The sequence below is a fragment of the Blautia sp. HCN-20427 genome, from assembly GCF_037890365.1.
Classification (GTDB): Bacteria; Bacillota; Clostridia; order Lachnospirales; family Lachnospiraceae; genus Blautia.
Genome location: NZ_JBBKBX010000025.1, coordinates 1 through 49,432, shown reverse-complemented (window position 1 = coordinate 49,432; position 49,432 = coordinate 1). Strand labels below are relative to the sequence as shown.

Annotated in this window: 29 protein-coding genes and 1 riboswitch; of the genes, 7 read left to right on the top strand and 22 right to left on the bottom strand. The window is 42.9% G+C overall.

All coding sequences use genetic code 11. From position 1 onward, the window contains the following. Positions 1–78: 78 nt before the first annotated feature. From WKT17_RS13655 to WKT17_RS13635, 5 genes are all read right to left on the bottom strand, one after another. Positions 79–876 carry a hypothetical protein gene (locus WKT17_RS13655; protein WP_226853603.1) on the bottom strand — a complete coding sequence of 266 codons (798 nt, stop codon included), beginning with the start codon at positions 874–876 and terminating at the stop codon, positions 79–81. Between the two features lie 345 nt (positions 877–1,221). Next, complete coding sequence (locus tag WKT17_RS13650) at positions 1,222–2,625, bottom strand: alpha-glucosidase/alpha-galactosidase (protein WP_173749397.1); 1,404 nt, start codon at positions 2,623–2,625, stop codon at positions 1,222–1,224. A 42-nt stretch (positions 2,626–2,667) separates the two neighbouring features. Next, a complete protein-coding gene (locus WKT17_RS13645; RefSeq protein WP_173749396.1) occupies positions 2,668–3,513 on the bottom strand; it encodes a carbohydrate ABC transporter permease in 846 nt (281 codons plus the stop codon). 5 nt (positions 3,514–3,518) lie between these two features. Further along, on the bottom strand, positions 3,519–4,430 hold the full coding sequence (locus tag WKT17_RS13640) for a carbohydrate ABC transporter permease (RefSeq protein ID WP_173749395.1): 912 nt from the start codon (positions 4,428–4,430) through the stop codon (positions 3,519–3,521). Positions 4,431–4,451: 21 nt separating this feature from the next. Then, a complete protein-coding gene (locus tag WKT17_RS13635; protein WP_291681817.1) occupies positions 4,452–5,774 on the bottom strand; it encodes an ABC transporter substrate-binding protein in 1,323 nt (440 codons plus the stop codon). A gap of 204 nt (positions 5,775–5,978) precedes the next feature. On the opposite strand from WKT17_RS13635, the gene WKT17_RS13630 reads away from it, so the two are divergent. From WKT17_RS13630 to WKT17_RS13620, 3 genes are read left to right on the top strand one after another with little or no spacing between them, the layout of a single operon-like run. Continuing rightward, a complete protein-coding gene (locus tag WKT17_RS13630; RefSeq protein ID WP_340273253.1) occupies positions 5,979–6,923 on the top strand; it encodes a hypothetical protein in 945 nt (314 codons plus the stop codon). Then, positions 6,920–7,774 (top strand): sensor histidine kinase, encoded by an 855-nt coding sequence (locus tag WKT17_RS13625; protein WP_294579632.1) that lies wholly within the window; start codon positions 6,920–6,922, stop codon positions 7,772–7,774. The genes WKT17_RS13630 and WKT17_RS13625 overlap by 4 nt, the downstream gene beginning before the upstream one ends. Continuing rightward, a complete protein-coding gene (locus WKT17_RS13620) occupies positions 7,752–9,296 on the top strand; it encodes a response regulator (RefSeq protein ID WP_173749392.1) in 1,545 nt (514 codons plus the stop codon). The genes WKT17_RS13625 and WKT17_RS13620 overlap by 23 nt, the downstream gene beginning before the upstream one ends. A gap of 128 nt (positions 9,297–9,424) precedes the next feature. On the opposite strand, the gene WKT17_RS13615 is transcribed toward WKT17_RS13620, so the two are convergent. Further along, positions 9,425–11,734 (bottom strand): glycoside hydrolase family 3 protein, encoded by a 2,310-nt coding sequence (locus WKT17_RS13615; protein ID WP_291681820.1) that lies wholly within the window; start codon positions 11,732–11,734, stop codon positions 9,425–9,427. A gap of 4 nt (positions 11,735–11,738) precedes the next feature. Continuing rightward, entirely contained in the window at positions 11,739–13,145 is a 1,407-nt protein-coding gene (locus tag WKT17_RS13610; protein WP_173749390.1) for an MFS transporter, read from the bottom strand. A gap of 180 nt (positions 13,146–13,325) precedes the next feature. On the opposite strand from WKT17_RS13610, the gene WKT17_RS13605 reads away from it, so the two are divergent. Together WKT17_RS13605 and WKT17_RS13600 are read left to right on the top strand one after the other, a co-directional pair. Beyond that, positions 13,326–14,462 carry an AraC family transcriptional regulator gene (locus tag WKT17_RS13605; RefSeq protein ID WP_173749389.1) on the top strand — a complete coding sequence of 379 codons (1,137 nt, stop codon included), beginning with the start codon at positions 13,326–13,328 and terminating at the stop codon, positions 14,460–14,462. A 106-nt stretch (positions 14,463–14,568) separates the two neighbouring features. Continuing rightward, entirely contained in the window at positions 14,569–16,833 is a 2,265-nt protein-coding gene (locus WKT17_RS13600) for a glycoside hydrolase family 2 protein (protein WP_173749388.1), read from the top strand. A gap of 51 nt (positions 16,834–16,884) precedes the next feature. Here the strand turns inward: WKT17_RS13600 and WKT17_RS13595 are convergent, their stop codons facing one another. The 10 genes from WKT17_RS13595 to WKT17_RS13550 form a co-directional block, all read right to left on the bottom strand. Further along, positions 16,885–17,652: a TatD family hydrolase gene (locus WKT17_RS13595; protein WP_173749387.1), complete on the bottom strand. Its 768-nt coding sequence runs from the start codon at positions 17,650–17,652 to the stop codon at positions 16,885–16,887. Further along, a complete protein-coding gene (locus WKT17_RS13590; protein ID WP_173749386.1) occupies positions 17,642–18,775 on the bottom strand; it encodes an AI-2E family transporter in 1,134 nt (377 codons plus the stop codon). The genes WKT17_RS13595 and WKT17_RS13590 overlap by 11 nt, the downstream gene beginning before the upstream one ends. Before the next feature lie 20 nt (positions 18,776–18,795). Continuing rightward, positions 18,796–21,405: a cation-translocating P-type ATPase gene (locus WKT17_RS13585; RefSeq protein ID WP_173749385.1), complete on the bottom strand. Its 2,610-nt coding sequence runs from the start codon at positions 21,403–21,405 to the stop codon at positions 18,796–18,798. Positions 21,406–21,697: 292 nt separating this feature from the next. Next, positions 21,698–23,950 (bottom strand): alpha-xylosidase, encoded by a 2,253-nt coding sequence (gene yicI / locus WKT17_RS13580; protein ID WP_291681824.1) that lies wholly within the window; start codon positions 23,948–23,950, stop codon positions 21,698–21,700. Positions 23,951–23,991: 41 nt separating this feature from the next. After that, positions 23,992–26,199: a beta-glucosidase BglX gene (gene bglX, locus WKT17_RS13575; RefSeq protein ID WP_291681826.1), complete on the bottom strand. Its 2,208-nt coding sequence runs from the start codon at positions 26,197–26,199 to the stop codon at positions 23,992–23,994. 66 nt (positions 26,200–26,265) lie between these two features. Then, complete coding sequence (locus tag WKT17_RS13570; RefSeq protein ID WP_291681827.1) at positions 26,266–28,389, bottom strand: glycoside hydrolase family 36 protein; 2,124 nt, start codon at positions 28,387–28,389, stop codon at positions 26,266–26,268. An 8-nt stretch (positions 28,390–28,397) separates the two neighbouring features. Beyond that, positions 28,398–29,267, bottom strand: coding sequence for a carbohydrate ABC transporter permease (locus tag WKT17_RS13565; protein ID WP_291681829.1), 870 nt, complete (start codon positions 29,265–29,267; stop codon positions 28,398–28,400). Between the two features lie 6 nt (positions 29,268–29,273). Continuing rightward, positions 29,274–30,161 (bottom strand): carbohydrate ABC transporter permease, encoded by an 888-nt coding sequence (locus WKT17_RS13560; protein WP_291681830.1) that lies wholly within the window; start codon positions 30,159–30,161, stop codon positions 29,274–29,276. Between the two features lie 66 nt (positions 30,162–30,227). Next, positions 30,228–31,664, bottom strand: a complete 1,437-nt coding sequence (locus tag WKT17_RS13555) for an extracellular solute-binding protein (RefSeq protein ID WP_291681832.1) — start codon at positions 31,662–31,664, stop codon at positions 30,228–30,230. Positions 31,665–31,756: 92 nt separating this feature from the next. Then, positions 31,757–32,788: a LacI family DNA-binding transcriptional regulator gene (locus WKT17_RS13550; RefSeq protein ID WP_330489580.1), complete on the bottom strand. Its 1,032-nt coding sequence runs from the start codon at positions 32,786–32,788 to the stop codon at positions 31,757–31,759. Between the two features lie 418 nt (positions 32,789–33,206). On the opposite strand from WKT17_RS13550, the gene WKT17_RS13545 reads away from it, so the two are divergent. Both WKT17_RS13545 and WKT17_RS13540 read left to right on the top strand, forming a co-directional pair. Beyond that, positions 33,207–35,642, top strand: a complete 2,436-nt coding sequence (locus WKT17_RS13545; RefSeq protein ID WP_291681836.1) for a GH36-type glycosyl hydrolase domain-containing protein — start codon at positions 33,207–33,209, stop codon at positions 35,640–35,642. 46 nt (positions 35,643–35,688) lie between these two features. Further along, positions 35,689–38,178 (top strand): beta-mannosidase, encoded by a 2,490-nt coding sequence (locus WKT17_RS13540; RefSeq protein WP_291681838.1) that lies wholly within the window; start codon positions 35,689–35,691, stop codon positions 38,176–38,178. A 200-nt stretch (positions 38,179–38,378) separates the two neighbouring features. On the opposite strand, the gene metG is transcribed toward WKT17_RS13540, so the two are convergent. The 5 genes from metG to WKT17_RS13515 all read right to left on the bottom strand — a co-directional run bounded on the left by metG (position 38,379) and on the right by WKT17_RS13515 (position 49,000). Continuing rightward, positions 38,379–40,346, bottom strand: coding sequence for a methionine--tRNA ligase (metG, locus tag WKT17_RS13535; protein WP_291681840.1), 1,968 nt, complete (start codon positions 40,344–40,346; stop codon positions 38,379–38,381). Positions 40,347–40,739: 393 nt separating this feature from the next. Next, positions 40,740–41,870 carry a hypothetical protein gene (locus WKT17_RS13530; protein WP_291681842.1) on the bottom strand — a complete coding sequence of 377 codons (1,131 nt, stop codon included), beginning with the start codon at positions 41,868–41,870 and terminating at the stop codon, positions 40,740–40,742. An 11-nt stretch (positions 41,871–41,881) separates the two neighbouring features. Then, on the bottom strand, positions 41,882–47,164 hold the full coding sequence (locus WKT17_RS13525) for a fibronectin type III domain-containing protein (protein WP_291681843.1): 5,283 nt from the start codon (positions 47,162–47,164) through the stop codon (positions 41,882–41,884). Positions 47,165–47,312: 148 nt separating this feature from the next. Then, the gene (locus WKT17_RS13520; protein WP_291681844.1) at positions 47,313–47,540 is read right to left on the bottom strand and encodes an HPr family phosphocarrier protein; all 228 of its coding nucleotides are present in this window, start codon (positions 47,538–47,540) and stop codon (positions 47,313–47,315) included. Between the two features lie 116 nt (positions 47,541–47,656). Then, on the bottom strand, positions 47,657–49,000 hold the full coding sequence (locus WKT17_RS13515; protein ID WP_173749382.1) for an alanine/glycine:cation symporter family protein: 1,344 nt from the start codon (positions 48,998–49,000) through the stop codon (positions 47,657–47,659). Between the two features lie 186 nt (positions 49,001–49,186). Beyond that, positions 49,187–49,284: riboswitch (glycine riboswitch) on the bottom strand. Between the last annotated feature and the right edge of the window lie 148 nt (positions 49,285–49,432).

Below are 49,432 nucleotides of genomic sequence, written 5' to 3'. Positions count from 1 at the left end.
TAAGAAACAGGCAGGTTCCACCAATAGTGGAATCCTGCCCTCCCAAAATGTCCTTACAGTATTGGTGAAGCATGAATTTTATAGTTTCTCCAAAATACCGATGATAACCTCTTCCGGTTCTTCCAGTTCTTTGGCAATCTCGGCTGTATTCTTTCCTTTGTTCAGCTTTTTCTGTATGAGTTTACAGAGCATATCATATTTTCCCTGTTCTTTTCCCTGTGCCAACCCTTTCTCTAATCCCTGAAGAATTCCAGCCTCTACTCCAACCTTTCTTCCCTCTTCCCAGGCTTCTTCCCGCTCCTGCCTGAGGTGCTTTTCCTGGTCATATTCAAATATGCTCATATTCCTTGCCTCCGCTTTATTCTTTTCCAGAAATTCTTTCAAAATCCCTTCCCGGATGCACTCTTCTATAGCCTTTTCTACCGCTTCCAGCTCCAGATTGCACTCTCCTTTTACCGTATAAAGGTCTGAAAGTTTCAGTATTTTTCTGTCTGGCTGTTCCTGTAAACCATTATAGAATACCACAAACTGGGGTGTCGGAAGTTCTATGGGCTTTGTTCCATACAGATTCAGCTCCTTTGTCATAGACGAAAAAAGACTGGAAATATACAACAGAAACCGAAGCGGAAGATTGGGACTGTATGTGGACTGATGCTCATATAACGACAATCTGGCATCTATGAGAAAAGAAATATCATTTTTCACAGCCATATAAATGGCATTTTCCAAAGTGTTAATTTCCAACATATCCGGGTCCGTATAATGTTTTCCGCTAATGGCATTATAAAGTTCCAGCAAACGCTTTTTGTCCTCAAAAAGCATGGCAAACACCGTAGCCTTATACATTCTGTTTGGAACGGTTTTCATTGTTTCCATAATGTAAATACCTCCTCTTTTCTTTGCAGGAGGTGGAAACACTCTGCCAAACATTTTCCATTTTGGCAACAGATAACCCTTCTTTATCTGTTATCCTCCAACATGTCTCCTAAAACCTCTCTGCATTTTCTGTTTCTTGTGAATAAAAGCATTGAGATTTTCCTTGATATGCTGTCAGAGTTTCAGACACGGCAGATGCCGCAACAGATTTTTTAGATAGTGGAAATATAATGCTTTCATATATATTGTAACACAGACACCGGCAGGTTTCCACTACATTTTAAGGAACAGGCAGGTTCCACCAATAGTAGAATCCTGCCCCAAAAAATGAAAGGTTTCACAAATTTAATTTTTCCAGCCTTCTGGCAGATATTTCAAGGTTCCCTGAAGCATATCATCTACCAGTTCTCTAACCTGTTCTTCTGTACACTTTTTACCCTTTACAAGCGGGTCATTCAAAAAGGCCTGTACTACCAGTTCTTTGTCACAAGTTAAGGCTGCTTTCAAAGTTGTCTCATGATTTTCCACATGGGGCATAATCAATGTTCTCACATTCTCCGGTATTTTTCCTGCTGCAACTGGACGAATGGCATCTCTTTCAAATACTGCATTTGTTTCTACAACTGCAGATGCAGGAAGATTCGGTATCTGCAAAGCTGTATTCGGAATATTTACATTGCTCACTACTCTTTCCAAACCACAAAGCGCCTTGATTAAAAGAATTCCTTCTTCTCCTGTCGGTTTCAACTCGACTTCTTCTTCGCCGTGTAACAGTCTGTCACTCTTTTCCAGACGTTCTTTTAAATCCTTCTTTCTCCAGTCTACCGTTGTCAGACCGAATTTCCAACTTTTCACTGTTTCTGGGTCATTTAAATATTCATCACCCGGCATAAATTCTGCCAGATGGCGGTCTCCTGCTGCTGCAATGAAACCATAGCGTTTAAATAAATCAAATTTTACTCTATGGGCACAGTTGAAGGCGCTGTTTGCCCAGTTTTTATCCGGCTCATTGTATCCCTCTTCATAGTGTTCTTCAATATATTCTCTATAAACAGGGAACAAATCAACACCCTTATATGCTGCATAATCAAACCATGTAAAGTGGTTGATACCCAATACATTAACATGAATGTCTCTTCTATCCACGTTTTCCAAATGCAGCTTTTCTTCTGCAATGGCTTTTAAAACTTTCTGTGTGCCAAAAACTTCGTGGCAGCAACCAAATGCCTTAATTTCCGGGAAAGTATGATACAGCGTTTTCACACATAAACTCATAGGATTGGTATAGTTGATAACCCAGGCAGACGGAGCATACTTTTTAATATCCTCTGCAATTTTTACAAACATGGGAATGGTGCGAAGTGCACGCATAATACCTCCCGGTCCCGCAGTATCTCCTACAGATTGATAAATTCCCAAACGCTCCGGCATATGTACATCAACAGCCATCTCCTCAAAAGTTCCCGGAAGAATGGAAATTACAATGAAATCCACCCCAGTTAACGCCTGTTCTGCATCTGTATAAGTTTCATATTTCCACTTACCAACTGCTTCTTCTCTTTCTGTAACATGATTTCCGATTGTTTCATTCGCCTTTGCTGCGTTTTCATTCAAATCATACAGACGAATAGTTCCGCTCATATTAGGTTCCAATGCCAAATCAGTCATGAAAGTCCAAGCCCAACCTCTGGAACCTCCCCCTATGTAAGCAATTTGTACATCAGACACTTTTCCTTCTTTGTAAATCATAAGACATTCTCCTTTTCATCAAATTTCATATTCACGTCATACTTAACCTTTTAAGCCGGAGGTACTGATTCCTTCTACAATATATTTTTGCAGGAAAATAAATATCAGCATAATCGGCAGTACAGACAGTGTAGCCATAGCAAACATAGCGCCGTAATCGGAAGAAGAACCAGGGTCACTAAATAATTTCAAAGCAAGACTCACCGGATATTTTGTTGAATCATTAATGTAAAGCAGGGCAGACAGGAAATCGTCCCATCTCCACATAAAGGAAAAAATACCAGATGTAATCAATACCGGAAGCATCAGCGGAAAAATAATTCTTCCGAAAATCCCGTAATACGAGCAGCCGTCAATCTTTGCCGCTTCGTCCAGTTCTCTGGGAATTCCCTGAATGAAATTCATCATCAAATAGGTAAAGAAACCCTGAATGGCAAAACAATATGGTACAATCAAAGGCATATAGGAATTTACCCACCCCAGTTTCTGATACCAGAGATACTGAGGAATCATCAACACCTGTGCCGGCAGCATCATGGACAGCAGCATGGCAACTACCAGAATTCTTTTACCTTTAAACTTACATCTCGCAAGTCCATAAGCTACTATGGAAGATGAAAATACAGTTCCCACAGTCGCTACTACGGAAATAAACAAAGAGTTTTTGAAGAAGGTTCCAAAACTTACTCCTGCAAATCCTTTCCATCCATTGATGTAGTTATCCAATGTAAATTTTTCAGGAATCAACTGTCCCGCTGTAGTGAAAATAGTATTTGTATCTTTAAAGGAGCTCATAATCATCCAGACCAGCGGATAAATCATAATCAGGCCAAATATGGTAACTATGACATGATAGATAATTTTTCTATGTATTCTTGCTTTCTTCATATCCGTTAATTCCCTTCATCATAAACCCAAAATTTCTTTGTTGCAAATAATACCAGTGTAATCAGCCCAATAAGAAGCAGCATAATCCATGCCAGGGCTGCGCCGTATCCGGTATTGTAAAACTTAAAGGACTGGAAATAGGTGTACACGGTATAAAATAATGTAGAATCCATGGGTTTTCCCTGAGTAATGATAAAGCACTGGGTAAAGGCCAGGAATCCGTTTATCATCTGCATGACCAGATTAAAGAAAATAGTGGGGGTCAAAAGGGGCAGGGTAATTTTGAAAAATTTATTGCATTTATTAGCCCCGTCCACATCTGCCGCCTCGTACAATTCTGTGGGAATTTGCTTCAATGCTGAAAGGAAAATCAACATAGAAGAACCAAACTGCCAAACTGCCAGAATAATCAGCGTCCAGATAGCGGTCTTCGTATTTCCCAGCCATGCAAAATCCGCTGGAAATCCAAACACAGACAAAATTTTATTCACTACACCGTCTGCTGCAAACATTCTTTTCCACAGAATCGCCACTGCAACAGAGCCTCCAATAATGGAAGGCAGATAATATACGGCTCTGTAAAAAGCAGATGCCTTACTGCTCTTTACCAGAATCATTGCTACAATCAAGGCAAAAATCAGTCGCAGGGGCACGGAAACCAACGCAAAATAAAAGGTTACTGCAATAGATTTCCAGAATTTTGGGTCATCTGTAAACATCTTAATGTAGTTATCCAGACCGCACCACTTGGGTGCGGAAAGGATATCATAATTGCAGAAAGAGTAGTACAGGGAAATTCCCATAGGGACTATCATAAACAACAGGAATCCAATAATAAAAGGCATGGTGCAGATAATACCTGCTGCACTTTCGGTATTCAGCTTTTTGCGTATGGACATTTGCTTTGTCTTTTTCATACTTTCCTCGACTCCTTTTCTTTATTGAGCGCCTGCCTCCATGAAGGCATTTCCCTCTTCAAATAATTGTTTCGCTGCGTCTTCTGCGGTAATCTGACCGTACAAAATCTGTTCTTCTAACGTATTCTGCAAATCATAAAACTCGTTTGCACCATTTGGAGCAGCAGGATTAATCGTACTGCAAACAGGAGTAACTACCTCATTGATGTATCTTATAATTTCCTGATTGGTTTCGTCTAATTGCGGCGCAATTGCTTCTGATACCTTTTTAGAAACCGGCACTCCTCTTTCTCCCAAAAGAACTTCGTTACACTCTATAGAATTTGTAATATAATTTAAAACTTTTACTGCCTCTTCCGGATTTTCGCAGTCTGCACTTACACAGAAAAACTGACTGGGTTTCAAATAATTTGACTTTTCAAGATTATCTGTAGGCCATGTAGTGATTCCAATTTCTACACCTTCCGGAGCTGCTGCCTGAATAGCAGATAACTGATTGGAAAATGCAAAACTGCACCATGACATAGATTCCGGATTACTTCCATAAACCATTGGGTCCTGTTCAGCAGAACCAATGGTGATTTCCGTAAATACACCCGGGTCTAAATGCCATCCTTCTTTTACTGCCTGTTCCTTTAAATCAAAGATAACTTCCAAATCACTGGCACTGTCTACTGCCAGCTTCCCTTCTTCAAAAAGCAATTTGTCTTCACTTCTAAGCCAATATTCCGGCAAACCATTATGACAATACCCCACGTTGGTCTTATACCCTGTTTTTTTCTGCACTTCTTTGGAAATCTGAACAAACTCTTCTATTGTCATACCATCTTTCACTTCAATTCCCGCCTCATCCAAAAGTGTTTTATTATACAACAGTGCAGGGGCATTAATTCCATTACAGATACCATAAGTCTTACCGTCTATTTTTGCCGATTCCAAAATACTCTCATCTACATCTGCAACTTCTAATGTTCCATCCTCAATGTAAGGAGATAAATCTAATAGCAGTCCATTCTCTACATATTGGTTATAATATCCCATATCCATCTGCACAATATCTGGCATCGTATGTCCTGCTGACGCTGTTGCCAGTTTATTCCAGTAATCATTCCACTCTGAAAACTGTCCGTCAAAGGTTAAGCCAGGATTTTCTTCCGAATACATTTCCAGAATTTTACTGGTACGCTCATTTCGTACCTGGTTACCCCACCAGGCAAAGGTCAGTTTTCCGGAATCTTCCTTTGTGCTCTCACTGTTTTCCTTTTCTCCGCTGCTTCCGCCGCAGGCTGCCATACTGCAAACCATAGTCATACCAAGAATCACTGCTAACACTCTTCTTTTCATAGTCTCTTCAACCTCTTTTCCTTTACATTTTTTCACGACCGTCGTTTGTGATGTTTATTATATGCCATGTTTCAGACAGAAGAAAGAAACAAAACCTAGTTCTTCTTAGACGAAACCTTGCATTTTTTCCTCTTTCATTGGTTTTTTCTTTTCTAACTGTTATAATATCATTACTGAAAATTAAAGAAAATGGAGGTAGACTTCATGTTTCATAAAATAAGAAAAAAAGTACAAAATGCCCCGCTTGCCCAAAAGTTTCTTATACTTTTGCTTCCGGGAATCTTCTTATTTGCGTTATTTATCCTTGCTGGCTTCCTGTTGATTATACGTTCCAGCAATCGTATGCTGTATCAGACTTCCGGGGAATTGCTGACTTATTCCTCCAAAGATATTTCCCGGAATCTGCACACGGTACAGGGCATGGCTAATTTTATTTTAGAAGATAATTCCATACAGACAGCCCTTTCGGAAAGCAAGGACGGCAATGGCAGCAACACGCCCTCTAATTCTTATGCCCGGGTACATGCCGCGCTAAACAACTACTATCAAAAGTACAAATCTTACTATGTAGATTATGTACAGGTAGTTACTGACAAGTTTTCTGTTCTGTCTTCCGGCATTGATTCCCATGTTCTTCCCTCTGAACTTCAATCAGAAATCTTGGAAACAGCCCGGACTCAGGACGGACGGCTCTGCTGGATTACCGATTACTGTGATACTTACGGGATTTTTCTGGTACGAAGCCTTCGCCGGATTGAACACCTGAAACTGGACGACCTGGGAGTGCTGATTATAAATATTAATATCCGGCAGATGATGGAAGACATCTCCGCCCCAAACCAAAGTCAGGATTCTGTGTCCTACATTCTGTGCAACGGCAGCCAGACCCTTTATGCACCGGCTTCGCTGAAAAATTACGAAAGATTTGCACTGGAAAAAGTGGATTTAGGCGAATATTCCATTCAAAAAATCTGCCAAGACCGTTACTTTACTATACGGGGGGACGCATTACAGATACCGGTTGGGATTACTTCTGTCTCTCGCCTTATGAGGATATGTACAAGAATATTCAATTTTTCCAGCAACTTTTTATCTTCATCCTGTTTTCCAGCCTTCTTCTTTGTATTTTGCTTACCAAAGTGCTTATGAAACCCCTGGTAACACATTTTGACGCGCTGATGACCAAAATAAAGGCCTTTGGAAATGAAAAATTTGAAATTATTCATTGCCCTTATTCATACGAAAACCGTTATGACGAAATCGGTCTTCTCCATCAGCAATTTGATTCCATGGCCGCAAAAATACTGACTCTGATAAAAGAAAACTATGAACACAAACTGCTTGCCAAGGAGTCACAATTAAAAGCGCTGGAAATGCAGATAAATCCCCATTTTTTGTACAATACCCTACAGTCCATTAACTGGAGGGCAAAGCTGTTGAAAGACGTACCTATCTCCTTGATGACAGAATCCCTGGGAAAGCTGCTGCGGATTACACTGAGCCGGAAAAACAAAGATTCGTCTCTGTCCCAGGAACTGGAATTGGTTAAATACTATATGAATATTCAGGAAATCCGCTTTGAAGACAGTCTGCGCTGTGAAACGGAGATACCGCCCGAACTTGTGGATACTTACCTTCCTAAATTCACACTGCAGCCCCTGGTTGAAAATGCAATTCACTATACCCTGGAGGAGGACAGCGATGAATGTTTGATTTATATAAAAGCACACCGGGAAACGGAATGCATTGTGATTACCGTGTCCAATACGGAGTCCCGGTTCGAAGAAAACCTTCTGGAAAAACTGATTTCTAAGGAAATCCTTCCAAACGGCTTCGGCATTGGAATTCTGAATGTTTACAAGCGACTGGAGCTGGCCTTCGGAGATTCCTGCAGCCTGGAATTTATCAACGAAGAAATGTTTGCCACCGTAAAAATAACAGTCCCTGACAGGACTGACGCAAAAAGGAGAGACCGATATGCTTCGATTGCTGATTGCTGATGATGAAAAAATAATCCGTGAAACTATGTGCAGTATTATAGACTGGAAAAGCCTTGATATTGAAATTGTAGGGGTATGTAAGAACGGTCTTGAGGCTTACGATGCTATTTTAGATGAATATCCCGACATTGTCCTGACAGACATTCGCATGCCTAAATTGTCAGGCTTGGAATTGATTCAGAAAATCACCCAGAATCATGATAATATCCAGTTTATTATCCTTTCCGGATATCATGATTTTTCCTATGCCAGGGAAGCCATGAAATACGGCATCAAACACTATATCTTAAAGCCCTGCAGCGAACAGGAAATCATAGAGGCCGTAAAGGACTCTATAAAGGAGCATTACAAAAAGCTGCCCTCACAGGCTGCAGGGCAAAGTCTGCCCTCTTTGGGCGGGCATCTGCAGAAAAATTTGATGTATGATATTTTGCTGCAGCTTCTGTCTTCAGACCTGCCTGCTAAAAAGCTGCCGCCCCTTTATGAAACCTACCTTGATTTCTATCATACCCCCTACCATTTATGCTATGTATTTTTTCTGGAAGAATCCTTTGTCAGTTCCTGTATTTCCCTGATACAGTATTTTTTCAAAAGCCATGGCCTTGATTCTTCCTTTGCCTGCGTTTATGTGAAAAATTCTCTGTTATTTTTCTTTCCCCACCCGGCAAAGGGATTTTCTGACCTGTCCGGCCTTTCCGGATTTCTTTCAGAGAGTCTGACACAAAGTCCATGTACTTTTCAGGAAGAAATTTATGATGCCCTCATGCCGCTTCTGGAAACTGTGTGCCGGAAAGTAAAACGCTACGAAACCATTTACCTGTACTCCGGCACCCATCCCATTACCATCTGCAATTACAACTATGTATTTCAGAAAACATTGGAGATTTCCGACCTGTTGGCAAAGGAAACGGATGAAACCCTGCACCAAAATCTTCTGGCGGAATTAAAGCAGCTTATAACTTCTATTAAAGACTTGAACTTTCTCCGTTCCCTGGTCAACAGCCTTTTATTAAGGGCCATGCAGAATTTTACTTCCCTTCCTGCTGCGGAACTGACCAATTTTATGATGTTTACCGCTTCTGTAGCTTCCAATCAGGAAATCTGCGATTTTCTTTTTGAGAAACTGGAAATTCTGTATCCCGCACCGGTTATCAGCAATGGAAAACTGAAACCTTTTATACAGGAAATTTTAGATTACACCAATGAACATATCGGGGATTGCAATTTAACCTTGAAATGGATTGTAGAAAATCAGCTTTTTATGAATGTAGACTATGTAAGCCGCCAGTTTGTTCTGCAAACCGGGATAAAATTCTCCGCTTATCTGAATGAACTGCGCATTAAGAAAGCCAAGCAGCTTTTAATTAATTGTGACGCTGAAAAAATCTACTCTATCGCGGAACAAGTAGGGTGCGGCAATAATCCGCAGTATTTCAGCCACTTATTTAAAAAATATACGAAAATGACACCCAAAGAATATATTCAGAAAATGAGAGCGGACAAAGAATCTAAAAATTTGTAAAAAAGCATTTCGAGGAGAATTGATTTCGCTTTCTGACTGAACAATATAACAAGGACAGAAAGTCTCTTTCTCAACTTTCTGCCCTTGTCCAAACGCTTCAGAAAACTGTCAGCTTCTCAAAACAGCTCTTAGCTTTCTGTTTCCATATCTTTTTTATTGATATTTTTCTCCGGATGATGAGCATATTTTCTGACACGTTCATCATAGATAACGCCTTTCCAGTTTAATCCATATCCGAAATCATAGGTATGTCCCTCACTGTCCACATGACATATCATATCAAAAGGAACATCCTCATACTGCTCTTCCACGGTATCCATATTTTCCGGAATCTGCAGAGGAAGCAAACCTGACGGTTCTTTCCTTCCGCTGATAATTTCCATTAAAGCCTGGGGAAGATTTCCAAAGGTGGTGAGAATTGCGTCCGCTGCCTCTTCAAATTCTGCCATCACCATAGGCCCCGTCATGCTCACGCAGGCAATCACAGGCTTATCTCCCATCTGTCTGCGGGTATCCAGAAGCATATCCAGGTCGCATTCATTGTCTACTTCTGTGGTCTTTCCTTTATATCCTCTGTTGATAAAATCTTCCTGCGGGTCACCCCCTGCAATGCTGTGTTCCCTTGCTTTTTCTGCCGTATACGGGCGGTACTGAAGGCTCACCGGAAGGTATCCGTTCCCTCCGTTTTCCCTGTCTTTTGCATCATATCCTCCTAAAAGGCTGAACCCGGCGCCATCCGGCTGTCTCAAAAAGCAGATTGCAGCCTCTGCCTCCTGTGGTGTATCCACCAGTGTAAAGTATTTGTTCAGCAGCCCAGGATTCATTGGTAATTCCCAATGCTCTTTCACCTGATTTTCCATCCAGTCCGTATAGGCGGGTATATACTGCTTAGGAACATATACCTTAGTCTTTTCCTTAAGAGGCAGCACCTGATTCCTGTTTTTCAGCATAACCACAGACTTCAGCTGGGCTTCAAACCCTTCCTGCATATATTCCGGACATCCCACAAGCCTTGCGGATTCTTCCGGAACCAGATACGGATTTTCAAACAATCCGGTACGGAAAATATTTTTCAGAAGTCTGCGGGCAGAATCCTGAAATCTTTGCTTCATAAAGGCTTCTCCGTGTTCCTTTACCCCAATTTCATATGCCTTCAGAATATTTTCCTTCTCGTTTAAACCGCCGAACTGGTCTACGCCTGCCATAATAACCTTATAACATCTCTCCGGTTCACTCAAATGCTCTACGCCCCAGCATTTTCCGCTGTACATACTGTCAAGAGGGCCTTCATCCGCTGTAATACTCCAGTCTGTGCAGACAACACCGTCGTAATTGCAGGTTCCCCGCAGCAAATCCTGAACCAGATATTTGCTGTAACTGCACCCTACATTCTCGCCTCCGGGCTGTCCGTAAATAATGGTATAATAAGGCATAACTGCGCTGGCCATTTTGGTCTTTCCCTTTAACTTAAAAGCACCTTCCGTAAATGGAATTAAATGCTCTTCGAAATTATTTCCCGGATAAACAGAATATTTTCCGCATGGGAAATGGGCATCACGTCCGCCTTCTACGGCGCCTCCGCCCGGCCAGTGCTTCACCATGGCATTTACACTGTCATACCCCCAGCCGTCCTCAATCTCCTTCTCACCTTCCGAAGTCTGGAATCCGTCACAATAAGCTTCCGCCAGTTCTGCGCTCAAGCCGGAATGTTCTCCGAAGCTTCCTCCGAAACGGCTCCAGCGGGGCTCTGTGCTTAAATCTATCTGAGGAGACAAGGCAGTATTAATTCCTAGCGCCCGATACTCCTGTGAAGCAATTTTCCCGAACTTTCTCACCAATTCCGGGTCAAATGCCGCTGTCATTCCCAAAGATTCAGGCCAATGGGAAATGTCTCCGCCTGCACCGGCGTCAAACTCAAAAGATACCGTCGTACCGTGTCTTGGGTCAGAGCTGACGGAAACCGGTATGCCCCATTCCAATCCTTCTGTCAGCGCCTGCAGACGATTATTCCACTTCGCAGATGACTCTGCGGAAGAAACAGCCACCACAAGAATATGCCGTAAAAAATCTTCTGTGAGAAAGGTTTTCTGCTGGTCTGACAAAGCATGTACAGGAACCTGAGCCTCCTGTAAAGAAGTTCCGCTATAGGTCACCTTCCCGAAATAGTCGGAAGAAAGTCCAGGTACAAACTGATGCTTACTGTAAAGCATCAGTCCTGCAATTTGCTCTATGGACAGCCTGGAGGCCAAATCTTCTGCCCTTTCCTGTGCGGACAGCCTCCAGTCTTCATAGGGATAAAAATTCCCGTCTTTTGCCAAGTCTTTAAAATATAAACCGTCTTTTTCTAGTAATTTCACTCCGGAATCTGCAGACCACTTCAGGAGCGGACCTTTCGGATTCTTTTTACTTAATATTTTTGGTTCAGTTTCCTGTATCATTTCCTTATTCTCCTTTCACACCGTCCTGTCTTCTCTCTTTCAAAAGCAGAATGTTCTCTTCTACTTTTTTCTTACTTAAAGGATAAAGAAACAGCAGGCAAAGTCCAACGCCAATATATAAGATTCCCGGCAGCATGGTTGCCACACCGTAAATTTTATCTGCTACCTCCTGGGTCTGCACCTGTACGGAAGAGTTGTAGCCTGCCAGTCCTAAAGCCCAGGCGCCCATACCACCGGCCAAAGCCTGTCCGATTTTTCTTGCAAAGGAATACACCGCATAAACCGTACCGTCTTCGCGTTTTCCGGTTCTGACTTCCTGGTCATCGATAACATCTGTAATCAGGGCCCAGATAATCATATTAAAGAATCCAAATCCAATATATCCTACTACAGAAACGGCGATATACAATCCCATAGACTTAGTATGCATAAAGAATAAAAGAACGGAGGATAAACCACCCACAATACATCCGGCTGCACCAAGCTCTCTTTTACCAAATTTTCTGCTCAGCGGAACAATGAACGGCGCCAGTAAAAATGACGGAATAATCGCACATAAACTTAAAAGTGACAGACCCGTTTTATTTTTAAAATAGTCAATAAACACATACTGGTTTACAGACTGTGCCATCAAGGAAGCCAAAAGAAGCAGAATTGCCGCTGCAATAATTCCGATTAAAGCTCTGCTGGTCAGGGCAGATTTTAAGGATTTTACAACGCTTGTTTTTTCTTCTGTTCCCGCCGCTCTCTTCACACGCTCTGTCGTCATAAAATAGCAGAGCAGATAACAAATCACTGCGCTTACGGAAAATATACCCGCAATCAGGGTAAAGCGGCTTCCTTCTACAATCTGATTTCCCGCTTCGTCTGTAGTGTAAACCATCATAGGTCCTGCAACGCAGACTATGAGGCTGGCCAGGGACGCTCCCACACTTCTGAAAGTAGAAAGAGAGGAACGGTCATCACTTTCACTGCTGAGTACTGAAGCCATAGAACCATACGGTATGTTAATCGAAGTATAGAACACGCTTCCCCACAGAATATACGTTACAAACATATAAACCACTTTAATCGTCATAGACGCATCGGCCAGAGCGGACTGATACATCAGAAAACTAGCCAGAGCCACCGGACCGCACATACGGCGTATCCATGGGCGGAAACGTCCGTCCTTCTGTTCTTTTGCTCTGTCTACAATCTGCCCCATGGTAACATCTGTAAACGCATCAATACAACGGGCTACCAGAAACAGGGTCCCTACCATTCCCATTCCGATTCCCAGAACCTTTGTGTAAAAAATCATAAGAAAGGTGCTGGCAAAAAGGAATGTAAAATCATTTCCGAAGTCTCCAAACATATAGCCGACTTTATCCCTTATTCCAAAAGGACGCATAGCTTTTTCATTCTTCATTTCATTTTCTCCTCCTGTATTTGTTCTGTCCTTGAATATTACCCCACTCTCTGCCATTTATGTGAGTAATTTTTTGTGAACTTCCCGTATTTTTTTATGTTACGCTTGAATAACTCAAAAAATTATACGATAATTAACAATATATATACTATTGTCCCTGTCACCTGTAAGGAGGATATTATGCACTGGAAAAAAGAATTTCTTTTCTTTTCTAATATACTAAAAAACATGAACCTGACCGTCTCCTGTCTGCAGTCCCCAGAAGATTTAAAGCCATTCTCCAACTGCCTGACTTCTGATTCAACCAACACTATTTATCGGATCCGGACTTCAGGATTCTATTTCCTTTTCTTTCGCCTTCCTGATACGCAGCCTGCTTCCTATATTTCCATAGGACCTTATGTAGTTTCTTCTGTTTTTGCTGAAAAAGAAACCGCGCCTCAGACTTTTTCTCCCGGGATTCCCGTACTCACAGACGAAAGCGCCCTCTTCACCATTGTAAATACCTTTGGAGAATTGCTTTGGGGAACCCTAGACAATTTTTCTTTTCAGAATATCGAAACCCCTGCCGCTCCCGAACTGAATCCCACTACGGAAAGTCAGGACATGGAGCTCCCAAGAGAAACTCTGCTGAGCATACAGCTCATGGAAGAATATTACGACTGCGAGAACGAACTGCTGAAGCTGGTCAGCCAGGGGCAATGGAATGCCACAGAAATCTTTCTGAACCGTTTCTTTGCCCTTAAGAAAAACTATTCTGTTTTCCCCTGGGAAAACACTCTGGAATGGAAGAAAGCCCAGAGCATTATGTTAAACACTTTACTGCGCAAAGCTGCAGAATCTGCCGACGTACCTCCGATTCATATTGGACACCTTTCCTCCCATACGCTGGAAAGAATTGTGAAGCTGTCCCGTCCCACTGATTCTCTGGCTCTGCAAAAAGATATTATCCGCAAATACTGCCATCTGGTTCAAAGCCATTCCCTGAAGGGTTACTCCCCTATTATACAAAAGGTTATGACGCAGATTACCACAAACCTGACGGGGAATTTGGGTCTGGACGCCCAGGCCAAGCGCCTGAATGTCAATCCCAGCTACCTGTCCGCACTTTTTAAGAAGGAAACCGGACTCACCCTGACAGAATATGTAAAACGCAAAAGAATCAACCATGCGGTCTTTCTTCTGAACACATCCAATCTCCAGATTCAGACCATTGCACAGCACTGCGGAATTGCCGATGTAAACTATTTCACAAAGATGTTTAAGAAAATTGTTGGAAAGACACCCAAAGACTACCGAAGTGAAATTCTTTCCTAAAAGTATAAATTTTACGGTAATTCCCAAGAATCCTACTCACCTCCCGGTTCTGTATATGCTAGAATACAGCCAGATATTATTCTAATACCGGGAGGAAACACAACTTATGAGACAAATAATAACACTGAAAGACGACTGGTTTTTTGCTAAAAACAAACAGGAACAGATTCCCCAGATACTTCCTGAAAACTGGGAGCGGGTCTCACTGCCCCATACCTGGAACTGCCTGGACGGCCAAGACGGCGGCAGTGATTACTACCGCGGGGCATGCTGGTATGTCAGAGAACTGCAGATTTCAGAACTGCCCTCTGATACCTGCATCTATATAGAATTTCTGGCTGCAGCTTCTTTATGTAAGGTTTATGTAAATGGCACACAGGTAACAGAACATGAAGGCGGGTACAGCAGTTTCCGTGTGGACATTACTGCATTTCTCCATAAGGGCTTGAATCTTCTCTCTGTCATGACAGACAATCAGCACTATGACCATATTTATCCACAGGTTGCTGACTTTACCTTTTATGGCGGACTGTACCGCGATGTGAGAGTCCTTACCGTTCCCAAGACCCATTTCTGTCTGGATTATTATGGTTCCGAAGGCATAACGGCCTGCTCAGAAATAAAAAACGGAAATCAGGTCCAGCTTTCCCTCCACGCCTATGTTTCCAATGCAAAGGAAACTGACCAGGTGCTTTTCAGCATTTATGACCAGGAGGGTTCTCTGATTGCACAGACAGCACAGCCGGCTGCAGCTGATACTTATACAGAATTTTTCCTGTCTGATGTTCATCTGTGGCAGGGTGTTCAGTCACCTTATCTCTACAGCATAAAAGCAGAGCTGTACCGCCACAATGAAGTTCTTGATCAGGTAACTGTCCGTCATGGTTTCCGAGAGTTCCACGTAGACCCGGAAAAAGGGTTCTATCTCAATGGAATACTGACACCACTGCGTGGTGTTTCCCGTCATCAGGATTTTCTTGGACTTGGCAATGCCCTGACTCTGGCACACCACGAAATGGACGCACGCCTTATAAAAGAAGTGGGCGCCAACACCATTCGTCTTGCCCATTACCAGCACAGTCAGGATTTCTACAATCTCTGCGATGAAATGGGATTTATTGTTTGGGCTGAAATTCCTTTTATCAGCCGCATGAGTGACACGCCCGACGCCCACCAAAACTGTATTCTGCAGATGAAAGAACTCATTTACCAGAACTACAATCATTCTTCCATCTGTTTCTGGGGGATTTCCAATGAGATTACCATTGGAGCCAATACACCGCAGCTTCTGGCAAACCTGAAAGACTTAAATGCTTTGGCAAAGACTTTAGATTCTTCCCGTCTGACCACAATGGCGCAGCTTTCCTCTCTCCCTATGGAGGATGAACAGAACTGTATTACCGATATTCTCAGCTATAATCATTATTTTGGCTGGTATACCGGTGTTTTGGAAGATAACGAAAAATGGCTTGATACTTTCCATCAATCCTACCCCCAGCGTGCATTGGGAATTTCAGAATATGGCTGCGAGGGTATTATTTCCTATCACAGCGATACACCTAAAGCAGGAGACTACAGCGAAGAATATCAGGCTCTTTACCATGAACACATGGCAAAAATCATTGAAGAACGCCCCTGGCTGTGGGCTACGCATATCTGGAATATGTTTGATTTCGGCTGTGATGCCAGAAAAGAAGGCGGTGTAGCGGGACGCAACAATAAGGGACTGGTAACCATAGACCGGCAGATAAAAAAAGATTCCTTCTATTTGTATAAAGCATACTGGAATCCCGAACCCATGGTTCATATCTGCAGCAAACGCTATGGAAAACGGACGGATTCTGCCATAGATATAAAGGTATACAGCAATGCACCGGAAATTTCTTTATATGTCAACGGCGCTTTCTTTAAGAAAGAACAGGGACAACGGGTATTCCTCTTCCGCAACATTCCTTTAAAGGAAGGCTTTACAACCATCACAGCCAAAAGTGCCTTCTGCTGTGATACCGCTGTGTTTGAGAAAGTTTCCGAACCTTTCTCTGCTTATCAGTTTGTGGAAGACGCTTCCGAAACCGGAGTGACTAACTGGTTTGAACATGTAGACCTGAATAAAGAACGGGAACTCACTTTCCGCGAGGGATATTATTCTATCCATGATACAGCCAGAGAAATTTTAGAAAATAAAGAAGCTTCTGACATTCTCGTAAATGCCCTCAGCAGTCTGATAGGATACAATCTGAAAAAGTCCATGCTGGCTGTTATGGGGGATAATCGTCTGTGCGATACCGCTTCTGCTCTCCCTGCCGAGGAAGCACAGACTGAAAAAGCCATGGCTTACATAAATGAAAAACTGCAGGAAATTCCTAAGTAAAAAGAACTGCTGTATAAAGTGCCCGCCGGCACTCTATACAGCAGCTTCTTTTTATCCTATTCCAAATAACCTCCGGGCATTCTCCCGTGTCACTTCTATTACCTCTTCTCTGGAAATTCTTTTGATTTCCGCAATGGTTTCCGCCACATATTCCAAATAAAGGGAGCAGTTTCGCTCTCCTCTATGGGGCTCCGGCGCCATATACGGGGCGTCTGTCTCCAAAAGCAGGTAATCCAGCGGCGCATATTCCACCACTTCTTTCAGCTTTTTTCCATTTTTGAAGGTCACCACTCCGCCGATTCCAAGATAATATCCCATGTTCATATACTCTTTGGCCTGTTCTTTTGAGTAAGAATAGCAGTGAATCACACCTTTCAGGTTATCGGCCCGCTCCGCTTTCATAATGTCCATCGTGTCCTTTGCCGCATCCCGGCTGTGCACAATAATGGGCAAACCCGTCTCCTTTGCAAGGTCCATCTGCCGCACGAACCATTTTTTCTGTATGTCATGACCTTCCTTATCCCAGTAATAGTCCAGACCGATTTCTCCCACAGCCACAATTTTTTCCAAATCACAGAATCTGCGCAGAATTCTTATTTTCTCTTCGCTCAGGTCTCCCACCTCGTCCGGATGGATTCCCACAGCGCCATAGACGAAGGGATACTGCTCTGTGAGTTTTACCGTATCCAATACGCCCTGAAAAGAGGCCCCTACATTTACAATGGTTTCCACGCCTTTAAAAGGCATGGACTTTAACAGTGCGTCCCTGTCTTTATCAAACGCTTTATCATCATAATGTGCGTGTGTTTCAAATATCATGAATGCCTCTCTCCTTCAGCCTCTTATATACCACTTCCCGAAACAGTGCATAAACTACAGAGGACAGCGGAATAAATATCAGCATTCCCACAACCCCCATCAGGCTGCCGCCCACAGTGACGGCTACCAGCACCCAGATAGACGGAAGACCCACAGAACCGCCCACCACATGAGGATAAATCAGATTTCCTTCTATCTGCTGCAATACCAGGAACAAAATCACAAAGGCTACAGCCTGCATGGGATTGGACACCAGCATCAAAAATGTGCCAATCACACAGCCGATAAAAGCGCCAAAGATAGGAATCAGTGCAGTAAAGGCAATGACCACGCCTACCAGCAAAGCATATGGGAATCTTAGAATACTCATAACAATAAAAAACATGGTTCCCAGAATCACAGCCTCCAGACATTGTCCTGTGACAAAACTGGAAAAGGTTTTATAGCTTAAAGACGCCACCTCTAAAGTCTTGTCCACTGCCTTCAAAGGAAGGAATGCGTAGAGCACTTTTTTGATTTGCACAGACAGCTTTTCCTTCTGAAGCAATATATAACAGGCAAACACAAAGGCTACGAAAAAGTTCATCAGAGAATTAATCACTGTTTTTGCCACCGTAAAGGTGGAGTTCAGCACATTTCCCGCACCGTTTTTCAGAAAATTAATAGCTGTCTGGATAATTTTATCCCAATTAAACTCAATACTCTGAATCCAGGAAGTTACTTGCTTGCTGTCAGGGAACGTATCTATTGCCCATCTCTGCAGTTTTGGAAGAAAGGCTTCTATATTCTTGCTGATACTGGAAAAAGTTGTTGCCACCTCCGGCAATACAACCACCAGCACAACCTGAATCACAGCCACCACAAAGAGAATGGAACATACCAGACAGACCGGTCTTACAAACTTCTTTTTCTTTACTTTGTGAAACAGCTTCTCCTCCAGAAAACTCATGGGTATATTCAAAATAAACGCCAGTGCGCCGCCCAGAATAAAAGGAAAGACCACTCTGCACACAAAGAGAATACCTGCTGCCAGATTCTCGATTCTCTGCACTCCCACATAAAACAACACTGCAAAGACAATCAGAAGAATCAGATTCTTCATGTTTTTCTTATTCAACTCCATAGATACCCTCCCTGATTCTCTTATTTACCGATTTTTTTACGAATCCATTTAATAAACTGAATAATCGGAAGATTGGCAAGAGACAAACCATACATAATCAACAGCTGTGTCAGGCTTAATGTCTGAACCTGGAAGATACCGTTCAGCCACGGAATCATCATAACTGCAGTAATCAGCAGCACGCCTAAACCAAAGGCTCCTGCCAGATAAATGTTGTTAAAGAATCTCTTTGTAAACAATACAGGCGCATCTGATTTACAGTTAAACCCATGTACCAGACGGGACATACACAACGTACCAAAGGCCAATGTAGACGCCAAAAGCGCGCTTTCCTGATAGCCAATGTAGAAGCCAATCATTGTCATAATACCAATTACCAGACCCTCGATTCCGATTTTGGAAAGGAAATTCTTTGTCAGAATAGATTCGTTCATCGGTCTTGGTTTTTCATTCATCACGGACTCGCTGTGCGGCTCCAGTCCAAGAGCAATAGCCGGAAGACTGTCTGTCAAAAGATTGATAAATAACAGATGTACCGGTGCAAACGGTACCGGAAGTCCTGCAATGGAAGCATATAAAACGGCCAGGATTCCCGCAAAGTTTCCGGATAGCAGAAACTGAATCGCACTCTTAATATTCTTGTAGACATTACGTCCGTTCTCTACAGCTTTAACAATAGTCGCAAAATTGTCATCTGTCAATATCATAGATGCCGCATCTTTGGAAACTTCTGTTCCTGTGATACCCATAGCCACACCGATATCCGCCTGTTTCAGCGCCGGAGCGTCGTTGACCCCGTCACCTGTCATAGATACAATGTTGCCCTTTTCCTGCCATGCTCTGACGATTCTGATTTTGTGCTCCGGTGAAACACGGGCATATACAGAAATTCCTTCTACGAAATCCTGTAACTCTTCGTCTGTCATGTTTTCAATTACAGCGCCTTCACAGGCCTCAGATTCATCTTTCAGAATACCGATACGTTTGGCAATGGCTGCTGCCGTTACCTTGTGGTCACCGGTAATCATAATCGGTTTGATTCCGGCTTTGATACATTCTGCTACCGCGTCTTTGGACTCTTCTCTCGGCGGGTCCATCATGGCAATCAGACCAAGGAAGGTCATATCGTTTTCATCCTCTACTGTAATCGTTGTGCCTTCCGGTACACTCTTATAAGCAAAGGCCAGCACACGCAGACCGTTTCTGGAGAACTTCTGGTTCTGTTCTTCGATTTCCTGAATATCTGCCTGGGAAATCGGTTCTGCTTTTCCATTTTTCTGAATTGTGGTCACCCGGCCCAGCAAAACGTCTACCGCGCCTTTGGTTACCATAGTAGAACCTGTTTTCAATGTGTGCAGCGTGGACATCAGCTTTCTGTCACTGTCAAAAGGAACTTCGCTGAATCTTGGGTATTTCTCCCTTACCGTTTCTGCCGGAACACCCAGTTCATCTCCCTGATTAATCAAAGCTGTCTCTGTAGGGTCACCGATTTCTTCTCCGTTTTTGTTTGTAGAGTCATTACACAAAATACTGTGACGCAAAAGCTGTTTCTGTGCTTCCTCTTCCAAATCAATGTCTGCTGCGGGAACTTCTTTACCTTCTACATAGTAGTATTCCACGGTCATTTTGTTCTGAGTCAGCGTTCCTGTCTTATCTGAACAGATAATAGAGACACTTCCCAGACCTTCCACTGCCTGCAATTTACGGACAATGGCATGTTCTTTCGCCATTTTCTGTGTACCGAAGGACAACACAATGGTAACAATAGAACTTAAAGCTTCAGGAATTGCCGCTACAGCCAGCGCAACAGCAAAGAGGAACGCGTCTCCGATGGATTCGCCTCTGAACACGCTGATTCCAAATAAAATCGCACAAAATACCAGAATCAGTATAGACAGCTTCTGTCCGAAGTTATCCAGGTTCATCTGCAGCGGTGTTTTCTTTTCGGATGTACTTTTCAGAAGTTTTGCAATTTTTCCAACTTCTGTTTCCATACCAATGGCAGTTACCAGGAAAGAACCTCTGCCGTAGGAAACAAAGCTTCCGGAATACACCATATTGGTTCTGTCTCCCAGAGGGACATCCTGACCGCTGATTTCTTCTTCTGTTTTATCCACTCCAAGGCTTTCTCCCGTAAGAGCACTTTCGTCTACCTTCAGACTGGCATTTTCCAGAATACGTCCGTCCGCCGGAACATAATCACCGGCTTCCAGCATAACAATATCACCAATAGTAACTTCTGATGACGGCACTTTTATCACATCACCATTGCGAAATACTTTTGCTTCCGGCCCGGACATGGCTTTCAGGCTGTCTAAGGACTGTTCGGCTTTTACTGTCTGAACTGTTCCTAAAATGGCATTCATGGTAATAACAACTAAAATTACAATGGCGCTTTCTGTCTCTCCCAGCAAACCGGATACAATGGCTGCCACAATCAGGATGATAACCAGAAAGTCTTTGTACTGCTCCAGAAATATCTGGAGTATGGATTTTTTCTTCTCCTCCACGAGGGCATTGGGACCGTATTTCTGCTGATTTTTCTTAATCTGGTCCTCGCTTAAAGGGTGGGTGCTGCCATTCACAGATTTCTGCGCTTCTGTTCGTGACATCTGATAATACTCTTTCATGCTTTTTCCTCCGTTTGTTTTGAGCTTTGGTTTACAGGCTCTACTATAGTGTGCTTCGTAAAGGTCTTTCTATGTCGCAGGTAACAAAAAAACAGCAAGACCTTTACTGCACAGTCTGCTATGCAATAAAAGTCTCGCTGTTTCATCACGACACGGACGAGAATACTCCCGTCGAGATTGACGACGCCGTAAACACCTTGCAGTGCCAGCTACTCCCTTTCATTAAAAAGAATAATAAACGATAAGGGAAGGGTTGTCAATGGGGAAAATTATTTTTTATTTTCTTACGGAATTATTCCACTGCGACTTCCAGTTCTTCATTTCCCATAATCTTATAAGTCACATGTTTTGTTCGGCCCTCTGCGCATACGGTTACGGTTTTTCCATTTCTTCTGGCTTTTACTGTCAGCACCGTATTTCCCTGTAAATCTGTCACAGCAGTTTCCGTCGCTTTTCCGTCTTCCATGTTTACAAGATACAAGGTTATTCCTTCTGCATAATCGTAGTCCGGTCTTTCACTGTTGTTTCCTACTGCCAGAATCGTGTTGGGTCTTGCCAGCAGCGGCATATGGAAATAATCATATGTTTCCTTCTGCCATTTTCCGCCTTCTACTGTTTCTCCTGTCAAAATATTCTGCCATTTTCCCTCCGGCACATAATATTCCACTTCTCCTGATTCCTTAAAGATTGGCGCCACTAACAGAGAATCTCCCAGCATGTACTGCTTGTCCAGGGTTTCACAGGCTCTGTCTTCCGGAAATTCCACAAACATAGGCCGCATCATCGGTGTTCCCTCTTCATGGGAAACCACAGCCTGGCGGTATAGATAAGGCATCAGGCTGCATTTGAGCTTCACAAACTTCCGCAGCACATCACAGGCCTCATCGTCAAACATCCACGGCACACGGTAAGAACTGGAACCATGCAGACGGCTGTGGGAACTGAGCAGTCCGAACTGGCACCATCTCTTATAAATATCTGCCGGGGCTGTATTTTCAAATCCACTGATGTCATGACTCCAGAAGCCGAATCCTCCGCAGGCCAGAGAAAGTCCGCTGCGCAGGGTTTCTGCCATGGAGGGATAGCTTGCAGAGCAGTCGCCTCCCCAGTGTGCCGGGAACTGCTGTCCTCCCACTGTGGCAGAACGGGCAAACAGTACCGCCTCGCCTTCTCCTCTTTCTCTCTCCAGCAGCTCAAATACTGCCTTGTTATACAGGAAAGTATAATAATTATGCATTTTCACCGGATCAGAGCCGTCATAGTAGGCAATATCTTTCACCGGAATTCTCTCACCAAAGTCTGTCTTAAAGCAGTCCACACCCATATCCAGCAGAGTTTTCAGCTTGCCCTGATACCATTTCACAGCTTCCGGGTTGGTGAAGTCCACCAGGCCCATGCCTGCCTGCCACATATCGGTCTGCCACACATCCCCGTTGGATTTTTTCACCAGATAACCGTATTCCATGCCCTCTGCAAACAGCGGGGATTTCTGTCCGATATAGGGGTTAATCCATACACAGATTTTCAGCCCACGCTGGTGGTAACGTTTCAGCATGCCCTCCGGGTCCGGAAAGGTTTTCGGATCCCATACAAAGTTACACCACTCAAAACCTTCCATCCAGAAACAGTCAAAATGGAACACATGCAGCGGAATATCTCGGTCTGCCATGCCCTGGATAAAGCTGCTGGTGGTTTCCTCATCATAATTGGTGGTAAAGGATGTAGTCAGCCAGAGGCCAAAAGACCAGGCCGGAGGCAGTGCCGGTTTTCCGGTCAGTTCTGCATACTTCTGAATGGTTCCCTTTGGGGTATGTCCGTTAATCACATAGTAGTCCAGACGCTCGCCTTCCACGGAAAACTGAATTCTTTCTACTTTCTCACTGGCAATTTCATAGGAAGCATCTCCCTCATTGTCCAGAAGAATACCGTATCCTTTACTGGTAATATAGAACGGAATATTCTTATAAGAAATCTCACTGGCTGTACCGCCGTCCTCGTTCCACATATCCACCACCTGTCCGTTTTTCACGAAAGGAGTAAATCTTTCTCCAAGACCATAAATATACTCGTCTACATCAATAGCCAGGGCATCTACGGTATACTTTCTTCCTGTTTCATTATTTAAAATATTTGCCATGTTACGGAAACCGGTATTGGTCATCTCCCGGTCTCCGTCCAGGAAACGGATTCCCCAGGAATTGGGGCGTTTGTCTACCACCGCTTTTGTATGGCCGGACTGATAGGTAATAAAATCTTCGGTTTCTTCTATGGAAATATGAGGACTGGTCTGATTTATCTCTGCAAATGGTCCTTTATAAGCCGTTCCTTCAAAATGTACCACGGAAACCTTAATGACATCTTCCATGGGACTGGAAAGCCGTATGGTGAGCATTCCCAGATTCAGGCTGTCTCCGCGATGCGCAATGTTCTTCGCCGGGGCGTAGATGGTCAGTTCATCCCCTTTTCTTCTGCTGTCTGCATATTCCGCTGCATAGAGCGGCGTCATTTCCTTTTTCACACTCCAGTAGCCGTCTGTAAATTTCATACCTCTATTCTCCCTTCTACTACTTCCCTGCACTCTCTGTCTTATTTCAGATAAAATTTCAATGCATTTTCTGTTCTGCTGTCTGCGCCAATGCGCACGGTAAATTCTCCCGGCTCTGCTGCAAATCGCATATCTGCGCGGTGGAAACGAAGCATGTCTTCCTGAATCGTAAAGCATACCTTCTTTTCCTCTCCCGGCTGTAAAATAACTTTTTGGAAATCCTTTAATTCCCGTACCGGTCTGGCTACACTGCCACATTCGTCTGTTATGTAAAGCTGTACGGTTTCTGTTCCTTCTCTGCTGCCGGTATTTTTCACTGTCACCCATACCTGCAGACTTTCTCCCTGCGAAAATTCGGTCTTATCTGCCTGTACCTGGCTATAACTGTAGTCTGTATAACTCAAACCATATCCAAAAGGATACAAAGGCCGGTTTGGAATATCCGTATAACGAGACATAAACCGGTTCTCTATCTGTTCTCCGTCCTCCACATGGCGTCCGGTGCGGAATTCTCCATAAAATACCGGAACCTGAGAAACACACCACGGCAAAGACATGGAAAGTCTTGCCTGAGGATTTCTGTCTCCGTACAAAATATCAGCAATGGCGTGACCGCCTTCTGTTCCGGGGAACCATGCATAGAGAATTGCCTTTGCGTGTTCTTTTATCTCTCTGATATCCAGCGGACGTCCTGCCAGAATCACTACAGCCAGGTTCGGATTTACCTGTGATACGGCTCTTAACAGCTTTTTTTGCACTTCCGGAATAGTAATATCTCCCCGGCTTCCGCCTTCCCCGGACTGAATACAGGCCTCGCCCAGAAACAGTATAGTTTTCTCACATTCTGCGGCCACGCGGGCAGCTTCCTGAATCTTCTTTTCCGTTTCCTCTTGGCTGTCTTCGTTTGTCATATGAAAGCGGAAACCATATGCCGTCTGCCCCGGATTTAAAATACCGCAGCCCTCTGCAAACAATCCCTGTTCTGTCTTTTCTTCCAAAGCAGCTTTACAGGTTACCGTGTCCTCCGGGCTTCCAAAGAAAGACCAGGCACCCAGCATGCGTTTTTCATCTGCATAAGGTCCTATAAATGCCACTTTCTCTTCTTTCTTCAGCGGCAGGAAATGGTCTTTATTCTCCAGCAGAACCATGGTATCTGCCGCAATTTTTCTGGCTGCCTCTCTGTTTTCCTCTGCCAGAATCTTTTTGGCCTCCAGATTGGAATCCGCCTTGCGGTATGGATTTTCAAACAGTCCCAATTTATTTTTCAATTCTAAAACTCTGAGAACTGCTATGTCAATGGTTTCCTCAGAAACAATTCCCTCTTGTACCAGCGTTTCCAGCTGTGACATATAGCAGCCGCTCATCATATCCATGTCTGTTCCTGCCTGAATTGCCTGTCTTGCAGCTTCTTTTTTGCCTTCTGCCACACCATTGGTTATCAGTTCTCCTATGGCATTCCAGTCAGAAATCAACACACCTTTAAATCCCATTTCATCTCTCAGCACGTCTTTCATCAGCCACCTGTTTGCTGTAGCCGGAATCCTGTCCAGCGTATTAAAAGAAGTCATAACCATAGCGCTTCCTGCGTCAATAGCCGCCTGATAAGACGGCAGGTAATCGTCTCGTAAAGTCCGCTGGGATAACTCCACGGTATTGTATTCTCTTCCCGCTGTAGGGGCGCCGTATGCAGCAAAGTGTTTGGTACATGCCCCCAGATGGTCTTCATAATCGGCTGCTTCTCCCTGGATTCCTTTTACCATAGCCGCTGCCATCTGTGCATTCAGGTATGGGTCTTCTCCCGTAGATTCCATAACTCTTCCCCATCTGGCATCTCGAACTAAATCTACCATCGGCGCAAATGTCACATGCAGACCTGCTGCTGCAGATTCCTGTGCCATAATATCTCCCACCTTTTTGACTTCCTCTGTATCAAAAGAACAGCCAAGCGCCAGCGGAATAGGAAAGATTGTCTTATATCCATTGATAATATCTGCCATAAACAACACCGGGATGTGATGCGGCTGTTTTTCCATACACATTTTCTGCAGTTTTTCCACCTGCCGTGCGCCGATTACTCCTAAGACACTTCCTGCATAGGGAAAATCTTCTGCCGGAATTCCCAGTTCTGTCTCCGCACCTGTTACCGGGCCTTCATCATTAAAACAACTGGCATCTAACTGTGTAAGCTGTCCTATTTTTTCTTTTAATGTCATATCTGCAAGCAATGCTTTGATTTCTTTTTCGGTCATATACCATTCCTCCGTTTCAAAAATAAAGGACAGGAAGGTACTAATTACCACCCTCCTGCCCTTATTTCAATTTTCTTCACATAACTTTATTTCATAAAATCGCGCCATATTTTCTCTTTCAAAGTTCACGCTCAACGTTCCAGCTGCCCGATTCCATTCACATGCGTTTGTATTAAAGGAAGGATAACGGCAGACAACTTTTGCTGCTTTTCCCTTTCCTTCCGGAATCGGAATCGAAACACATGGCATATTTCCGCTTCTTCTCCACACAGAAAGATATATCTTCTCTTCTGTCCGAAGTCCAAGAGCCACCCATTCATCATCAAATGCAGACAGCCCCAAAGGCCAGAAAGGAAGCGCGTTCTTAATATCCCCGCGTATGGACTTGTAACAATCCAGTCCCTCTTTTACGAGAGCCTTTTCCTCCTTGGAAATTTTATCCAGACGTCCGCTCTGATGAATCCTTAAAAGCATAGCATTTACCATATTAAAGACAGTAGCTTCTCTGTCCCCCTCCGGCAGCGGATAAGACCATACCGCACTCTGTTCAGGCGTCAGTCCGCTAGGTGAATTGGCTGCAATAGTAGCGTAGTATCGGTAATCTTCCTCGTCTGAGGTGGATTGTATGCTGTACCTGGAAAGCATTGCATAATCAATACGCAGCCCTCCGCTGGAACAGTTTTCAATTACCAGTTCCGGATATTTTTCAAACAGACCGTCCAGCCACTGCAGATATGCCCGCTCATGCGCCAGCATACCCTCTCCCGGACTTTCCGCAGCATATTCTGTTCCGATTCCCGGCTCTATGTTATAATCCATCTTAATATAGCCGATTCCATATTCCTGAATCAGACGATCCACAACAGACGTCATATATTCACGTACTTCTGAATTCCTGTAATCCAGTTGATAACGGCTTCTGTCATAAATACGTTTTCCGTGTCTTACAAAGAACCAGGTGTCCGGCAATTTTTTTGCCAGTTCGCAGTTAATTCCCATAACCTCCGGTTCCAGCCAGATACCCGGTATCATTCCTTTGGAACGGATATAGTCTGTAACTTCTTTCAGACCATTTGGAAAACGCTCTCTGCTTTCTTCCCACTCACCTACTGCATCCCACCAAAATCCTTTGGCATACCAGCCCGCATCAATACAGAAATATTCACAGCCCGCTTTTGCTGCTTCGTCTATGAGCGGAATTTCCTTTTCTGTTGTGGGGTCAGCAAAAAGGCAGTTCATATAATCATTAAAAATAATTTTACAAGTCTCATTGTCCTGGTTCTTTCTGCGGATAATTCTCCGATATTTCGTCAATTCTGCCATAGAACCGTCAAATCCGTCCAGAGACACTCCCACTGCTGCCGGTACCGTAATAAAGGATTCGCCCGGCTTCAGATTTTTAAACCAATGGGAATACAATTCATTTGGTCCGCCCAGAGCCAGATATAAATGTCCGTTCTGGTCGCCGATTTCCCAATGCCAGGAACCATTGTTTTCAATCTGCCAGTACAAAGAAGAACCCGTTTCCTGATTTTCCAGATAGGCCATAGGCAAAAACTCTTTAGAAGACCAGTTTCCCGTATTGCTTACATGGAAATGATTGGAAGAGCGCTGAATCTCTTTTGGCTGAACCAGTTCCATTCCCAAATCCTTTAACGTATAATCTTTCCAGTTCATCTCTCGCTGCCAGCCATTATGAGGCAGCTTCAAAAGCAGTTTTTCATCCTGTCTTTTTGCACCTTCTTTTTCAATCCCCATGTAATTGAACGTAGAAATATAATCCAGAGTCTGTACTTCCTCTCCCTGATTTTCTACTGTGTGCTGCATACGGACGATGGGAATTCCGTCATAGAACTGCCATACGGATTCCACCTGCATCTTGGTCTCCTCATCTGAGGTAATGAATTTTAAAACACGTCCCTTTTCATTTCTCTCGTCTGTGTGAGACACATATTTCATTCGGAAACCATGGGAAGTCACAATGTACTTGTTTCCATGTCTCTCATGAGGACGGTCAAATCCGTAAAGGTTCATTTCTATGAAATTAAATCCTGCCTCTTTCGTCGCCTCTGTTATCTTTTCCGCTTGAAAAGGAAGTGCAGAAAAGTGGAGTAATTTAAAATTCCCGTCCTCTTCAATTTCAAATACAATATGTATACCGTTTTCTTCTATTACTATCTGTTTTTCCATTGCTTTTCTTAACCTTTCACCGCACCTGCAACCATTCCTTTAATAATCTGTTTGCTGAATGCAAAATATAAAATAACAATCGGTGCCATAGTAATCAACATAGCCGCCATAATCTTCGGATAGTCGGAAGAGAACTGTCCGGTAAACTGTGTCATGGCCAGAGGTACCGTCTGCAATGCTGTATCCTTAATCAGTACCAATGCAAAGGAAAACTCATTCCAACAGCTAAAGGTCTGAAGAATTGCAACCGTAATCATAATTGGCTTACAAATAGGCATAATAACTTTAAACAGTGTACCCGAGAAAGAACAGCCGTCAATCGCCGCTGCCTCTTCCAATGCGGTTGGAATCTCTTTAATAAATCCCTGACACAGAAATACCGATATAGGAAGTCCAAAGGCCACATAAGGAATTATCAGGGTAAACCACTGGTTTGATAATCCGGTTTTATTAAATACAACATAAATAGGCACTAGCAAAGAATGTACAGGAATCAACATTCCCATTAGAAGCATAATCCAGATGATTTTACTTCCTTTGAATTTGATTCTGGCAAGAAAATATCCCATGATAAATCCAAATAACACAATAAAAAACACGGAAATTACGGTAGTTCTCACACTATTCAGAATAGAATCCCCAATGTGATAATCCGGGTTTGTCAACACCTTTACAAAATTTTCAAGTGTCGGATTGGAAGGAAGCCCTATAATATCTCTATTAAATTCTCTCTTTACTTTCAGGGACGAATATAACATCCATACCAGAGGAAAAATACAGGAGAGAGAAAAAATCAGCATAATCAGATTCAGAATACCTGACTTTACTCCATTACCAATCCGTTTGCCTGTTGTCATACCATAACTCTTTCCACTCATTTTCTATCACTCCTTTTCCCTGTTAACTGCTCTCTGGAAAAGCTGCATAAGTCCAATCACTAACATTCCCAGCACAAAGATACCAACAGAAATCGCACTTCCGTATCCCATATTCTGTTGTTTGAAGGATACTGAGTAACCATACATCGCCATAACCATAGATGCATCACCAGGACCGCCGGCTGTCATAACGTAAATATTATCAAAGGCTTTCATATTACCGGATACACAGAGCACAATACATACAGCAATAGTATTTTTAATCATAGGAATTACCACATAAAGAGCTCTCTGTACTGCACTGGCCCCATCTAATTCCGCAGACTCCAGAATTTCCTTGTCAATAGCTGAGGTAGCTGAAAGGAGAATCACCATATAATATCCAATAAACTGCCAAATCAGCGGAATTGCTACCAACGTCATAACAATATCAGGATTGTTAAGCCATACCTGCTTCTTATCTTCCTGTCCGATAACTTCCAGAAACCAGTTTAGGATACCTCGTCTGTTATCATAAATCATGGTCCAAATAAAACCTACCGCAACCGCTGATACTGTGCTTGGAAAAAATCCAAAGGTTCTGTGCATTCCTTTCATTTTTACAAATCTGGTGCTGATAATCATAACAAAAACAAAAGCAATTCCAACCTGTCCAATTACGCACAGTACAACCAGATAGATATTATGTCCAAAGGCATTCCAGAAAGTAGAATCTTTCAATAATGTGATATAGTTTTCAATTCCAATAAATGTTTTATTTGGTCCGCCCTTCCACTCAAATAAGCTGTAAAATAAAGATGCCAGCAAAGGGACAAATACTGCAAATACATATAAAAGTAAAGGGACTATTAAATATCCAATAATTACCTGGGGCTTTGGTTTTCTCGATAACATAAAGCGCCTCCTCCTCTTTTCCTAAAAAGGGGCCAATTTCTGCGGCCCCTCTGTTCACAAAATTCTTTAATAATTTTTGGTATATGCTTCCTGTGTCTTTTTAGCAACCTCTTCTGGTGTAGTATCCCCATTTAACATGCTCTGTACCTCTGTATTCAAAACTTCCCAAACAGCACTGTTAATATAAGAATCATAAATTTCGCAGGTTTCTGTATCTGTATAAGAATAGTTATAAAAATCTTGTGTGAATTGATCAAATCCACTTAAATCCACATCTGCTTTTGTTAATCCCTGAAGTGCATAATTTTCTCCTACATACTTAGCAAAGGCAGGTCCTGTTACGTATTCTGCAAAATCAATAGCTGCTGCCAGTTTATCCGGGTCATCTGCAACTTTTGAATTAATAGCAACTGCATAGCCCAGTCCGATATTCTGTGTTCCTGTAGAACCTGTTGCTCCTTCCGGCTGAGGAAGCACTGCAAATCCTGTATTTTCATATAATTCCGGATCTTCCTCTTTAAGTGTAGCCTGAATATAGCTTACGTCCCAGTTACCACAGATATAAGCAGGTGCATCACCAGAAATATAATATTCTCTGGCGTCTTCGTTTCCGATAGCATTAAAGTCTTCATTAAAGACTCCTGATTCAAAAATATCCTGTGTAAAGGTCAATGCATCTACAAACTGCTGGTCCGTAAAAGAAGCGCCTCCCTTATCAACCAAAGACTGGAACCAGTCACCACCTGTATATCTATCGCCTATAACGGAAAGGAAACAGGAGTTAATTTGCCATTTTCCTCCATTACCAAACGCGATGGTTTCAGAATAACCATTATCTTTAAAATATTCATCCGCTTTCTTTACATCTTCCCAATTATCCGGGAAACTGTCATATCCAGCGTCTTTCCATGCCTGTTTATCATACATAACCACTGTACAGGTACCCGTAGTCAGTACAGGAAGTCCGTATGTTTTTCCGTCTGTCGTAAACGGAGTAAAGAAATCAGTATTGTAGGAATCATAATAAGGAGATTCTTTAATGATATCTGTCATATCCAGAATCAGTCCCTGCTCTGCCCACGTCTTTGTATTCATTCCCTGCAGTAAGAAAATATCCGGAAGATCATCTGCCGCTGCCTGAGTAGCAATCTGTGTTTTATAATCATCATTAGAAAGTACACTCTGGTTTAAAGTAATATCTGAATGACCTTTTTCCCACTGAGCAATTACAGAACGGAATCCGTCGGAACCACCATTCCCTTCTGATTCTTCTGAAGTGGAATAGTGCATCAGAGAAAGCTCTCCTTTATAAGTAAGTTCATTATCAGAGCCTTCTGCTAATACTGAAGTATCTTTTTCTTTGCTCTCAGATGCCTGTTCGCTGCTGCTTTCACTGGATCCAGAGTTGTTTTCTTCATTATTTCCTCCGCCACATCCTGCCAACATGCTTCCTGCCATTGCCGTTGCTAATAAGATACTGATTATTTTACTGCGATTTCTCATACCATAGTCCTCCTTAATGATAAAATAACTTATATCTATAACCCGCAGACTCTCCTGCAGACTATAATCTTAGATGGCTTTACCTGGTTTTTTTAACCAATATTTTTCCATACAGTGACAGACTCTCCCGGCTCTACCATGCCGTCTACCACAACAGTCTCTGCCCGCAATTTTTCTTCAGGAAATTCAATACGGTTAATTAATTTATTCCCTGCCTGAATCCCCATGGATACCGTATCCTGATGAATTGTTGCAATTCTTGGTCTTACAAAAGATGTCAGACTCAGACCGTCATATCCAACTACAGATATGTCTTCCGGTACCCTAAGTCCCATTTCCTGGATTGCATTCATTCCGGCAACTGCTGCTAAATCATCCGGATAAAGAATACAACTTGGTTTGTCTGGTACAGACAACAACGTTTTCGTTAAAGAAACGGAACGCTCTGTATCTCTGTAAGGACATGTATACACATATTCTCTGCGTACTGAAAGTTTATGTTCCTTCATAAAACTCATATAGGCTTCCAGACGCCCTCTGGTAACTTCGCTATTCTGTCCATGAATATAAGCAATTTTTCGATGTCCTCTGTCATAAACAAACTGTATCAGTCTGCGCATATCCCCGTACTGGTTCGATGCAATATTCACATGCTTTGGAAGTGTATTATCTACCACTACCACCGGCATATCTGAATCCAGAATTTCTCTGACCTCATCCAACTGATAGTCTGCACAAAGAATAAAAATCCCATCAAACCGCATATACTTGCACTGCTCCATATAAGAAAGACGATTTGGAGAATTGCTGGCATTTAAAAATGTCATAACATATCCCCTCTCTTCCACAGTAACCTTAAAGCTGTTGAGAATTCTGGCGAAATGCTCATGCAAAAGTCCCTGACCCGTCTGCTCCGATAGCAGTACACCAATATTTCGTGTATGCTTGCTCTTTAGAGTAGAAGCCATATAATTGGGAATGTAATTCATTTCTTTTGCAATTCTGCGAATCTCCTCTTTCTTGGAACTGCTGATATCCGGTCTGTCGTTCATGGCTTTGCTGACTGTAGAAACAGAAACATTGCACATTCTGGCTATATCCTTTAGAGAAATGCTTTCTTCCATCTTTCTGCGCCTCCGTTTCTTTTTTGTCCTCGGACAACATGTATAAATCTGAGCATTTACTAAATCGTTTTCTTGCAACATATTTTCCATAATCTCCAATGTTTTCGCAATACTATTTTCGTGATTTTGATTTTTTTGTATATTTACCACATAATAATATCATATCTTTTCATGAATAAAGCATATTTTTTGTATATTTTTCTTTTATTCTTTTTACAGCTAACGAAACAGTTTCGTAAATTTCATTGCATTTTTTGTTTTTTCATATATTCGTCTTGTTTTTTTCTGTTTCTTTTGGTATAATTGCCTTGTATTTTAAAGTTATTCCTATTTTTCTATACATACTGACTGATTATATGAGATGAGATTACTAAATCGTTTTCTTGAAATCCCTTATATATTCAGGAGGTCTCTTATTATGAAATATGGTTTTTTTGATGATTTATCCAGAGAATATGTCATCCAACAGCCGGATACACCTCTTCCATGGATTAATTATCTCGGTTCTGATAATTTTTTCTCTTTAATTTCCAACACTTGCGGAGGTTATTGCTTCTATAAAGACGCCAAACTTCTCCGCATGACCCGTTACCGTTACAACAATATTCCTTATGACACCAATGGACATTATTTCTACATTAAGGACGAAAATACAATATGGAATCCCGGCTGGCAGCCTTCCAAAACCCCTCTGGATACTTATGAATGCCGCCACGGTATGGGCTACAGCATTTTCAAAAGCAGTAAAAACCAAATTGCAGTAAACCTTTTAACTTTTGTTCCTTTAAAAGATTCCTGCGAAATCCAGAAAATTACCTTAACGAATAATTCCGAAGAAGAAAAGAGTTTGAGTCTTTTCTCTTATGTAGAATGGTGTCTGTGGAATGCAGATGACGATTCTCGAAACTTCCAGCGAAATCTGAGCACCGGCGAAGTGGAGATAAAAGATTCCGTCATCTATCACAAAACAGAATACAGAGAACGCCGTAATCACTATGCCTTTTACAGTGTAAACGCACCCATAAATCACTTTGAGACCAGCAGAGACGCTCTTCTGGGCGTTTACGGAAGCGCCGAAAGACCTGCTGCCATTGCTGCCGGACAATTAACGGATTCTGTAGCCAGCGGCTGGTATCCCATTGCTTCTCATCAGATTGACCTTTGTCTCAAACCAGGGGAAAACAAAACCTTTATTTTTGTTTTGGGCTATGCCGAAAATCTCAAAGAAGAAAAGTGGGAAACAGCCAACATTATAAATAAAAAACCAGCTGAAATTCTTCTGGAAAAATATGCTTCCAAGCAAAGCGTTGACCAGGCTTTTGCAGCGCTGAAAAACTACTGGACTGAACTTTTATCTCGTTTCCAGATTACTACGAAAAACGAAAAGGTAAACCGTATGGTAAATATCTGGAATCAGTACCAGTGCATGGTAACCTTTAACATGTCACGTTCTGCTTCTTATTATGAATCCGGAATTGGGCGCGGTATGGGCTTCCGTGACTCCTGTCAAGACCTTCTTGGCTTTGTGCATTTGATTCCGGAACGCGCCCGTATCAGAATTATTGATATTGCCTCCACACAGTTTGAAGACGGGAGCGCCTATCACCAGTACCAGCCATTGACAAAAAAAGGAAATTCTGATATCGGAAGTGGATTTAACGATGACCCACTATGGCTCATTGCTGCAGTTTCCGCTTATATTCGCGAAACCGGGGATACTTCTATCCTGGAAGAAATGGTACCTTTCAACAATCGGGAAGAAACTGCCGTACCTCTTATGGAACACCTGAAACGTTCCTTTGAATTTATTGTTTCTCACAAAGGCCCACATGGACTTCCTCTTATCGGACGCGCAGACTGGAACGACTGTCTGAATCTGAACTGTTATTCAGAGCACCCCGGAGAATCATTCCAGACCTTCGGCCCAAGCGAGGGACCTGTCGCAGAATCTGTTTTTATTGCAGGTATGTTCGTCAAGTACGGCCGCGAATACGCTGAACTGTGCCGTCTGGTTGGGAATACAGCAGAAACTGAGCATGCTCAAAGCGAGGTATCAAAAGTTTACGATGCCATCTTAAAAGACGGCTGGGACGGCAAATGGTTCCTGCGGGCTTATGATGCCAATGGAGATAAGATTGGTTCAGCAGAGTGTGAAGAAGGAAAAATTTTCATTGAACCTCAGGGTTTCCTGCCGCTTTCCGGTGTAGGTATTGAAGAAGGAATTGCCGAGCAGGCTCTGAAATCCACCGAGAAGTTACTGGATACCAAGTATGGCATTACCATTCTACAGCCGCCTTATACACACTATCATTTGAATTTGGGGGAAATTTCCTCTTATCCGCCGGGATATAAGGAAAATGCAGGTATCTTCTGCCATAACAATCCATGGGTTTCTATCTCCGAGGCCATTCTCGGACACGGAAACCGTGCCTTTGACGTATACAGAAAGATTTGCCCCGCATTTCTGGAAGATATCAGTGAAATCCACCGGACAGAGCCTTATGTATACTCCCAAATGATAGCCGGAAAAGATGCACCTCGCTTCGGTGAAGCCAAGAACAGCTGGCTCACCGGCACCGCAGCCTGGACCTTTGTCAATGTTTCACAATATATTATCGGTATTCAGCCTACTCTGAAAGGTCTGCGCATTGACCCCTGTGTACCAGAAGATTTCGGTGATTTCACTGTGAATCGTATATACAGAGGGGTCCATTACCACATTACCATCCGCAATCCGCAACATGTACAGAAGGGTGTTTGCACACTTTTGGTTGACGATGTTGCTGTCGAAGGCAATGTAATTCCATTCAAGCCAGACAAAACAGATGTATATGCAGAAGTTACCATGGGTTAAATACTGTAGTTAAAATCACTATATATGAAATCATCGGAGGAAAACTATGATAAAACAATCATTAAATCAGAACTGGTTTTTACACAAAAACAATTGCGCCACACCTTTCCCTGCCACCATTCCGACCAGCGTCTACACTGTGCTGGCAGATAACGGCCAAATCCCGGACCCTTACTGGAAAGGCAACGAGGATGTAGTGAGAGATGTCATTGATGAAGACTATACCTATACCTGCACCTTTTCTCCTCTGCCGGAACTTTTAGAGGAAGATGCTTGCATTCTGCGCTTTGACGGCATTGATACCATCAGTGATGTTTATTTCAATGATATCCTTTTAGGACAGACAGCCAACATGCACCGTACCTGGGAATTTGACGTTACTTCTCTGCTTTTACGGGAAAAAAATCAGTTAAAAGTGGTTCTGCATTCTCCCTTAAAGGCTGCCGACGAAGCCTTTGCTCAGTGTGCTACCCGCGGCTCTGAGGACGCCTGGGAGGGATTCAGCCATATCCGAAAAGCACATTATATGTATGGCTGGGACTGGGGCGCTCATTTGCCGGATGCGGGCATTTTCCGTGACGTTACCCTTGTAGGTGTGAAAAAGGCGCGCATTGACTCTGTATATGTCACACAAAAACACGAAGAAAACAAAGTCACTCTGCACTTTGCCCCTTCTTTCCTCCTGCCCCATCAGCCAGAGAAAGAACTTTCCCTGGAATGTCTGAACAGCACTGCAAATGAAGATTTTACCTATAGTGTAACGGTAACAGACCCAAATGGAGAATCCCAGACGCTCTCGGGTAATCCAACACAGATGGAAATCCTTTCCCCTATGCTCTGGTTTCCAAACGGTTTGGGCGCACAGCCGCTTTACACCGTTAAGCTGGAACTTTATGCCAGAACGGATTTGGTAGATACCTGGGAACGCAGAATCGGTCTGCGTACTCTGACCATGTGTGTAGAAAAGGACGAATGGGGCGAAACCTTTGCGCATGTGGTGAACGGCGTGAAAGTATTTGCCATGGGTGCGGACTATATCCCAGAAGAACACCTCCTTGGAAAAATCAATTCCGCCAAACGGCGTCAGCTTCTTATGGATGCCAAACTGGCCAACTTTAACAGTATCCGTGTATGGGGCGGCGGATACTATCCGGATGATGAATTTTACGATTTATGTGATGAATTGGGACTGATTGTGTGGGAAGACTTTATGTTTGCCTGCTCTGTTTACGAACTGACACCGGAATTTGAAGCCAATATTACACAGGAATTTATCGACAATATCAAACGTCTCCGCCACCATGCAAGCCTTGGCCTCTGGTGCGGAAATAATGAAATGGAATCCTTTGTAAAAGATGGGGAATGGGTATCCAAACCCTCTGAGGTACGCGATTACCTCTTTATGTATGAACGCATTATCCCTCAGGTGCTGAAAAAATACGATCCGGAAACCTTTTACTGGCCATCAAGCCCTTCCTCAGGCGGCTCTTTCGAGGAACCACAGGATCCGAACCGGGGAGATGTGCATTTCTGGCAGGTATGGCATGGAAACAAGCCGTTTTCCGAGTACCGGAAATATTTCTTCCGTTATCTCTCTGAATTTGGTTTCCAGGCATTCCCTTCTCTGAAAACCATAGAAGAAGGCATCAGTGACGACCCGCAGGATTGGAATATTTTCTCCTATGTCATGGAAAAACATCAGAGAAACAATGCGGCAAACGGAAAAATCATGGGATATCTGCAGCAAACTTACAAATACCCTTATGACTTCTCCTCCCTGATTTATGCTTCCCAGCTTCTTCAGGCAGATGGTATCCGCTACGGTGTAGAACATTTCCGCAGAAATCGGGGCAGATGTATGGGCGCCGTATACTGGCAGTTAAACGACTGCTGGCCTGTAACTTCCTGGTCTTCCATTGATTATTATGGACGCTGGAAAGCCCTGCATTATTATGCAAAACGCTTCTTTGCACCGGTGATGATTTCCTGCGAAGAGCAAAACTGGATGACCGCCAGCGCAGATATGAACCGCCAGCACTTTACTTTTGAAAAGTCCATTCGCTTGAATGTAACCAACGAAACCTTTGAGGAGAAAAAACTCACCGTGCGCTGGGCATTGCGAAATGCCGACGCTTCTGTGGTCCGCGAGGGAAAAACAGACGTATGTGTTTCACCTTTCTCCGCTCTGTGGATGGATAAGGTACTGCTGCCGGAAGCAGACGTTTTCCATCAGTATGTCAGCTATGAAGCTGTGGAAAACGACACTGTAATCTCTTTCGGAACTGTTATTTTCTCCTACCCGAAATATTTCTGCTATGAGAATCCAAATCTGCAAATGAGGGTAGAAGGTGATGAAATTATCGTTCAGGCTGATACTTACGCAAAGAGTGTGGAAATTCTCAATGAAAACGAAGATTTGGTTCTGGAAGATAATTATTTTGATATGAATGGCGGCTCGAGAAGAGTCAAAATCTTAAGAGGCGAACCGGAAAAACTCCGTGTCAGAAGTGTATATGATATCGGAAGAATGGAATAATTCTCTATAGCCATAAAAGGGACAGGGGCTGCCGAAACAGCCCCTGCCTTTTCCATAACCGGATACGGGCTCAAGAATTCCCGCCTGTACCAACTTAGCAATCAGCTTAGAGGCATCGGGATCTTGAGATGTTTTAAGTCCATCTACAGCCTGCAATTCAATGGCCGTATGCCAGGCATATCCTTTCCTGATACAGTAGACTAGCAGATTTCCGCCCCTGCCGGCATTTCTTTATCCGGTGTCATCAGTGCCAGTTCTCCGTCCAGTCCTTCTGCACAGAGAATCATGCCCTCTGACAAAATACCAGCCAGCTTAGCCGGTTTCAAGTTCACCAGAACCATAACCTTCTTTCCAACCATATCCTCCGGCTTATAATGTGCCTTAATACCGGATACAATCTGTCTCACCTGGCTTCCGATTTTCACCTGAGAGCACAGCAGCTTTTTAGACTTCTTCACCTCTTCGCATGCAATGATTTCTCCTACCTGGAACTGCATTTTCATAAAGTCATCAAAAGTAACCTCTTCTTTTGCCTCAATGTCAATGACCGGCGCTTCGTCTTTGGCTTCCTCTGGTGCGTCTTTGGCAGCTTCTTTGGCTCTCATCTCTTCCACTTTTTCCAGAACTTCTTTCACGTCCAGACGTGCAAACAGGATTTCCGGCTTTTCTGTTACCTTATTTCCTGACGGATACAATCCAAATGTATCCAGCTCTTCGTAAGTTCTCTTCTGGGCATTTAACTGTGCCAGAATCTTCTCTGTGGTTTCCGGCATAAAGGATTCCAAAAGGGAAGCGCCGATACAGATACCCTCTACCAGATTATACAGTACGGTAGCCAGACGGTCTTTCTTTTCTTCATCCTTAGCCAGCGCCCATGGCATGGTTTCATCAATATATTTGTTGCAGCGCTTGAACAGAGTAAAGATTTCCGTAATAGCGTCTGCCACACGAAGTTCTTCCATTTTTGCCGCTACTTTCGCTTTTGTTTCCAGTACAACGGCTTTCAGCTCTTCGTCTACCGGTTCGCAGACCTTGGTGTTGCGTACTTCCCCGCCAAAATATTTGTTGGACATGGAAATCGTTCTGTTTACCAGATTTCCCAGGGTATTAGCCAGTTCAGAGTTCAGACGTTCTACCATTAATTCCCAGGTAATTACCCCGTCGTTTTCAAAGGGCATTTCGTGAAGTACAAAGTAGCGAACTGCGTCCACGCCGAAGAAATCTACCAGCTGGTCTGCGTAAATCACATTTCCCTTGGATTTGCTCATTTTTCCGTCACCCTGTAAAAGCCACGGATGTCCGAATACCTGTTTTGGCAGCGGCAAATCCAGGGCCATAAGGAAAATCGGCCAGTAAATGGTATGGAAACGGATGATGTCTTTTCCGATTAAGTGCAGGTCTGCCGGCCAGTCTTTCTTAAACTGCTCCGTGCTTTCTCCGTCACAGTCATAGCCAATTCCTGTAATATAGTTAGTCAGAGCGTCCAGCCACACATAAACCACATGTTTCGGGTCGAAATCTACCGGAATTCCCCACTTAAAGGAAGTTCTGGATACACACAAATCCTGCAGTCCCGGCAGAAGGAAATTGTTCATCATTTCATTCTTTCTGGATACCGGCTGAATGAATTCCGGATGGGTGTTGATGTGGTCAATCAAACGCTGTGCATATTTACTCATTCTGAAGAAGTAAGCCTCTTCTTTTGCAGGTGTCACCGGACGTCCGCAGTCCGGACATTTGCCGTCTACCAGCTGGGATTCCGTAAAGAAAGACTCGCATGGTGTACAATACATACCTTCATAGTATCCTTTGTAAATATCACCCTGGTCATACAGTTTTTTGAAAATCTTCTGTACCTGTTTTTCGTGGTCTTCATCTGTAGTACGGATAAACTTGTCATAGGAAGTGTTCATCAAGTCCCAAATGCTCTTGATTTCCCCTGCCACATTGTCCACAAATTCTTTGCAGGTCACGCCGGCTTCTGCTGCCTTTAATTCGATTTTCTGTCCGTGTTCATCTGTTCCTGTCTGGAAAAATACATCATACCCCTGCTGTCTTTTAAATCTGGCAATACTGTCCGCCAAAACCGCCTCATAAGTATTTCCGATATGAGGTTTGCCTGAAGTATAGGCAATGGCTGTTGTAATATAATATTTCTTTTTATCCACTTTTTCTTCCTCCTGTTCTAAGGGTTCGGCTCATAATTGGCGCAGTATAAAGCTTCTGTCCGAAAGCAAAAAAACCCGTCTTCTCTGTTTCCAAAGAAGACGAGTCCTATTTACCCGTGTTACCACTTCTGTTCGTCTCTGCCTCGCGGCACAGACCTCACCAGGTACATTCATACCTTACCGCTATAACAGGCGGAACCTGTCGCAGCCTTGGTATGCTCTCATACTTCGGTGCGCCTCTCAAAAGCCATCTTCCACATATCCTCATTCGCTTTCTCTCAGCATACGAAAGCCTCTCTGTAAAACGAAACATACATGTACTCTCTTTGTCACTGTGTTTACATATATGTTTCATGCTATCACATTCAGAAATATTTGTAAACACCATTATTTCTATTTCTTTTGCATTTTTTTATAAAAAAGCGTTACCACAATCGCGATACTTCCCACTCCTGCCAATGCCAGCGCAGCAATCGGAGAATTGTCTCCTGTGAGGACATTCTTTATTTTATTCTTAGATTCTATAGCTTCACCTGAAATTAAATTTTTCTGAGAATCTTCATCATCAGATGTCTTTTCAAATTCAGGCTCCGTCTTCACCAGCTTACCGGATGTCTCGCGAAGTTTGGCAGTCATTGCATCATATTCTTCTTTTGACGCGCCCTTTTCTATCAGCCCTCTTGCTTCTTCCATAAGTGCATACAGCTGATTCCAGCTTTCGGCTGTATAATCAGAAGAAAGCAATTTATCCAACTCATCTAAAACACCCTGAAGCTCTTGTTTTGCCTGTTCTGTGTTATCGCTGTCCGGAGTATCTACCTGCAGCTTCTCTTTCGCTTCCTTTAGCTGGCTTACCATATCCTTCACCTGTTCTGTAGTCGCTGTTTTACTTTCCAAAAGTTCTGCCGCCTTTTCCATTAAAGCAGAAAGAGTATTCCAGCTTTCCTGCGTATAGTCTTGAGCATTCAGCCCTTTTAATTCCTCAAGGAGTTTTTTTAATTCCTCAAAATCCGCTTTCTCTGCCTCTGGTTCTTCCGGTTCTTCTGGATTTTCCTCTTCCGGTTTCTCGGCCCCGCTTCCTGTTAGTTTAATTTCATCTCTTACTGCATCAACATCATCTACAACGTTATATCCACTGTTTACGATTTCAACGGTTTCAGGCAGCAATTCCACAAACAGATTTTCCCCTTTATTTTCATCATTTTCTACTGTAAGTTCTCCAATTTCCAAAGATGACTGCGGGAACAGTTCATCTCCTCCGGCTAAATAGACCGTTAAAATTCCTTTATTATAAGTTGTTTTAGCAATTGTTTTTTCCGGAAGGCTTTTACTGAAATCTACAGATACTTTTGCGTCCTCTGAAACATTATTCACCTGCACACTGAATTTCAGGGATGTAAATCCCTGTCCTGCCTCTAAAGGCAGGACTAAGGACAGTTCTTTTCCTTCTGCGTACACTGGCACAGAAAAAGCAACAAGGCATATTGCCAGCGCACATATCAATGTTTTTATTCTTTTACCCACAGTAATCTCCTTTACTTAATGCTAATCTGAGGCAGTTCTTCCGGCATTGTATAGAACATACTGTCACTTACCAGACGCTGTCCTTCATTTGTCAATGCATTATCCACTCTGTAGAGCTCTGCTCTTACATTCTTAGGAATCTTATTGCTGTCCAGATTTTCAGGCTCTATCCAATATACCCATTTTCCATCGCTGGTTTCTCCCAGTTCACCATGCTCTGGAACATCTGCTAGAATAATCTGTTCGGCCCTCAGTGCTCCGTCTTCGCCGACTCCTCCTACGATATTTCCGTTTTCATCATAAAGCATAACCACATTATATGCAGGGTTTCCTTTATATTCTCCTATAAATACCAGAGAGTTTGCCGGAATTTTATCTCCGTTTTTATCATAAACGTAGTCTTCTTTTAAAATTCCCACGGTTGTCTTATCTGATAAATCTCCGAATTCCACATTATCTCCACTTGGACCTATAAGGTCAATTTCCCCAACAGAAATTGATTTTCCTTCCTCATCCTTTACGATAACTTTTACATAAGCTGCATCATATGTGCAAACCCATGAATCTTTACCATTTGTGAAATAAATCTGCTGTGAGTTCTTCTCTGTATCAAATTTTCCTTCTGCAACGGTTGTCCAGGTCTGGTTATCTTGGCTTACCTGAATTTGATAGTTTTCAATTTTTTCACTCTGCTTTGCTTTATCCCCGGCAGTATATCGAATACCTGATACCTCTAAATTCTTATGGAAATTCAAAATAATTTCGTTTTGGTCTTTTCCCAACTGTCCTGTAAATACCGTATCGGCTTTGGAATCCACAATTTTTTCTGTTCCGTCTTTTTCCTTTGGAGCACACGGGGTATTTTCATCGGCTTCTTCTGTTTCTGTTTCTTCCGGTGTAATACCTGCCAAGCTTACTTCCCACGCTTCTTTATCGTAAATTCCGTCGTGCTGTATTTTCAAAGGCTCCAGTTTTTCAGACGCAGAACGGTTCATAAATTTATCCACCGCAGTAATTTCATAGGTAATCACCCTGTTATTAACAGCAGTTACCACATCCGTATACTGTTTATCTGTCGTAAATCCCACAACCTCTTTTACAGTCTTTCCGTTTGCAGTCATGCAGCGGGTAATTTCATAACCTAAAATAACATCTTCGTCTGCGCTGCTTCCCAGTGTAATATGAACCTCATTTTTTCTGGAAGCATCGACCTCTGCCTTTGCCCCCGAAACAACCTCCATTCCTTTAATGGTTCCTGCTGTGCTTCCTTTTTCCATCTCGTAAACGCGGGCATCATCGTTGACATAATAGATTGCTCTGTCTTCCGGTTCAAACTGTCCGATATACTGTACAGATGTTTCATCCGGCACAATACCCCAGCGAACAAAGAAATCAGTCAAATCCTTCTGTGCCGCTGCACTGGCAAGTCTTACAATATTCTGTTCCGGGTCACTTCCTAAAGTAAGAGGAATATTCCCAGGCATAGGTGCCGCCTGTGTGTTTCTGGCATAAGTATCCACTCTTGCATAGAATAAGTTTTTCAACTGTTCCTCATAATTATCATATACCTGATAATTATAGCCTCTGTCATAAGCCAGATGCAGCTGCCAGTACATAGCCAGCTGTACAGAACCATCTGCAGACCTTCCTGTATTTCCTGATGTAACCTTTTCATAGACATCCGGATACTTAAACCGAACAGACTCGTTTTTGTCCTCTTTTAAACCGGAAAGCTGTGCAAAGTAATTGTTTGTAATTTCAGCAATGGCATAGCTGGACTGGTTAATATTATGTCCGATTTCATGGGCAATGCCCCATCCAAAAAGCTGACCGCTCTTATAAGCTCCGTTATCGTCTGTCTGCACTGGCACACCTCCGGCCAGTCCTTTCACTTCATTCCATCCGATACCAATATGGTTGCCTCCGGCATACATAAAGGCCCCTGCGAACATTCTCTGGTAACGAATATTCAAATGCTGGGAAGGTGTTCTGTTTACAGCCTGCGGCGCATTTTCGTTTAATCCCTTGTGCTGATAGAAAAGATGCATCATCTGCTCCATTGCATCAATAGATGTCAGAAGCTTCTGTGCCTTTTCCTCCGTGCTTCCATTGCCTAATCCTGCTAATATCTGTTTGGATGAAACAGAATACATCATGGAGTCCATCATAATTTCGGTAGCTCCTGCAATACAGTTCTCTTCATCATAGTCATACTGCAGAGACTCGTTCTTATTATTCTGGTGCTCCTGCTCATGTATCTTTTCCAGGTTTCCCACCGTTTGTTCCAATTCTTCCACATATTGTTCTGTATATTTTAAACGCTCCTGTGTGTCCTTCACTTCGTAGAGATTTAAAACAGGAATTTTCACACCGCCGCTTACTCGCACTGCATATTTGTCGTTCTGATTATTTCCTTTATAGGAAATGTAGAGAGAGCCTCCTGCCTCTGTATCAATACTTTGCAGACTTTTCAGTGAAATTTCATTTCTTCCCACTTTCAGCCTCTGGCTTTCCTGCACAAAACTGCTGTATTCTGCATGATATTGAGTTGCCACTAAAGTAAGGTCTGTAGTATCACCGGTCTTTCCTTTATTACTTCCTACATATACAACAACATCCTCTCCTGCCCCGGCTGATACACCTAATGGCTGCCATGAATTCAAACCGCCAAAGCCCAACTGGCCATCCTTTGCCGCTGTAATGTTTGTATTAATTTCTACTGTATCCTTTAAATCCTTTTCCGCAAAAATAGCTTTTGCTGTGTCCAGCTCCTTTTGAATCGTGTCTTTCTCAAGATGGTATTCTTCGTTTTTCTTGGTATCAAGACGTTCCTGGAGTTTTTTCAGCATTTCATTCGTCACGTTATCCTTTAACTCTGTATGAAGGTCATCCGCATACAACTCCATAACTTCTTTTTCGAGACTGTCATATTCATAAAAACGCACTTCCGCTACATTTACGGATTTTGTGTTAAGATTTCTAAGACATATGCGGAATGTCTGTGCTTCTACGCCATCTAAAGGCAGCTTAATCAAATAATACTTTCTTCCGCTTTCATCGCTTCTGGTTACAAAAGAAATTCCCTGTACCTCTTTTCCATCTGCATATACGGTCACTCCTGATAATTCTGGATTTTCAATGGCCTGCGCAACTGCAATATAGCCTATGTGATATGTATTATCCAGTTCCACAGTAAAGCCTTTATCACTGCCCGGATATGCCGCTCCATCGTCCCAGTCATCTACGGTATAGTAGGAACCATAGAAATCATCTGCAATCCCCAGTGCGGAACCTGCATTTCCTTCATCCAGAGGACTTTCCTCCATGCTTCGCTTTTCTCTTGGGTCATAAGAAATCTTCTTAATATGAGACGTTAATTTTTTTTCTCCCTGAGATTGGTTCAAAAGCATATATTGGGGCATCTGCGCCGGAAGAATGCTCACTGTTTTGGCAGCGGAATGAAGAGAGTCCGGTCCTTCTCCGTTTTCATTGACACCCCGCACAAATACCTCGTACTTGGTTTTATCTTCCAAATTTGCTATCTGGAAGCTATTTGCCGTAATATTTTCAATTTTTGTAAATTCTATGTCACTTTCTTTTTTATAATAGAGATTATAACTGTCCGTGTCCTTCATCTTCTTCCATGACGCACTGATAAAGCGATATCCGCCTTTCAGAGAAAGATTGTCCGGTGCTTCCGGCTTTGCTGTGGTAAACGGTACAACTGTTATTTCCTCACTGTATCCGCTCTTCCACTCCCCATTTACAGACTGTACACTGACCTTATATTCTTTCTTATTTACCAAATCTTCATTTTGGAAGGAAGTAACCTGCATTTTAGTAGACGCTGTTTTTCTTACTTCTGTTGCGTTTCCGTCTGAAATCTTTACTTCATATCCTGTAATGTTTTTTGCGGTATCCCAGTTAAGAATAAAGCTTGCGCTTCCTGCTTCTGCCTTTAATCCTTGCGGAATATCCATGGTTGGCGCCGGAATACGGTTTTCCATGTTGTTTAAAAACTCCACCTTTGAGATTTCTGCCAGATTATTATTCTTCTTGGTTCCTTCTATTACAATTGTTACCTTTTTGACTGCAACCTGACCTTTAAAGTCCACAACCAAAACACCATTTTCCCACACAGCCTGAGGTGCGGCTGCTCTGGCTTTGGCGGTCTGTTCTCCCGATATATCTATCCACATCGTACTGCCGTCTTCCAATTCCACCTCAATGCCTCCGGCCGTCAGCAGATTGTCTGTGTTTCCTGCAATAGACATTCCGCCCATCACAACTGCAGTTTTTCCGTCTGATACAGGGAAATCAATTTTAACAGGATTTTCTTTTGAAAGATTTCCCTGGGCGGGTTTTAATACAATCCCATTTCCTTCTCCTGTTAAGAGTGATTCCAGGTTTCCTTCTACCTGAACCTTGCTCTCATCCACCTGAATGGTTACAGCAGACGGAGAAACGCTTTCTTCAATACTGGCCTGTCTTTCTCTTTCATCCCTGGAATTTACTGCAAAATACTGTAAATCCACCATGTCAACTTTTCCGTCGCTGTTTAAGTCCAGGTTATCTGCTGCCGTTTTATCCTCTATTCCCTGAATAATTGCATCTGCATCTTCGTCTGTAAGTTTTCCATTTCCATCTGCATCTCCCACGCGAAGAACCCCCGGATGTACATCACCGTTATACGCATAGTTTCCCATCCAGCCTGTTGTAATCGGCACTGTATAATCTGTCAGTTCCTTTACCTGAAAACTCTGCGAATAGGTTTCGTATTTATTGCCGCTGACTTCAAGAGTATACTCTCCCACTTCTATATCATGAAAGGTAATGCTGCTGTCCTTGACTTCACTATTTTCTTCTCCTGTTCCCGGCAAATAGAGGGTATCCTTCCTCTCATCTCCGCCTTCCTTTCTTAAACAAACTTCAAAGCTCTGTTCCTTTGGTACAGGAAATGCTGACGCAAGAACTACCTTCACTGTATTGCCCTTTTCTACTTTGGCTGTACGGATATTCTTTATCCCTTCTGCTGTATCCTCTTGTGTGTCTTTCTCATGTTCAGAGGTGCCTTCCGTTTCCAAAACTTGTGTGTTTTCTGTGTCTTCTGCATATTCTGTATTTTCTGTGGCTTCTGCACTTTCTGTATTTTCTGCAGGTTCTGTGTTTTCAACATTTTCTGTGTATGTCTGATTTTCCGAATTCATATCTCCGTCTGACGGTGTTCCATAAACGGGCATAACACCGGAAAGCAGCATACTTGCAGTTAACAAATACGCAATTTTCTTTTTCATGCTTTCTCCCTTCGTACTGTCTGAATCATATTAAGCCTGGCATGATAAAAAGCAGTCAACGACTACTGTTTGGCTGCTTTTATCAATCTAATTATACAATTTTGGAGCAAATTATTCAACTACTATCTTTCTATAAAACAAATTTTATCTATGCGACTGCAAATTTACCCAGAACATTTTCAAATTCTGAATCCTGCTGTTCATATCTGACGCACAGTTCTTTATTGTATTCCAGGCTTAACACACCTAAAATGGACTTTGCGTCAATAGTCAGACGGTCACTGATAATATCAATATCAAAATCACAGCGGCACGCTGCATTTACAAATTCCTTTATTTCGTCTATGTGCTGAAAGCACACGGTTTTTTCACACATCTTTTGTTTCCTCCCTGAGCCTTCTATAAATATGGTGTCTGTTTTTGCGACAGATTATAGAATAAAGCAAATCGGGAAATTTTTCAACTGTTTCCAGCACATATTTTCAAAACTTTTTACAAATTTTCGTGCTCTTTACTCAGGCGCTTAACTACCTTAATAGAGGCCAAAATTGCAATCAGGTTTGGAATCACCATAAGTCCGTTAAACATATCAGACATATTCCATACCAAATCTACTTTCAGTCCGGAACCAACCAGTACACAGACAACCACCAGGAGAGCATAGACCTTTACGGCTTTTTTGCCAAGCAGGTGACGCACATTCACCTCTCCGAAATAGTACCAGCCGATAATGGTCGTAAAGGCAAAGAACAGCATACAAATCGCTATGAAAACTTCTCCGAAAGAACCAAACGCAGAATCAAAAGCTACCTGTGCCAGTGCGGCTGCCGTCTCTCCGCTTGCAAGAGCGCCTGTGGACAGAATTACCAGCGCTGTCAGCGTCAAAATAACAAAAGTATCAATAAACACACCCATCATGGCAATAATTCCCTGGTCACCCGGGTGCTTTACATCTGCAGTTGCATGGGCGTGAGGCGTGGAACCCATACCAGCTTCATTGGAAAACAGACCTCTTGCCACACCGAAACGCATGGCTTTCTGTACGGTAACACCCGCCGCACCTCCAAGAACTGCTTTGGGGTCAAAGGCTGCCACAAAAATGTCATGAAAAGCTCTGCCTGTGCCTTCCAGATTCATAAAGAGAATAATCAGACAGCCCACAATATAAATCAGAGCCATTAACGGAACCACTTTTTCCGTCACTCTTGCAATTCGATTAATTCCGCCGATAAAAATAAACGCTGCTACCAGGGCAATCACAACACCTACAACCATGGGTTTTACACCAAAAGCATTATAAAAAGAACTTCCAATGGAGTTGGACTGTACCATATTTCCCATGAATCCCAGTGCCAGAATGATGGCTACTGAGAAAAAGCCTGCCAGGAATTTGCCGAATTTTCCTTTAAAAATATATTTTATGTAGTACACCGGACCGCCTACAATGACGCCGTTTTCTTTTACTCTGGTGTGCTGCGCCATAACGGCCTCCGCATAAATGGTGGCCATACCAAAGAATGCGCTGACCCACATCCAGAAAATTGCACCCGGTCCTCCGGAAGCAATGGCCGTGGCTGCGCCGGCAATATTTCCCGTACCTACCTGCGCTGCAATGGCTGTCGCCAGAGCCTGAAAGGAACTGAGACCGTTTTCACTGCTTTTCCCATGAAGAGAAAAGCCGCCGAACATTTTCTTCATTCCCGCGCCGAACTTCCGTATCTGAATAAATTTCAGACTGAAGGAATAAATAATTCCGGTTCCAAGAAGCAGGATTAAAAGCGCATAATCCCACAAAAATTTGTTCACCACTTCTACAACAGATGCTACCATTTCCATTTTTCTATCTCCCTTTGTTTAGATTGAGAGCATATTGTTGGAAAAAAACAGGGCTGTCACAATCTGCATCTTAGAAATACCAAATGGCATTTTTAAGTCCTGCGTCCTGTGACAGCCTCTTTTCAAGTTCAGTTTAAGCGCAAATGCGTTTGTGCACAGCTGTTTTTGAAGCACAAAAACAACTGTAAAAACTTCACTGTCCTTTTGCCTGAGAGATTCACAGCCGGATTTCCGTCTGCTTACACCTTCGGCACCCATAAATGGGATTCTCCAGAGAGCCATCCAGATACAGTCTCGTCTTGTAAAAGACCCCTGAGAGTATTACTCCTTCGGTGGGCATTTCGCCGCTTTCCTGCACCCTTCCATTGGCACAATATGCAAATAACGTAATTTATTATAGCACCTGTTTTCGTTTTGTCAATCCTTTTTCAT

Coding starts and splice junctions, on each gene's coding strand:
- WKT17_RS13655 (WP_226853603.1), bottom strand. CDS start 876: ATGGAAACAATGAAAACCGTTCCAAACAGAATGTATAAGGCTACGGTG.
- WKT17_RS13650 (WP_173749397.1), bottom strand. CDS start 2,625: ATGATTTACAAAGAAGGAAAAGTGTCTGATGTACAAATTGCTTACATA.
- WKT17_RS13645 (WP_173749396.1), bottom strand. CDS start 3,513: ATGAAGAAAGCAAGAATACATAGAAAAATTATCTATCATGTCATAGTT.
- WKT17_RS13640 (WP_173749395.1), bottom strand. CDS start 4,430: ATGAAAAAGACAAAGCAAATGTCCATACGCAAAAAGCTGAATACCGAA.
- WKT17_RS13635 (WP_291681817.1), bottom strand. CDS start 5,774: ATGAAAAGAAGAGTGTTAGCAGTGATTCTTGGTATGACTATGGTTTGC.
- WKT17_RS13630 (WP_340273253.1), top strand. CDS start 5,979: ATGTTTCATAAAATAAGAAAAAAAGTACAAAATGCCCCGCTTGCCCAA.
- WKT17_RS13625 (WP_294579632.1), top strand. CDS start 6,920: ATGAAACCCCTGGTAACACATTTTGACGCGCTGATGACCAAAATAAAG.
- WKT17_RS13620 (WP_173749392.1), top strand. CDS start 7,752: ATGCTTCGATTGCTGATTGCTGATGATGAAAAAATAATCCGTGAAACT.
- WKT17_RS13615 (WP_291681820.1), bottom strand. CDS start 11,734: ATGATACAGGAAACTGAACCAAAAATATTAAGTAAAAAGAATCCGAAA.
- WKT17_RS13610 (WP_173749390.1), bottom strand. CDS start 13,145: ATGAAGAATGAAAAAGCTATGCGTCCTTTTGGAATAAGGGATAAAGTC.
- WKT17_RS13605 (WP_173749389.1), top strand. CDS start 13,326: ATGCACTGGAAAAAAGAATTTCTTTTCTTTTCTAATATACTAAAAAAC.
- WKT17_RS13600 (WP_173749388.1), top strand. CDS start 14,569: ATGAGACAAATAATAACACTGAAAGACGACTGGTTTTTTGCTAAAAAC.
- WKT17_RS13595 (WP_173749387.1), bottom strand. CDS start 17,652: ATGATATTTGAAACACACGCACATTATGATGATAAAGCGTTTGATAAA.
- WKT17_RS13590 (WP_173749386.1), bottom strand. CDS start 18,775: ATGGAGTTGAATAAGAAAAACATGAAGAATCTGATTCTTCTGATTGTC.
- WKT17_RS13585 (WP_173749385.1), bottom strand. CDS start 21,405: ATGAAAGAGTATTATCAGATGTCACGAACAGAAGCGCAGAAATCTGTG.
- yicI (WP_291681824.1), bottom strand. CDS start 23,950: ATGAAATTTACAGACGGCTACTGGAGTGTGAAAAAGGAAATGACGCCG.
- bglX (WP_291681826.1), bottom strand. CDS start 26,199: ATGACCGAAAAAGAAATCAAAGCATTGCTTGCAGATATGACATTAAAA.
- WKT17_RS13570 (WP_291681827.1), bottom strand. CDS start 28,389: ATGGAAAAACAGATAGTAATAGAAGAAAACGGTATACATATTGTATTT.
- WKT17_RS13565 (WP_291681829.1), bottom strand. CDS start 29,267: ATGAGTGGAAAGAGTTATGGTATGACAACAGGCAAACGGATTGGTAAT.
- WKT17_RS13560 (WP_291681830.1), bottom strand. CDS start 30,161: ATGTTATCGAGAAAACCAAAGCCCCAGGTAATTATTGGATATTTAATA.
- WKT17_RS13555 (WP_291681832.1), bottom strand. CDS start 31,664: ATGAGAAATCGCAGTAAAATAATCAGTATCTTATTAGCAACGGCAATG.
- WKT17_RS13550 (WP_330489580.1), bottom strand. CDS start 32,788: ATGGAAGAAAGCATTTCTCTAAAGGATATAGCCAGAATGTGCAATGTT.
- WKT17_RS13545 (WP_291681836.1), top strand. CDS start 33,207: ATGAAATATGGTTTTTTTGATGATTTATCCAGAGAATATGTCATCCAA.
- WKT17_RS13540 (WP_291681838.1), top strand. CDS start 35,689: ATGATAAAACAATCATTAAATCAGAACTGGTTTTTACACAAAAACAAT.
- WKT17_RS13525 (WP_291681843.1), bottom strand. CDS start 47,164: ATGAAAAAGAAAATTGCGTATTTGTTAACTGCAAGTATGCTGCTTTCC.
- WKT17_RS13520 (WP_291681844.1), bottom strand. CDS start 47,540: ATGTGTGAAAAAACCGTGTGCTTTCAGCACATAGACGAAATAAAGGAA.
- WKT17_RS13515 (WP_173749382.1), bottom strand. CDS start 49,000: ATGGAAATGGTAGCATCTGTTGTAGAAGTGGTGAACAAATTTTTGTGG.